The organism is Buchananella sp. 103232, assembly GCF_058725725.1.
Genome location: NZ_JBZXJM010000033.1, coordinates 57,672 through 115,150 on the forward strand (window position 1 = coordinate 57,672; position 57,479 = coordinate 115,150).

The following is a 57,479-nucleotide window of genomic DNA, read 5'->3' on the forward strand; positions in this document are numbered from 1 at the left end:
GGCTGAACAAATGGGACCCCAACAGGTGCCCGCCAGTTGAAGAAGCCCGATTGCTCGCTGAGGTCAAGCGTGTCCTCGGCCCGCACGTGCAGCGGCTCCGCATCCCCCCGTTCCTCCAGGAAGACCGACCGGACCCGTTCTCTGCCGAGGGCCGTGTTGGCGTCCCGGTGATCCCGTTCCCGCGATGGTTGCGCTGCATCAAGTGTGGGCTTCTCGCCGAGTACGATTCGGGCCTGTTCGACATCAAGAGTTTTCCGTACCGGCCAGAGCGAACCCACTTCCTGCACACGAACTGTGACAAGGGCAAGCATGCGGACGCCGTGCCTGCTCGCTTCCTACTTGCCTGCCGTAACGGGCACCTTGATGACTTTCCATGGAACTGGTTCATCCACGGTGGATCGGACTGCAAGGGAACATTCCGATTCTTCGAGCGGGGCGCGTCCCTGCAGACCGAGAACCTTTGGGTCAAGTGCGATACCTGTGACAACGCTCGCTCGCTTGTCCACGCATTCGGAAAGGACGCCGCAGACAATCTTCCTGGGTGCCGGGGGCGGCATCCTCACCTCGACTCATACGAGGATTGCACCCAAGAACCCCGCACGATCCTGCTTGGCGCGACCAACAGTTGGTTCCCCGTCACCCTCTCCGTGCTTGCCATCCCGCTAGAGAAGAACCAGCTCAGCCAGCTGGTCCTTGATGGCTGGGAGCACTTCGCAGACGTGGAAGACGAAGCTGAGCTCAGAGGCATCGTCAAGACCCTGGTCCGAACCAGCGCCTTGCCCGGCATAGACAAGTGGGATGTCCCCAGCATCTGGCAGGCGATCGAACACCGCAAAGCCGGGAAGGGCATTGAGGTCGTCTCTGAAGGAGACATCAAGGGCCCCGAGTGGGAGGTTCTGACCTCAAGCAGTCCGCCGAGCGACTGGCCCCACTTCATGAGCACGGCCGTTGCAGCGCCAGCTGGGTATGAAGCTCAGGTCGAGCGCGTGCTCCTGCTAGAACGGCTCAGAGAAGTCAACGCACTTATCGGATATACCCGCGTCGAAGCACCCGAGGAAACGAGCGACCCTGACGAGCGTCCACCAATGGCCGCGCTTACGAGAGGCACAACGGAGTGGGTGCCGGCCAGTGAAGTGCACGGCGAAGGAGTCTTCATCGAGTTCAACGAGTCCGTCATCAAGTCGTGGGAGCAGAATGCTCCGGTAGCCGACCGCGACAAGACTCTGTTCGTCGGTCACCAGGGCTGGCGGAACGCTCGCCATCTGAAGCCTGACGTTGGCTTCCCCCCGAGCCGGTACACCATGCTCCACACCATCGCGCATCTCCTCATTCGCGAGCTCGCGCTTGAGTGCGGATACAACGCCGCAAGCATCCGAGAGCGCGTATACGCGAGTTCGGACCCCGAGGCGCCGATGGCTGGCATCCTGCTCTACACAGCCGCCGCCGATTCGGACGGTACGCTCGGAGGCCTCGTCGACCTCGGCAAGCCTGATTTCCTGGGTCGGCTACTCGACCAAGCGCTCGAACGAGCCTCCATCTGCTCGTCAGACCCTCTATGTTCCGAGCACGATCCGAGCAAGGACCGCTCGCTCCACGCAGCCGCTTGCCATTCGTGCACGTTCGTTTCAGAGACCTCGTGTGAACGCGGCAACCGCTACCTAGACCGGGCCCTCGTGATCCCCACGCTGAGGGACGACCAGGCCTGCCTGTTCCATGGGAGCAGTGCCTGACATGGACGAGCTTCTTGCCGTTATCGCGGAGCTGGGGCTGGAGCTCCATCCTGATCGCGTTCGCGTAGTTGCCTCTAAGATCGAAGGACTCGGATCAGTGGAGCAGTTCGCGCTGGCTCGGCCGGCCTTCGGCCCCAACGCCGACAAGGTGCTCATCACCAGGCTTGGTCAGGCATGGCACCGCGCATACTCAATGTCGCCACGGGACGTGGCGACCGCACTTAGGGGAGCATCGGCAACGGCTGTCGAGCAGCAGCGCCGCGGCTCGGTCGAACTCGCTTGTACAGGGCCGTCTTCTGGCCAGGTGCCAGTCCGGCATACCGAGCAGGTGCTCATGGAAGTCATCAACGCAGCACAGCGGCGTCTCTTCATTGTCAGTTTCGTGGCTTACCAGGTGAAGTCGATCGGCAAGGCGTTGACCGAGGCAGTCGAACGCGGGGTCCAGGTCGACGTTCTGCTTGAGTCCTCGATCGCGCATGGCGGGAAAGTCGATCACGACTCGGTGGAGGCGATGCGAAAGCTGGTGCCGTCAGCTCGGCTGTTCGCATGGTCGGCCCACGAGAAGGGCGCTGGAGACCAGTATCCCGGTGTGGTCCATGCGAAGTGCGCCGTCGCCGACGGTCGGGTCGCTTTCATCACGAGCGCGAATCTCACCTCTGCGGCAATGGAGCGGAACATGGAGCTCGGAGTTCTCGTCACGGGCGGGAACCTCCCTGAAGAGCTTCACAATCACCTTGAGGCGCTGATCGCGACGAAAGTGCTGGAGCCGGTCCAGCCCGCTACCTAGTCGCTTCTGATCTGCCGTCGGTTCTGAAGCCACGAGGTGACGGTGGTCTGCCAGCGGTCGGGGTCGGTGTTCCAGGCGAGCGTGTGATCGGCGTCGAAGGTCTCAAGGGCCACGAGGTCGGGGTGCTGGTCTCGGAGTGCTTGTGAGAGCCGGATTGGTGCGGAGTCATCTTGCGTCCCGTGGAGGATGAGCGTGGGCGTGCTGAGGTCTGCTGCTCTGGCGGTCCAGTCGAAGGATCGGAGCGGAAGGCGGCCTGGTAGGCCGACGAGGCGAGCGAGCGGTCCGATGGTGAGCCACGGGACGGCGAGGTATCCGGCTGCTGCGGGGAGTCCGCTGCGGGTGCAGTTCGTCTTGATGTCTTCGGTCCAGTCGAGGACTGGCGAGTCGAGCACCAGCGCAACAATCAAGCCCTCATGTCGGGGCTGGTCGGCGAGCTGCAGGGCGATCGCGGCGCCCATTGACCATCCGAAGAGCAGGATCTGTCGGGCACCTCGTCGGACGGCATAGCCGATGGCCTCGTCAACATCCGCCATCTCGGTGTGGCCGAGGGTGGATCGGCCGGTGCCGACGCGAGGGCCTTCTTCGGTGTTGCGGTAGGTGACGACGAGGGAGGTGTAGCCGAGTTCGGTGGCGGCCAGGACGCCTCGGAGGGTGTCGGCGCGGGTGCTGCCGAGGCCGTGGATGTGGATTGCCCAAGTCGAAGGGTCGCCGTCGATACGCCAGGCCGGGCACCTCCCTCCGGGGGTCGTGATGACGATGTCGCGCGCATCGAGTCCGGCCTCCTGCGGGGTCGCGTAGTAGATGCCGCTCCACGAGGCGCGATCACCGGCCTTCGGCGCGAGTCCGGGCGCTCTGCCCGTCATCCTTCTCGCGACACGGGTTGGCCCGCGATCAAGCACGTCCTGTGAGAGCTGCGCCCAGCCGCCGTGCTCGAACCAGAGGTTGTAGATGCCGTCTGCTGTGGTCTGGTCGGTTCGGTCGAGCACGATCAAGTCGCCGTCCTGACTTTTGACACCGTTAGTGACCCATTTTGTTGGTGAGGCTGGCCAGGATGTTGGCGGCTTGGCCTTGGGGTTGGCTGGTGGCTGTGAGTTCGTGTCCGTTGATGTTGATGGTGACGTCAATGACGGGCCTGAGGGCCTGGATGATCTTCTTGATGGACAGGCCGGTTCGGGTCTGTAGGTGGCGGGCTATGGCCAGGGCAGCGGTTACCACGGTCAGGTGAGCCTGGATGGATTGGTGGGTGTGGTGGAAGACCGGGCGGGCGCGTAGATCGTGTTTGGACATGCGAAAGGACTGTTCCACCTTCCACAGATCGTGGTAGTCAGCCACAATTTCGGCCGCGCTCATGGACTGGGCTGGGATGTTGGTGACATAGCCCTTAAGCCCGACTAGACGCCGCGCCCTGGCCAGGGCCTTTTCATCCAGGCCCCTTCCTTGGGAGCTAGTGGTGACGAACCTGGCTGAGCGCATAGCTTTTTCCCCAGCAACGATGGCTCTAGCCCGGTTCTCCTGGAGAGTAAGGGTCTTGTTGTCCCTGGCGGCACGCTTTGATGAGTAGACCCAGATCGCCCGCCACGAGCCCGGGTGTGTTTGTGGGTGCCAGACCGGTTCGGCCTTGAGGCGCTGATCGCGTTCTTGTTTGCCGGCGTGGCGTGGGGTGATGGTCTCAATGATCTGCCCATCAGTGAAGTAGTCCCCGTGCCAGAAGAAATGCGCTTGGAGGTCCAGGGGTGCTTTGGTCTGCCTGGCCCCGACAATGAAGCCGTAGCCAGCCTCGTTGAGGGCTTGCAAGTTAGCCCGAGAGAGCATGCCAGCATCAGCTACCACCACCAGGTTTTCCACCCCAGCGCGTTGCTTGAAGGCCTCGATGGTGGGGATGAGGGTATGGGTTTCGCACTTGTTGCCCTCCCAACAGGAGGCCTCTAGGGGAAAACCGTTGCGGTCTACCAGCAGGCCGACCAGGATCTGGGGATCGACGCGGCGTTCCTTGGAGTAACCGACCTTGCGTAGCGCGTCTTCTTCCTCGACTTCGAAGTACAAGGTAGTCACGTCGTACAACACCAAGGACACATCCCCATACGCCAGGCAATGCGCCAAAGCCGCGCGAGCCAAAGCGCAGCGGTAATCACGCTCCACACAACGGGCCAGGGCACGAAAGTGGGTGCGTGAGTCAAAGGATTCCAGCCCCAGGCTGGTCAACATTGCTGCTATAGCGCTCTTGCTGGTGGGTTCGATCAGCCGGGCCAGGACAATCTGTTTGAAGGCCTCATCGCCTACCGCTTGGTCAAAGCCAAGATCCCGCCAAGCATCGCAAAGGATCTGCCACAACAAGCCGCTACGGTGGCCAACCACGCGCGCTGCGCTACTGGCCGCCTGCCGGTAGTCCTCCAGGCCACCCGGCGCGGAGTCTGCCCACCCCGATGAAAGGTCCAGGTCTAGCTCGAGCTGGCCAGGATGGAGCTTTTCCCGTGCGATCTGGACCAAGGCAGCAAGCTCGCCAGGCGTACGAGCCGAACCAATGTGCTCAACAATCCTGTTACGCCGGCCTTCCTTGATCACGATCTGCACAGCCGTGGCCCCCGAGGCAGTACGCACTTGACGGATGAACGGGCTCACAAACCCTCATCATAGCCACCCCCTTAGTGACCCAAACCAACCCCCACACCCGCAGAAAATCAACGAAAACCCGACCCAAACCACCCAGCTCCATACCAAGTGTCAAAAGTCAGGTCAAGCCCTCATGTCGGGGCTGGTCGGCGAGCTGCAGGGCGATCGCGGCGCCCATTGACCATCCGAAGAGCAGGATCTGTCGGGCACCTCGTCGGACGGCATAGCCGATGGCCTCGTCAACATCCGCCATCTCGGTGTGGCCGAGGGTGGATCGGCCGGTGCCGACGCGAGGGCCTTCTTCGGTGTTGCGGTAGGTGACGACGAGGGAGGTGTAGCCGAGTTCGGTGGCGGCCAGGACGCCTCGGAGGGTGTCGGCGCGGGTGCTGCCGAGGCCGTGGATGTGGATTGCCCAAGTCGAAGGGTCGCCGTCGATACGCCAGGCCGGGCACCTCCCTCCGGGGGTCGTGATGACGATGTCGCGCGCATCGAGTCCGGCCTCCTGCGGGGTCGCGTAGTAGATGCCGCTCCACGAGGCGCGATCACCGGCCTTCGGCGCGAGTCCGGGCGCTCTGCCCGTCATCCTTCTCGCGACACGGGTTGGCCCGCGATCAAGCACGTCCTGTGAGAGCTGCGCCCAGCCGCCGTGCTCGAACCAGAGGTTGTAGATGCCGTCTGCTGTGGTCTGGTCGGTTCGGTCGAGCACGATCAAGTCGCCGTCGTTGTCGTGCTTGATGTCGCGGACAGTGAGGTCGAACCTTCGTGGACTGACAGGGGCGGTGAGCCGTCGCGCAATGGTCCAGCCGACCCCTGCGGCGGCTCCGGCGGCGACGCCGATCTCAAGGGCGAGTCGGCGGATCACGGCGCACCGTCCTCGTCGTTCCCGGCGAGCGAAGCGGCTGCGGTTCAGTCGCGTCCGAGGAGGTGGCTCTCGGCGCGTTCAAGAAGTGCGATCTCGGCTCGGCTGGTGTCGAAGGTGATGCGGGGGTCGATCATCGCGTCGCGGATTTCGACGATCTCTCGGTGCAGGCGTCCTTCCGCATCGTCGGCGCTTGTGGCGAGGGGGTCTGCTTGGCTGAGTCCGGGCCGCACGCTCGTTGCCCGGTTCCAGAGCGGCTCCAGCGCGGCGGCGAGGGCGGCGGTGCGCTTGGCCCGGAGGTGGTGCTGAGCACGGCGGACGGCGGGTTGAACGGCGAAGCCGGCGCAGAGGAACAGGAACGTGAGCAGCGACAGCGGCCCGTAGCTGGGCTGGACGGCATACATGAGGTCGAGCTGGCCGGTGACGTGGACGATGTCCATGACGATGACCGCGAGACACAAGGCAACGCCGAACGCCGAGCCCAGGGTCAGCAGTGCCGCAGGGAGTCGTTGGACGCCGGTGCTGTTCCGGTACTGCCGTGCGGCGAGGGTCAGCACGGTGGCGATGACGATGCCGCCGTAGACGAAGTTGATAATCAAGCAGGCCGCGGTTGCGGGTTCGTCTCCGAGGTCGCTCATGAACTGGGTGGTGGTCATGCCACGGTCGATGAACAGGAACGTGACGGTGAGCGCGAGCAACGAGACCGCGAGCATCAGGATCCTGACGACTGCGCGGACGAGGCGGGGCCGGTACTCTCCGGTCCTCATGACGCCACGTCCGAGGAAGAACAGCCCAGTCATCAGCAGCGCGTCCGCGATGAGGGTGGCGATGTTGGTTCCACCGAGCAGCGGATCGACAGCGGTGTAGATGGCGTCCACGTTCAGTGTCATCGCAATGGCGATGGTGATCGCAGCGTAGGTGATGCTGCGGTCGGCGCGCTTACGGCGGAAAATGAGCAGGCTCGCCACGAGCGCCCACATGAGCGTCGCGACGAGCGTCTGGATCATCCGAAGACCTCCGAGTAGCGGGTCTCGGCGAACACCGATCCTCGGATGCCTGCGGCGAGGCGGTCGGCGAGGGACTCGGCGGCGATCTCGGTTTCGCAGTCGATGTCCTGCCGCTTGAGGAGGCGTCCGCGGGTATAGGGCAGGATGTTGGGCAGGAGCATGTCCTCGGCGGCGCAGTCTTGGCCGTCGCAGTGGCCGAGGATCATGTGGGCGAACTCGTGCAGGACGAACTGCTGGCGGTGCAGAGCGGAGTCGCTGCGGGCGTGGAGCACAATGTCGTCGGTGTCGGTGACGAGCCAAACCGCGCAGATGCCGTCGCTGGTGTCGAGGTCGGCGAGCTCGACGATGCGCAGGCGGCGGTTTCGGCGCGCGCGTACTGCGGTGAGGAGGTCGTCTAGGGTGAAGGTGCTGCCGAGCTGTAGGCCCGCGACGGCCGCCGATACTGTCTTTTCGATATTCACGGTTCGCCCCTCTCTGTAGGGAGCAGGGACCGGTATCGGCACCGTGTCGCGCGACACCTGTCAACGCTCGGGCATATGGCTCATTTCCTCATCCAGGAACTTGGTGATGGCTTGGAGGGCTTTCGGCGAGACGTCGCCGAGGGTGCGGGCGGCGTAGGATTTCACCCTTGCTGCCCGCATGGATCGAACGAGGTCGAGTTGTGCGGAGACCTTCTCGGGGGTGGCGGCACCGTCCAGGCCCATCAGGAAGGTGGTATCGACGTCGAAGAACGCGGCGAGCCCCTCGAAGACGGCGGGGTCTTGGACGTAGCGGTGGCCGTTGATCATGTACGTCCAGCGTGACCGGGACAGGTTGGTGCCTCGTTGTTTGAGGTAGTCCGCGATCTGTGAGTAGGTGGGTTCGGAGCCGGACTCGGCAGCGACGACGTCGATCAGGAGCCGTAGACGTTTGGCGAGGTCCTCGGCAGCAGCCTGGCTCTCATCTTCGGTCATCGTGGCTGACCCCCTTCCCTTCGCGACGGGCAAGGCATCGGTGTAGTCCACCTCAGAGGGTGGTTGTGGACTGACCCCTGTTTGTTAGACAGTGAGTTTGTAGTGTTGTTGCCGGTAGTTTACCGGACTTGTGTGTAGTTTGCTTACGATTCGTTCTTCGTTCCACCATGTGATGTATTGGCTGATTAGTTCCTCCAGGCTTTCATAGTCGTCGTGGGGGTTTGAGTTGAGGTTTAGTTCGGTTTTCAGGCGGGCGAAGAATGCTTCGGCGGGGGAATTGTCCAAGCAGTTGCCTTTACGAGACATTGACTGGCAAGCGCCTAGGGATTCAATCAGCTCGCGGTAGTCGTATGAGAAGTATTGCCCGCCTTGGTCGGTGTGGATCACTGTCCCGGTCAAGTCTGCTTTGTAGGCATACTGTTTGATCATGTTGGTAACTAGTTGTGTGGTGGCGCTTTTGCCTAGCTGCCAGGCCACGATCTCGTTGTTGTACAGGTCTAGCAAGGGCGAGAAGTAGTACCAGGAGCCCGCCCAGGAAATCTGGGTGATATCAGTAACCAGGCATTTACCGGGCTTGTCGGCATGGAACCGACGTTGGAGACGATTAGGGATTTTGGCTTGAGTGCCAGCAAACGAACGGTAGTGCTTACGACGCGGACAGGCCCCCTTCAGTCCGGCCATCCTCATCAGTCTGGCGACCTTCTTGTGGTTGAACACCTGGGGTGGGTAGTTGCCAAAGCCCTGAGCGATCAACGCGGTGATGCGCCGACACCCATAGCGGCCTTGGGCGTAGTCAAAGGCTGCCTTGACTACCTCTAGGTCCGGGTTGGGCTGGTTCGAGCGTTTCCGGGCCCAGTAGTAGGTCGAGCGAGCAAGCCCCACGATCGCGCACAGTCTTGATACCGGGTGTATGGCTTTGAGGGTAGTGACCAAGAGGATCAAGAGCTCTTGCCACGTATCAACCTCATCCCTCAAAGCACAAGATTTTTCCAGCAGCTCCACGTGTAGCGCGTCCAAAGCCTGGCGTTTTTCTTCGTTGGGGGCTTGAGCCTTGGCTGTTTCGATGTGGTGGCGCATTTCTTGCAGCCATTTACCCCAATGCTCGAATCGATATCCTGCTTTCTGGGCGCGGTTAATGCGCTCGTATGCGGCTTTAGCGCTTGTTTCAGGGTCGACCATTTTTCTGTCCTCTAGCCAGCGTCCGAAAATGATCGGGTAAGAACCGGCCGGTAGTCCGTACTCGCGAGTGAGTTTGCCCGCGTTTTCACCAGCAAGCCATCTCATCCCGATCTCGGTCTTTAATTCTACCGGCCAGAAACGCGGCACGCGTTCTTGACGGGCTAGGTCAAAACCATCACGATCAGCTTCCCGACAAATCCGGCGTGCTGTCTCATACGACACGCCCGCACGCGCAGCACACTGACTAACCCGCAAGCCCTGCTCATACAAATCCAGCACCATCAACCGACGCTGAAAACGCTCCTCTATCGACACAATCCCTCCCAAGACCAGGACTGTCCAACAACAAGGGTTCGGTCCAGTTGTGCATGCTCAAACCTATTCGTTGAGCATGCACAAAGCAAGGGTTGCGCATGCTCAACGACGCGTGTTACAACAGGACTCCGGGACACTTTGAGCATGCTCAACGGTGGGTGTTCGTGGTGGCCCGGGCTGCCGCAAGGAGGTGAACGATGCTCGGTCCACGGCAGGGCTACGGGTGTTCGCGCCCACCTGGAAGGTGTACCGCCGCGCGCACTCGCGTCGCGGCCCACCGAACAGGAGACCGGAGCATGGCATCGAACCAGGAGGCCCGGGCGGCGCGGGAGGCGAAGCTCGACGAGTTGCACGAGAGGCTGACCGGCGCGGTCGCGTCGCTGGTGTCGGGCGAGGATTGGCGGCGTGCGATGGCGTTCGCTGCTCGGTTCCGTACCCGGTCGTTCAACAACACTCTGTTGATCTGGGTGCAGCACGAGGCTGCGTTCGGGGCGGGCAGGGTACCGGAGCCGTTCCCGACCCTGGTGGCGGGGTATCGGCAGTGGCAGAGCCTGGGGCGGCAGGTGAAGCGGGGCCAGGCCGGGTACATGATCTTCGCGCCGGTCACGGGCCGGTTCGCGACGGCGACGCCTGCGGATGCTGGTTCGTGGCGTTGGTTGGGGCCGCGGGAGCGGCCGAAGGCCGGCGAGGTGGTGCGTTCGCGAATGGTCGGCTCGCGTCCGGCATACGTGTGGGATGTGTCCCAGACCGAGGGTGGGCCGCTGCCGTCGCCGCCCGCGCCGAGGCTGTTGGAGGGGGAAGCGCCGGCTGGCTTGTGGGAGGGCTTGGCCGGGCAGGTTCGTGCGGCGGGGTTCAGGGTGGAGTCGGTGGCGGCCGCGGCCGCGTTGGGTGGGGCGAACGGGATGACCGACTACAGCACCCACACGGTGTTGGTGCGTGCCGACATGGACCCTGCTGCCCGGGTGAAGACGTTGGCGCACGAGTTGGGGCATGTGTTGATGCACGATCCCAGCGACGGGGAGGCTCGGCAGCACCGCGGTATCGGCGAGGTCGAGGCCGAGAGCGTGGCGTTGATGATTGGCGCCGCCCATGGCATGGACACCGCGGGATACACGATCCCGTACGTGTCGACGTGGGCGGCGAGCGTGGACGGGCAGCAGCCGGTCGAGGTCGTCCGCGCCACGGGTGAGCGGGTTCGCAAGACCGCGCTGGCGATTCTGGATCAGCTCGACACCGTGCAGGTGGGGGACGGCTCCCCGACACCGCTTGATCGCGGCGCCCCAGCTCCGCCGGAGGCTACGCCGGCCGCGACGGCGCGGCCTGTGTCGGTGGAGCCGGATCGCCACCCGGCAGCGTCGGTGTTGGTGGGGCGGGGTCTGTGATGAGCGGGTCGCCGGGATTCGCGAGCGCGCTACGAAGGGCCGCCGCTGCGCCGAGTCTGGCAGCTGCGGCCCGGGGGCTCGCGCTCGACGGTATCCCGGTGTTCCCCTGAGAGGCGGGTGGAAAGCGTCCGATCACTGGTCACGGCTTCCACGACGCGACCACCGATGCCAGGCAAGTCGCTGCTTGGTGGGAGCGCACGCCGCGGGCGAACGTGGGGGCCCCGACCGGTGCCGTCTCCGGGATGGTCGTGGCCGATATCGATGTGCGAGGTGCCGTAGACGGGCGGATCGAGTTCGGTCGTGCCGAGCGTGTGGGGCTGGTCGGCGGGTGGACGCTGCTGGTGCGCACACCGACGGGTGGAATGCACGCCTACTATCCAGCCACTTCTGGTGTGGAACAACGGTCGTGGCAGGCCGCCGCCGCGGGGGTCGATTTCCGCGGGGACGGCGGGTACATCATCGTCCCTCCCTCAAGACGGACCATCGATGGGGTCACCAAGCGGTACGAGGTGGTCGCCGCCCGCACCAGGCACGACGGTTTGGACGCTGCTCGGCTGCGGGAGTTCCTCGATCCACGCCCCGAACCCGCCCCGGTTCGCGCCGGCAGCAGGCTACGCGACGCCGATGTGGCCCGGCTGGCGGCGTGGGTCGCTGGGCGGGGAGAAGGCGAACGGAACCGGAGCTTGTTCTGGGCGGCCTGCCGGTTCGCGGAGAACGGCCGGCCCACGTCGGAAGCGCTCGACGTCCTGACCGCCGCCGCCAGCCAGGCGGGACTCAGCGAACGAGAGATCACCAGCACGGTGCGCTCCGCTTACCGACTCGTGCCACCCGGACCGCACGCGCCGACGACATGGGGCGAGCGGCCGGTCGGCTCACTCGCCGCTTGCCCACGGGGGCGGGGATTGTGATGCGTGGCCGGGACGGGTGTAGCTGGGCGGTGGTCACGGCTGCGGCCGGGACGGTGTTCATCGCGGCGGGCGCGTTCTGGTTGTCGTTCACGTCGCTGGCTGATCTGGCCGCGAGGTCCGGGATCGGGTCCGGTCAGGCGTGGGCGTGGCCGCTGATCGTGGATGGGATCATCGTCGTCGCCACCGTCGCGGTCGTGGCGCTGGCGGGGCAGCGTTCGGCGTGGTACCCGTGGGCACTACTGGTCGGTGGGGCGCTGGTTTCGGTCACCGCGAACGCCATCCATGCCGTGGTCGCGGCGGACGCCGATGTGCCAAGGCTGCTCGCGGCTTCGGTCGCGGCGGTGCCGCCGGTCGTCCTGCTTGCCATCACCCACCTGACCGTGATCCTCACCCGCACCATCGACACCAGCCCCAACCACTGGCAGGTGGGCTCGCTGTTGCCCAACAATGCGCCGACCAGCCCGGTGCTACCGCCGGGCGGTCCGCAACACAGCACTCGCCGAGACGAAGTGGCGTCTGTTGCAGGTCGGCGTGCTCGGGGATGGGCGTTGCGGGAGGCGGGCTGGTCGAACAAGCGGATCGCCCGCGAACTGGGCGTGCATCCCTCGACGGTGGGCCGCTGGTTCACCACGGCGCACCTTCCCGATACCAACCCATCCGCCGATGCCCGGGAGGAGCCGAACCAATGACCACCACCCCCGCCCCACAGCACCCCGACCCGGGCCCGCCCGATCCGGGCCGGCCCGATCCGGAGCGAGTGGCGCCCAACGAGCCGGATAGGCACCGCGAGCCCGTCGAAGCGGCGAGCACTCCGGATGCCGTGCGCGCCATCCGGGCCACCCGCAGCGACAAGCAGAACGGGATCGTGCCCGGTCGGGGCGTGGAATGGGTGCGCCCGACCGATCTGATCGCCCGGCAGTCGGCGCATGTCGCGGGACGCGGTCTCGACTTCCAGATCGAGCTGGCCCGCCGGACCCGGGCCCCGGTCGATGCCGGTGTGCGTCGCCTGGGGGATCGTGCCCGACGGTTGCCGCCGCTGTCGGCATTCGGTCGCAGCGCGTCGAGGTCGCAGTTGTCGCGGTCCGGGCTCTCGATGAGTTGAGCGTGGGGAACCGGTCATGACCGCGACGGCATCGGCGAGCAGGACGCGTCCGTGGGAGCGGACGCGCACCTGTCTGTCAGGAGGTGCCGACATCATGACCGCGACCACCGGCAACAAGCCCGAGGACTTCACCACGAGCGAGGGCCTGCGCGCTCTGCTGGACCGGCTCCATGACGGTGGCGAGGACGCCTGGGTTCACGACCCGGTGGCCCGCGATCTGATGGAGTTCGCCGCTGACAAGTACCGGGCCCTGGCCCGCAAACACAAGCTCGATACCTGGGAGGCGGTCACGGCAGCGTTCGACGCGATGCAGTACCGCTCCACCCGGGAAGCCAACGACCCGTGGGCGATCATCACCCACGCGGTGCGGATCACCTGCGTCTACGAGGAACGAGCCCAGGGCCTGCTGTGCTCGGTGCACCAGGCCCGCCGCGCGCACGTGTCGGCGTTCCACGACCCTGAACGATTCTCCGACCGCGATACCGCCCTGGCCGATTACCACCCCGCGTTCCACACCACCGACACCCTGCCCAGCTTCGTCGACCCAGAGCCGCCCGAGCGTCCCGGATCTTCGCAGGCGTGCACTTCGGCCGGGTCGGCGGCCGAGGACGCCATCGACATGCTGTGTCTGCTCGGCTGGCCCACCGACACCGCCCGCGCGGCGGTCGAACACGTGTGCGGGGCGTTGATGAAGGCGGGCACCCGCCAGTCCGCCTACGAGTCCCTGCGTCGGGACCGGCATGCCCGAGCCCTGCTCGACCTGCCGCGCAAGTCCTGGAACGCGCTGCTGAAGGCGCTGCTGGGGAACCCGCATCCGGCGTACGCGGTCACCAGCACGGGGCGCGGTGTCCTGCTGCGGCTGCTGCTCGGCGAGACCCTGGACCTGCTGCTACGAGACGACGACCTGATCCTCGCACTCGCTCTCGCCGCCCCGCACAGCCGAGGTGGTGAATGAACCGTGACCCAGCCGCAGATCGGGAGCATTCAGCTCGACCGCGCCGTCGATTCCCTGATCGTCGGCAAACGACACCGCGCCGACCTGGGCGATATCGACGCGCTGGCCGCGTCCATCGACCGTGACGGTTTCCTCCAACCGCTGACCATCACCATCGACGGGGTCCTCGTTTGCGGGGCGCGACGTCTCGCTGCGATCAAACAGCTCGGCTGGCGCACCGTGAACGTGTGGGTACGAAGCGGCCTGTCCGACAGGCTCGGGCAGCTCCTCGCCGAGCAGGACGACAACATGCTCCACAAGCCCTACACCCAACTCGAAGCCGCGACGCTCTATCGGGAACTGAAGCAGCTCATGACCGAGGACGCCGCCCGCCGCCGAGCAGCCACCCAGTTCAGCGCCGACAACCAGCCCGGGCGTGACGGTCCCGCAAAATTTGCGGGACCGTCACCGGCGCTCGGGGACACCCGCGAGCAAGCCGCCGCCATGATCCCCGGCGGTGCCTCACACACCACGCCGGAAAAGATCAACTATCTACAACAGCTCGCAGACGACCCGGCCCAACCCGAGCCCCTACGTGCCCAAGCCACGGCCGGACTGGACAGGATCCAGGCCGGTGAGCCGGTGCATCCGATCTACCAGGCGATCCGCGACGCCGACACCGGGGCGCGTGAGCGCCGAGAAGCCGAGTTGCATGCCCGCGCCGAAGCGGCCCTAGCCCGAGCGAAAACGGTGAAGAAAGGAAAACGCCCCGTCACAGTGCCGCGCACCATCACGGGCGACGATCGGCATCCGGTGCGCTACCCGCTCCGGGCGTTCACCCAAACCTGGAGCGAGCTGACCAACTGGTGGACCCACTACGACACCGAGACTCTCGCACACGAACTGACCGACGAACAGTTCGACAGCTTCCTCGCCACGGCCCAGGGCACCATCCGTTTCGCCGACGAACTCCAGGCCGCCCGCCACAACCCAACCGAACGGCCGCACCTCCGCGCCCTCTGACCCGGGGTGTGTACCTGCTCGTCATGAGCCAAGCATCCACTGACTCCCGGAACCGTCGCCGACTCGGCGCCCTGATCGCCGCCGGTGTCGTCCTGCTCCTGCTTGCCGGTGCCGGCATCTACGGACTCCTCACCGGCCCCCACGCGACAACGAGCACCGACCGCCCAAAGCCCACACCGGTCACCACGCCACCACCGACCGCGCCATCGAAGACACCAGCGCCGCCTCAGGTGCCGAGCGTGCCGCGTTCAAGCGATCCGGTGACGTTCGCCCAGAAGGTCGCCGCGACCCTGTTCGCTTGGGACACCGCGTCGGGGCTGTGGCTGCTGGACTACACCTCGGCGATTCTCGCGGTCGGCGACCCCACAGGCACGGAGCAAGCCGGACTCGCCTCCGACGTGGCCGCATACCTCCCGAACCGAGACGCCTGGATCGAGCTACGCCAGTATGTGACCCGCCAGCACCTCACCATCGACACCGCGTACATCCCCCAATCCTGGGAGACCGCGTTGCAGCAGGCGCAACCGGGACAGCTCACTCCAGGCACAGTCGCGATCACGATTGAGGGCACCCGCCACCGCACCGGCCTGTGGCACGGGCAGTCGGTCACCTCCCAACACCACGTGACGTTCACCGTGTTCGTGGTCTGCGGCCCCACCTATCCGACCTGCCACCTGCTCCGGTTGTCGCAACTCGACAACCCGCTGCGATGAGAAGAGTCCGGCCGTGTTCCGCAAACTCGCCATCGCAACCCTCGTCCTGCTGTTCTTCGCCCCCGCAACGGCCCTACTCGGCATCGGCGCGTTGATGAACCCCGCCGCCGCCCGCTGCGCCACCCACGACACCCCCGTGCACCTCGGCCCCGTTCCGGACTCGCTCACCGTGACCACCGCCAACGGCGAGAGGTTCACCCTCAACCATCGCCAGCTCACCCACGCCGCCACGATCATCGCCACCGGCAACGGCCTCGACGACGTGGGACGACCCGGCATCAAGATCGCGCTCATGGCGGCGCTCACCGAGTCCACCCTGCGGATGCTCGCCAACACCGACGCCTACCCCGAATCCGGGAACTATCCCAACGACGGCAACGGCTCCGACCACGACAGCCTCGGCCTGTTCCAGATGCGCCCCCAAACCGGGTGGGGCACGGTCGCCGACCTGATGGACCCCACCTACCAAGCCCGCGCGTTCTTCGGCGGTCCTACCGGACCCAACCATCCCTCACCCCGTGTACTGCTTGACATCCCCGGCTGGCAGGAGATGGACCCCGGAGAGGCAGCCCAGGCCGTTGAGGTGTCCGCCCACCCCGACCGCTACCGCAACTACGCACCCGCTGCCGACACCATCCTCACCGCACTCACCCGCCCCGGAGCCATGCCCGCAGCAGGTGGCCCGGCATCCACGGCCCCGGAGGTAGTGTTCCCCCTCCCCGAGAACACGTGGGTGTTGACCTCGCCGTTCGGGACACGCGTCCACCCGATCACCGGCCGACCCACCCAGCACACCGGAACCGACTACGCCGCCCCCGACGGCACCCCGATCCTCGCAGCCGCTGATGGCGTCGTCACCATCGCCGGCTCTTCCGGGGGCTACGGCAACCTCATCGTCATCGAACACACCATCGACGGCCAAACAGTCGCCACCGCCTACGCCCACATGTGGCAAAGCGGAATCCACGTCCAAACCGGGGACCGCGTGACCGCAGGCCAACACATCGGCGATGTCGGTTCCTCCGGCATGAGCACCGGACCACACCTCCACTTCGAAGTCCGCCCCGGAGGCACCAGCGGCGAACCCATCGACTCAGCCGCCTGGCTCACCCAACACGCGGCCACACAACTACCCGCCGCCACCAGCAGACCACCCGATGCCTGCAACCCCACCGGCACCCCGACCCCACCTAGCCGCTTCGACGGGGACCCCGACCGGCTCGTCGACGACCCCACCAGCAGCGGCCAGATCACCGCCCGACTACTCCACCTCTACCAGCAAACCCTCACCGCGTTCCCCGACACCAAGTGGGCCTGCTACTCACCCCGCCCCGGCACGAAATCCGAGCACCCCCTCGGCCGCGCCTGCGACCTCACCTTCGGCAACCAGATCGGCCACTACCCCAACCCGGAACAACTCGAAACCGGCTGGCAAGTCACCAACTGGATGAAAGACAACGCCGGCCTGCTCGGCGTCCAATACCTCATCTGGCAAGGCAAAATCTGGTCCGTCGCCCGTGACGCCGAAGGCTGGCGACCCTACAACGGCGGCGGAATGCACGACCCCAACGATGTGACCGGCGGCCACTACGACCACCTCCACGTCACCGTCAAAGCAGGCGCATGATGAACATCTACCCCGACTTCGACAGCCTCAGCGGCATCGGAGACCTCCGCGCCGTCGCCGGGGCACTCCTCACCCTCGTCCTTATCGTCGCCGTCCTCATGCTGATCATCTCCGCCATCGCATGGGTCACAGCCACAGCCCACGGCAACTACACCACCGCCAGCAAGAGCCGAACCGGAATCCTCGTCGCCCTCGGCGCGGCGATCCTCGCCGGCGCAGGAGTCGCCTGGCTCAACTGGCTCATCAACCTCGGCCAACAACTATGACCCCTGGGTGCCGTGATCGCCTCTCCCGCTGGTCATGGACGGGTCAGTCGACGACGGCCGCCACCGCTTCGATCTCGACTAGTTGGTCGTCATAGCCCAGGACGGTGACGCCCATGAGGGTGCTCGGCACGTCGTGGTCACCGAAGGCGTCACGCACGACCTCCCACGCGGTGACCAGGTCGGCCTGACGCGCTGATGCGACGAGCACGCGGGTGCTGATGACGTCGTGGAGGGTGGCGCCCGCCGCGGCCAACGCACGGGTCATGGTCTTGATGCAGGCCGCTGCCTGCCCGGCGTAGTCACCAACAGCAACCGTCGTGCCGTCGTCGGCCAACGGGCAGGACCCTGCGAGGAAGACCAACCGGGCGTCCTTCGGGGCTGTGGCCGCATACGCGTACTCGGCCACATCGGACAGGTCGGAAGCCCGGATCAACTGCACAGAACTCGCCATGTCGCCATTCTCCAGGAGTCCCGCGAACGGGGTGGTGGGCGCACCTGTGGCGTGTACCCCGTCCACGAGTCCGTGGCCGGGTCGCCTCTCGTCAAGGAGTCCTACCGTGTTCGATCTGCTCGTCAACACCTTGCCCGTGGCACCGCTGCTGGTGCCGATGGACATCAACATCGACCCGAACACCAGCGGGCTGCCGGGGATCAACCAGCTGCGCACCATCGTCGGCGCGGTGATGACCATCGGTCTGATCCTGAGCGTGCTCACGCTGATCGTGTCCGCGATCGTGTGGGGATTCGGAGCGAACTCTTCCAACCCGCATCTGGCCAGCCGGGGAAAGATCGGCGTGCTCGTCTCGTGCGGGGCAGCGGTGATCTGCGGCGCGAGCGTGACGCTGACCAACTTCTTCTGGAACGTCGGCCAGCAGGTCTGACCTGCCCTGGGAAGAGGGGAGTCCGAGATGGGCGTGTGCGATGTTCCGGTGATCTCGTCGGTGTGCGATGCCGTCGGTGAAGGGGCCGCGTCATTGGTCGCGGCCCCATTCGACTGGCTCGCACAGGCGATGGGCGGAGCCGCCGGGTGGCTGTTCGAGGCGGTCTGGTCGGTGTTCGACACCACCACGATGGTCGACGTCACCAAACCCGGCTACCTGGCCGTGTACAACCTGCTGTTCGGCATCGCGGTGTTCGTGATGCTGATCTTCTTCTGTCTTCAGCTCATCACCGGGCTGGTCCGGCGCGACCCGACCGCGCTGACCCGCGCTGCTGTCGGGCTGGCGAAGTCGGTGCTGGGATCGTTCGTGGTCATCACGCTGACGGCGTTGATGTTGGAGGTCGTCGATCAACTGTGCTTGGGGGTCGTGCAGGCCACCGGGGAGACCACCGAATCGATGGGCGACAAGATCGCACTCCTCGCTGCGGGTCTGGCCGGCATCAACATCGCCGCGCCCGGCGTCGGGGCGATCATCACCATCTTCCTGGCCGGGCTCGCGATCACCGCGGCCGCGATCGTGTGGCTGTCTCTCCTGGTCAGGAAGGCGCTGCTGCTGGTGGCGGTCGTGTTCGCGCCGCTGGCGTTCAGCGGGGCCTCGTGGGACGCCACCCGGGGATGGATCGGGAAGTGGGCCATGTTCGTCATCGCTCTGATCTGCTCGAAACTCGTTCTCGTCGTCATGTTCCTGGTGGCGGTCACCCAGGTCTCGGCACCCATCGACGTCGACCTGGCCTCGATCAGTGAGCCCATCGCAGGCGTCGTGCTGATGGCGATGGCTGCGTTCGCGCCCTACCTCACCTACAAGTTCATAGCGTTCGTCGGGTTCGACATATACCACGCCATCGGTTCCGAGCAAGACGCCAAGAACGCTCTGAACCGCCCGATCCCGGTCCCCAGCAAGACCGCCGGCGGGGAACCGAAGAAGGTACTCGACGGAACCAGCGACAGAGGAACCACCGGCGGCCGCCCAGCCAAGGGCAGCAAGACGCCTCCACCGCCGAAGACCACACCGGCCGCGACCGGGACCACCCCGAGCAGCGGCGGCACAACCGGAGGAAGCTCAGCCGGGACCGGCGGAGGCGGGGTCGCAGCCGGCGGAGGCAGCGCTGCGGCAGCCGGTCCCGTGGCTGCGGGCGTGACCATCGGCGCTGCCGTCGTCAAAGGGGCGGCGACCGCCGGCCCGAAAGCCGGAACGGCGCTGGCTGGCCAGGCCGAGCAAACGGCGGATGCGGCCGGGCAGACACCATCCGCTCCCGCAGCACCACCCGCGCAGGCATCGCCGTCGACCTCGCCGCCACGAACGCCAAGCAACGACCCGTCACCACCACCGCCATCGCAGCCGTCGAAGCAGGCCCCACCGCCCGCGCCCCAGCCACCGAAAGAGCAGTAGCCGATGAGCAACACCAACCACGACCGGCCCACCGCCGCGGGCGAACTGGTACCGGTGAAATTCTCCCGGCTCACCCGCCGTGGCGTCCTGCTCGGCCTGTCGCTCATCCAACTCGTCACCCTGGCCGTCGGCGGTGCCACTCTGATCGGGGCGTTCTACGCCGGCGGCGGGATACTCCTGGCCTACACCGCACCAGTCTGGGTACTCGCCGCGCTGACCTGGATACCCGTGGCGGGCCGACCGATCGTGGAATGGCTACCCATCGCCTTCTGGTGGGCCTGGCGCACCACGGGCGGGCAACTGCTGTACCGACGCAGGATCGTCGTCCCACGCCCCGCCGGCACGCTCGCACTCCCCGGAGACATGGCCAGGCTACGCGAGTACACCGACCCCGACACCGGAGCCGGGATGATCCACGACCCCCACCAAGCAACCCTGACCGTGGTGTGCGAAGTCACACATCCCGCATTCGTGCTCCTCGACCCCGGCGAACAAGAACGTCGCGTCACCTCGTGGGGCAGAGTCCTCGCCACCGTATGCCGCTCCGGACGAATCGCAACCCTCCAAGTCCTCGAACGCACCCTCCCAGACTCCGGCACCGGCCTGGCCGAATGGTGGGCAGCCCACGGCACCCCCGACCAGACGTGGGCCGCAAACACCTACGCCGAACTCATCGACCGCGCCGGACCCGCTGGCGAACGACACGCCACCACACTGTCACTCAGCCTCGACATGAAAACGGCAGCCCGGCAGATCAGAACCGCCGGAGGAGGAATACGAGGCGCCGCCGCAGTCCTCCGCCAAGAAATGAACACCCTCCTCGCGGCCCTCCACTCAGCCGACCTGTCACCGTCGGGCTGGCTCACACCAGGCCAGATCGCGGTCATGCTGCGCTCCGCCTACGACCCAGCCATCGCCGCCACCCTGGAACGCCACGGCCAACTCGGCCAACAACTCGCCACCGCCGGACCAGTCGCCGTCACCGAAACCTGGAACCGACTACGCACCGACAGCGCACACCACGCCGTGCTCTGGATCTCAGAATGGCCACGCTCCCTCGTCTACCCAGGCTTCCTCTCACCCGTCCTCCTATCCACCGGCATCCAACGATCCTTCTCCCTCATCTGCACCCCAATGCGCTCCGACCAAGCCGCCCGCGACATCCGCAAGAAGAAGGTCGAACACATCTCCGACCAAGCCCAACGCGCCAAGATTGGACAGATCGAAGACGCCTCCCAAACCGCCGAATACCACGACGTCCTCCAACAAGAAGCCGACCTCACCGCCGGCCACGGCATCCTCCGCTACACCGGCCTCATCGCCATCTCCGCGCCAACCATCGACGAACTCGACGCCCACGTCGCCGCCATCGAACAAGCAGCCATCCAAGCCTCCTGCGAAACCCGCCTCCTCGTCGGCCAGCAAGCCGCAGCGTTCACTGCGGCCGCACTCCCGCTGTGTCGGCGGGTCTAAAGGAAAGGGCGTGGGAGCTACTCAGTCGCGTTCTTGGGGTAGCTGGCGGAACTCTTCCTGGGCAGGGCGATTGACTCTCGCAAGCACGCTTGCCAACTCGGCCAGCGTCTCTTCGCTGAGCATTGAAGGATCAGTGACCATCCTGGACATCAACTCCCGCACCTCACTGGGCGGCAGTTCTGCGATCTTCGATTCGACCTCGGCGACGTTCTCCACATCAAGGATGTCCGCGCTCCGAACCATCCTCATCTGCTCCTCACTGAACGCGCGCGCGGCCATGGCTGCGAGATATCGCACTTGGGCTTCAGCGCTGGACATCTTCGGGCGAGGTACGGCTACTGCGATCTCAGCTGAGGATTGATGGGAGTCAACGGGGAGGCGGTCAGATTCGAGGGAAGCGCGCTCTGCCTTCAGTGAGCGTTTCGGACGCAACTTGGGCAACCGGTCACGTTGTTTGCCCACGAATGGACGAACTGACTCCGTCCACCACTTCTTGACGTGGGGCTTGGCCCGCTCGATTCCCTTGGCCATGAACGCGATGAGCACCTCGCTGATGAGATCAGCCAGCTCTTGTTGTTCTGGGGTCAGGCGCCTTTCCTCAGCCGGGACGTAAACGTGCTCTGTGACGTACTCCGTGACATAAGCGGGATCGGAGTCAACCTCATCGGCAGGGACGAACCGTGCGCTTCCCTTCAAGCATCCGTCGGCATCGAACAGGTTCTGATGGAGCCCGCCCTCTTTCTTGCGTCCGGGGGTCAAGTCGTCATCGTCCCACTCGTAGTAGCCCGGAATGCGTCTCACGGGCCTCATCGTAGCGGGCAGTCGGACGGGCCGACCGATGCAGATCGCTCAGGCGTACCTCTCGGAGAGACCGTGTTCAAGGAGGTTCATGATGGCTACGTTCTTCGATTCGACTGCCGATGCGGCTGAGGCCTCGGAGGCGTTGCGGGGGTTGGCGCACGCGAGTCGGGGGTTCGATGAGCCGGCGCAGATGTATGGGGTGATCGGGGAGTTGTCGGCGGCGATGCGGTCGTTGCGGCAGGTGCTTGATCAACTGGCCGATGTTCATGAGCGTGAGACCGGGCGTGCGTTCGACGATGCCGGGGACCGCGAGGCAAGGGTGCGGGACGCGCTCGCTGCGGCGGCGGGGCTTCATCAGGCGGCGAACCTGGTCGACCGGGCCTACGACCGGCTCGCGGAGGGTTTCGTTGCGGCTGGCCGGATCGCGTGGCACGGCGATCCGGCGGTGGAGGAGAGCGTGTCGCGGTGGGTCAGTGTGGTGTTCCTCCAGGGGGATGAGGCCGATCAGGCGTTGCGCATCCTTGACGAGGCGGGTCCTGCCGATGCGGTGGACTACCTGACCCAGTGGGATTACGGCGACGAGACCACACTGGCTTCGTTGACGTACGGATACGTCTACGATCAGCCTGGCGAGGGCACCAACGATCAGGTGATGACGTGCGGCGATTACGCGCTGGTCGTCAACACCGGCATCGGTTACGTTTCGCTGCTGCGCCGCTACCTCGAACCCGACATTGAGGCTGGGCAGAGCGGCCCGGTCGTACCGTCGGCGACACGGTCTGGCGTGTCCGTGCCGGAGGGGTCGTGGTTCCAGCCGACCCGGAGCACGGGGGTCGGGCCGAGTCGGGGGTTGGAGCTGTGACCCAGGATCGGGAGCAGTTCCATACCGCTGTTTTGGTGGCGCCGTCGCAGGAACGCAGGCGGCTGCGGAGGCAGCGTCGTCGTGCGGAGGCCCGGTTGCACGCCGAGCAGCGGAAGGCCGCGCTCGCGGCCGCGAAGGCCAAGGCGGAGCAGGAGCGGGCGGAGCGGCGCGCCACGGTCTATCTACCGCGGGCGGGGGAGTCGGGTGCTGCCCGGCTGCGGACGCCGGGCCGGTTCCGGTTGCCCAGGCATCAGGACACGTCTGCCACGTTGGCGGGCGCGTACCCGTTCGTCGCCGAGGGTGGGCTGGGTGCGGATGGGGTATTCGTGGGCCAGGACCTGTATTCGGGAGGGTCGTTCGTGTACGACACCGTGGGTGTTGTACGCGCGTGGGGTCATCACCGCGCCGAATGTGGTGCTGGCTGGGATCGTTGGGTCCGGGAAGTCGGCCCTGGCGAAGTCCTTGTACACGCGGTCGTTGCCGTTCGGGCGGCGCGTGTACGTGCCCGGTGATCCGAAAGGCGAACACACCGCGGTCGCCAACACTGTCGGCGGCCGGGCCATCGTCCTCGGCCACGGCCTCAACACCCGCCTGAACCCGCTTGATGAGGGCCACCGCCCAGCTGGCCTGTCGGACGCGCAGTGGGCTTCGACGGTTGCCGCGCGACGGCGGGACCTGATCGGCGCTCTGGCGGAGACGGTGCTGGCGCGCGGATTGTCGCCGTTGGAGCACACCGCGATCGACCTGGCTCTGACCGCCACGGTCTCGGAGAACGCGGTGCCGATCCTGCCGATGGTCGTCGATCACATCCTCAACCCCGGCCATGACGATGGCAGGCTCGCAGACGACGGGCGGCTCGTCGGCCACGCGCTACGCCGTCTGGTGGCTGGTGACCTGGCTGGATTGTTCGACGGCCCGTCCACCGTCAGGTTCGACCCGAGCCTGCCGATGATCTCCCTGGACCTGTCCCGAGTCACGGAGAACTCGACGCTGATCAGTGTGTTGATGACCTGCTCGTCGGCGTGGATGGAATCCGCACTGCTGGACCCGGATGGTGGACAGCGGTGGGTGATCTACGACGAAGCGTGGCGACTCATGTCGCACCCGGCGTTGCTGCGCCGGATGGACGCGCACTGGCGGCTGGCCAGGCACTACGGGATCGCGAACATGCTGATCTTCCACAAACTCACCGACCTCGACAATGTGGGCGACCAGGGTTCGGCGATGCGGTCCTTGGCGAACAGCTTGTTGACGAACGCGGAGACCCGGATCGTGTACCGGCAGGAGTCCGACCAACTCGGGCCCACCGCCACCGCGCTCGGCCTGACCGGCACCGAACAACAACTGCTGCCGAACCTGGGCGTGGGGCAAGGCCTGTGGCGGATCAAGGCCAGGAGCTTCGTCACCCAACACCAACTGCACCCCGCCGAACTCGCCCTGTTCGACACCAGCAGCCGAGCAGCCGGAGACTACCGATGAACCCCCTCCGACCACGCCGACCCCACCCGACCGGAGAACCCGACGCCCCGGTCGAACTCCCGCACGTGCTGGTCAGGGCCGCTCCCGACGGGACACTCACCGCCACCGTCGACGGAACCCCATTCCCAGCCGCAGCGGAGAGCGGAACGTGGACGCGAGCCACGTTCGGGCAGCTCATGGATGCCATCACCCAAGACCGCACGCTCACGGTCCGTGTAGAGGTACGCGAGAGCGACGGGATCGTCTTCACCGACATCATCCACGCCCGCAAACCCCCTCGTACCGCAGTGCCACCCGACAAACCAACTCATCGGGCACGCCGACAGCGCCACACCCGCCGACCGCGTTCAGTGGACGCGACCGCCAACGGTTTCATCCCCGGAGAGGAAGTCGCCGTCGCCCTGATCATCGCCCACACCAACGCCACCGAAACCGGTCAAGCCCATGCCGGCATCGACGCCGACCCCATCCCTGCCACTGGGCAGGAAGCGATCCTGTTGGGCCGGGTGTCAGGAACCCTTGCGGTACGGAGACTGGCATGAACCAGCGGCAAACCGGCAGCGTGGGCGACGAACTCACCAATGCCGCCCTGATCGGACTGATCGGCCTGGTCGGGATCGCGCTCGTCCTACGAGCCGCCGCCAGTGTCACCGCCTACCTCACCGGGCTACCCCAGCCGGACGCCGGACCGGCGGCAGGTCTGGCCGTGCTGTTCAACCCCACCGACCCCGCCACGGCACTCGGTGTAGCCGGCCTCAACCCGGCCGCCTACTGGCTCGTCAGCGCCGGCATCCTCGCAGCCCTCACCACCGTCGCGGTCCGGCTGTGGATCGCGTGGCGGCGCCACATCCACAAAGCCGAGACCGACCCGCACCACCTCGCCGGTATCGCGACCCGCCACGACGTGCAGACAACCGCGTCGACGAAAGCCCTACTCCGCCGGGCCGGAACACTACGCCCCTCCCTGGACTCCCCGACGGCTGAGGACGTCGGCTACCTCCTCGGCACCAGCCACGGCACGAAGGTCTGGGCATCGGTCGAAGACTCGATCCTGCTCATCGGCCCGCCCCGCTCCGGCAAAGGCCTTCACATCGTCATCAACGCGATCCTCGACGCGCCCGGCGCCGTCGTCACCACCAGCACCAGACCCGACAACCTCACCGCCACACTCCACGCCCGACAGCGCCGCGGCGGACCGGTCGCCGTGTTCGACCCGCAGCACCTCGCCGAAGGCATCCCCGCCGGGCTGCGATGGTCACCGGTACGCGGCTGCCACGACCCGCTCACCGCGATGATCCGCGCCAACGGCCTCGCTGCCGCCACCGGACTCTCCGCCGGTGGCGTCGAATCCGGCGGTTTCTGGGAAGGCAAGACCCGCACCGCCCTCCAAAGCCTGCTCCACGCCGCCGCCTTGGACAGCCGACCACCAGCAGAACTATTCCGCTGGACCCTCGATCCGGCCGCCGCGTCCGAAACAGTCGCGATCCTCAACTCCCACGCCAACGCCGCCATCGGCTGGGACGACTCACTCGCAGCGATGATCGACGCCGACCCCAAAACCCGGGACAGCATCTGGCAAGGAGTCGCACCCGCCCTCGCCGCCCTGGCCGACCCCCGAGTCCTCCACGCCGTCACCCCCGAACCCCACGAGCAGTTCGACCCCGAGACCTTCCTCACCGACCACGGAACCCTCTACCTCCTCGCCACCGGCGCAGGCGCCGGAGCATCCGCTGCCCTGGTCGCCGCATTCGTCGAAGACCTCATCGAAACCGCCCGCAGGCTTGCCGCCCGCTCACCCGGAGCACGGCTCGACCCACCCCTGCTGCTCGCCCTCGACGAGATCGGGAACCTCGCACCCCTCCCATCGTTACCCGTGCTGATGGCAGAAGGCGGCGGCACCGGGGTCACGACCATGCCCGTCCTGCAATCCCTCGCCCAAGCCCGAGACCGGTGGAGCGAGCACCAAGCCAGCGCGATCTGGGACGCCAGCATCGTCAAGATCATCCTCGGCGGCATCTCCAACAGCCGAGACCTTCAAGACCTCGCCACCCTCATCGGCGAACGCGACGAATACACCGACAGCATCACCCTCGGTAACCACGGCACCCGCTCCAACCAGCGCTCCATCCGCCGCGTCCCCATCCTCCCGCCAGACCGCATCCGCACCCTGCCCTTCGGCACCGGCATCACCCTGCTCCGCTCCACACCCCCCATCGTCACCGACCTCCGCGCCTGGCCCACCCGCCCCGACGCCCAACAACTCCGCACCGACCGCGACACCCTCGAAGCACTCCTACGCCAACGTCCGCCTCTCAACCATCTCTCCTGACGACGACGCCCGGGAGGCTCGGGCGCACCTGCCAGGTACAGCGGCCACACAGCTGACCGCCCAAGACCAGGAGGACGCCACCATGGCCATTCACACCCACCAGTCCATATCGGGTTTCGTTGCCTCAGAGCCCCAACTCAGTTACACCGAGCGCGGCGACGCACGCCTGTACCTGAAGATCGGGATCGAGCACTACCGCAAGGAACCCGACAACACCTTCACTCAGTTGGAGACGACCTTCCACGACCTCGTCGCCTATCGGGGTGCTGCCGAGCAGGGAGCGGAGCGGTTGGCCAAAGGCGACAACATCATCGCGGACGGCCGGGTGCGTGACTATTCCTACGAACGTAACGGCCAGCGCTTCGAGGGTGAGGAGTTCATCGCGAGCAGGATCGGCCATGACCTTGCCCGTACTCGCTACGAGGTAGATCGCAGTGGGCGCTCAGCATCCGGGCGCGACTCCGCAGCGTTCGCCGCGCCTCAGCAGCCCACGCCGTCCAACGCGACCGCTATCGGCATGTGAGCGATCATGACCGATCAGTTTCTCCCGACCGATGACGACATCCCGCCCGAGGTGGGGCCGGCGTCAGCCCGACTCGACATTCCCGAGCCGCCGCACCCGATCAACTGGAATCTGCTCACCGCGAACGATCTCGAAGCCGAACTGCTCGAACTCAACCGCTGGGTCGATTGGCTGCGCCACACCTACGGACTTCCGGCGAGCGTGATCCCGCCGTGCTGGCACCGCCACCCCGAACTGCTCTGGGAACTGTCCGCGCTGCACCTTCACTGGCTGTGCGCCTACGACCCCGACCAGAACGGCTCGGCACCGCTGGGCTGGCATCGCGACTTCGCCGACGCCCGAGCCCGCCTCCGGGACTGGGTGGCGACATCCGGAACCCGTCTGGACCGGGACCGACCCACACGCCAGACGAACTGGCCGGGTGAAGACCCGGCGCCGCCCATTGAGGAGACGCCGATCACCGACCGTGACGAGGACTTCGTCCAGTTCGTCCTGGACGAGGTTGCGGCCCGGCAAGAAGCAGAGGACGCCTTCTTCGCTGCCATCGATCCCGACAGCGGTGAGGTGTGAGTCGTGGTGCGCCGCTACGTTCGCAAGACGGGGCAGCGCCAGCAGAGCGAACGCGTACTGACGATCCGAGCCGAGTTCCACCAGCCGCCCGACCTGGACAAGCTGAGTGAACTGCTGATCCGCCTGGCACTCCAACAATCCGGCGCGGGTCGCTCGCCAGACACGGCTCAGCCCGAACGGCCCTGTGCTTCGACGCACCCGCCGTCGTAGAATGAGCACACCCGTCGCGGACGGCGGATGTTGTGGTCCTAGCGCTTCGCCACGACGAGGCAAAGCAAACGTGGCCGACTCGGCCTAGTCCTACAGCCCCCGGGCTCTTCTCACGATCAACATCCGCCAGGCTCGTCAGTCCGCGTCGGGAGACCAGTGACGTGAGAAGGGCCATGACGATGATCGACGCACACCGAACCGCGATAGACAGTCTCGTCGCGCCGACCCCGTTCCCAGGTTCGGTCGCGGTGTCCTATCTGCGGGTCTCCACGAAGGAGCAGGCGGAGAAGGACGGGAACGCCGAGGGTTTCTCGATCCCGGCGCAGCGGGAGGCGAATCAACGCAAGGCCGATCAGCTTGGCGCGACGATTGTGGAGGAGTTCGTTGACGCGGGTGAGTCGGCGCGTAAGGCGGATCGGCCCGAGTTGATGCGGATGATCCAGTACGTCACCCAGCACAAGACGAACTACTGCATTGTGCACAAGGTGGACCGGCTGGCCCGGAACCGGGCTGATGATGTGACGATCCATCTGGCGCTGAAGGACGCCGGGGTGACGTTGGTGTCGGCCACCGAGAACATCGACGAGACTCCGTCGGGGATGTTGTTGCACAGGATCATGTCCTCAATCGCGGAGTTCTACTCGCGGAACCTGGCCACCGAGGTGGTGAAGGGGCTGTCGCAGAAGGCGGCGCAGGGTGGCACGGTGACGAGGGCGCCGATCGGGTATCGCAATGTGGGGGTGCGTGACGAGTTCGGTCGTGAGGTGCGCACGGTCGAGATCGACCAGGATCGGGCGCCGCTGGTGCGGTGGGCATTCCAGGTGTTCGCGTCGGGGGACTGGACGACCAGCCAGTTGCATCGGGAACTGGTGGCGCGGGGGTTGACCACGCCGGCCACGCCACGGCGGCCGTCGCGGCCGATCAGTAAGTCGTCGGTGCATCGGATGCTGACGAACCCGTACTACAAGGGAAGCGTCCGCTACCAGGGGGTCACCTATCCGGGGGTCCATGAGGCGCTCGTGGCGAACGAGGTGTGGGATCAGGTCCAGACCGTGCTGGGTACGCACCGGTCGGCCGCGGACGCGACCCAGGTGCACGAGCACTATTTGAAGGGGACGGTGTTTTGTGGGCAGTGCGGGTCGCGGCTGTTGGTGTGTCATGCCAGGAGCGGCCGGGGCCGGATCTACCCGTACTTCGTGTGTTCGGCACGGCACGCGGGCCGGGGGAACTGTACCCGGCAGGCGATGCTGATCGAGCAGGTGGAGCGGCTGGTTGAACGGTTCTACGAGACGGTTCAGATCGACCCGGAGACCCGGCAGGCGCTGTCGGGGATGTTGCATGCGAGGTTCGATCAGATGATGGCCGAGGGTGCGGGGGAGTTGGCTGATCTGGCTGCCCGCCGGACCCGTCTGGAGGACGAGCAGCGCAAACTGTTGCAGGCCCACTACGCGGGTGCGGTCCCGTTGGGGTTGTTGAAGCGGGAGCAGGACCGGATCACCGGGTCGTTGGAGACCATCGAGTACCGGCCGGCCGCGCATCACGGGCATTATGCGGATGCGCGGGCGAACCTGGACGACTCGTGGGTCTGGTGCAAGTTTTGGTGTCAGTTTGTGTAGATTGTTTCGTATTCGATTGGTGTGAGTTTGCCTAGGCGGGCTTGGCGGCGTCGGCGGTGGTAGGTGGATTCGATCCAGTGGCGGATGGCGGTGGCTAGTTCCTGACGGGTTTCCCACTTGCGGGTATTGAGCACGTTCTTCTGTAAGAGCGCGAAGAAGGACTCCATGGCAGCGTTGTCCGCACACGTACCGGCCTGTCCCATGGACTGGACCAGCCCGTAGGCGAGGGCAGCTTGCCGGTAGGCCGTGGAAGTGAACTGCGCACCACGATCTGAATGGATTACACACCCGGCTGGTGGGTGGCGGTCTGCTACCGCCTGGGCCAAAGCGTTAACCGCGAGAGAAGCGCTCATGGACGTAGCACTGCTAAGAGCCACGATCCGGTTAGACCACACGTCCTTGATCGCACACACATACAACTTGCCCTGAGTGGTGGGATGTTCGGTGATGTCAGTAAGCCAGAGACGGTTAGGCCCATCGGCATGAAAGACCCGCCCAACCAGATCAACCCCAACGCTTCTAGCGCTCTTGGTGGTCTTGGTCTTGCCTTTGGGTGTAGTAATAGACCTAATGCCCAACTCGTGACAGATCGACCACACCGTGCGGCTAGCCACCTTGACTCCCTGGCGGGCTAGTTCATCGGTGATCAGCCGGTAGCCAAAAGCAGGATCAGCACTATGGATGGCCCTCACCCGTTCCTTTAAGTAGCTACGGCGTTGTTCTAGCCGGCTTTGCCTACACCCGCGCCACCGGTAGAAAGGCTGGCGGGCGATACCAAGCACCCGGCAGATCCGACTAACCGCTATGCCCAAACCAGCTAGTTCTTCTACCAGGGGGTAGATCATTTTGGGTTCACATCACGGGCCAGGTAAGCCGCCGCCCTTCTAAGGATGAAGCACTCTTCTTCCTTCAACCGCAACTGGCGCTCTAACTGCGCGATGCGGGCCTTGTCCTCACCCGCACTAGCCTTGAGCACACCCTTAGAAACCTGCTCGCGTCTGATCCAAGCATCCAGAGTCGAACCCCCAATCCCAAAATCAGCTGCTACCTGCGCCAACGTCATCCCAGCAGGACGATTCAACGCAAAACGCACCACATCCCGACGGAATTCCGGCGCATACTTCCTGGGCATCACAGCCCCCTCCCGCGAGACCAACAGCCCCGCAACCAGTGACACCAACCATTACACCATTCCCCGTTGCTGCTGCTGGCTCATGTGGGTGACATCTATGCCCGTGCCGATGATGCGAACCGTCGGTTGTGTAATCAGGCGTTATTCAAGGCGATCTACATCGACGAGGACAACGACATCCGGGTCGGGTATCGGAGTCCCTACGACGGGCTCGCCAACACCGATCTACAGGCCGACGCCCTGACCTGGGCCGCCCGGGCACGAAAACAGGGCCAGGACGGAACCCCGACCAAGGGTGGTCCCTTGGTCGAGAGTTCACACCTGACCCATCTGGGGTGAGTGACGGGTCTCGAACCCGCGACCTTCTGGACCACAACCAGACGCTCTACCGACTGAGCTACACCCACCAGGGTTGCATGGCGCAACGAATGAAGATGTTATCGCCCCGGGGTCGGAAAAGGGAAATCCTGGCGGTGTATTCCCTGCCACACGGGTGGGCGGGGCTCGGGCCAGGGCGCTGGCCCGGGAGCGGGCCGCCGGCGTACGGGCAGTGACTGGACAGGGGTGAGCGCGTCCGCTCCCGGGGGCGCGGGCCGCCGCTGCACGGGCAGTGCCGAACGCGGCGGTCCCACGACCTACTGATTCACTGGTGGGCCGGCGCACGGGCAGCTCCCCGCGCCGGTGCCCGGGCCGCGCCGGTTCCCCGGCCCTGCCGAGCACAGCGGCCCCGAGCAGAGCTGCCCCGCCCCGGCCGCTTACCGCAGGCCGTGCTTAACGCAGCGGCCGGGCGGAACGTCGTCCACCCGGCCACCTCGCGAAATCGGCGCCTACGCCTCAGGCTTGCTCGGCGGCACCCGTCGATTCCCCGGCCTCGCCCCCGCCGGTCGGCCCCTCGGTCGCGCCGTCCGTCTCGACCGCCGCACTGGGCTTGGACAGAACCACGCCGGCAGCAGCAGCACGCTCGGTGCGCTCGGCCAGCAGGCGCCGGGCCGCGCGCTTGCAGGTGGTCATGGACGGCCCGGGCGGGGCGGGCAGCAGCACGTCGCGGTAGTAGGCAAGCTCCTGGATCGACTCCAGGATGTCCGCCATCGCGCGGTGGCCGCCCTCCTTCTTGGGGGCGTTGTAGTAGGCGCGCGGGTACCAGCGGCGGGCCAGTTCCTTCAGAGAAGAGACGTCCACGATCCGGTAGTGCAGGTGGCTCATCAGCTCCGGCATGTCGCGGTCCAGGAAGGACTTATCCGTGTGCACGGAGTTGCCGGCCAGGATTGCCTTGCGCTCGGTGGGACAGAACTGCTTGACGTACGCCAGCACGCGGGCCTCCGCCTCCGCCAGGGGAATGCCGCCGTCCAGCTCCTCCAGTAGACCAGAGGTGGTGTGCATGCTGCGGACGAAGTCGTTCATGCCCTCCAGCGCCGCAGCCGGCGGCTTGATGATGAGGTCGATCCCCTCACCCAGCGGGTTCAGGTCAGAATCGGTGACGATCACCGCGATCTCAACCAGGGCGTCCTGCTGCAGGTCCAGGCCCGTCATCTCGCAGTCGATCCACACCAACGGGTCGTTTTCGCTACTACTCACGGCCCCTAGCTTATGCCCGCCGCCCGGGAAGCCGGGAAAACCAGGCGCGCCGAGACGCCGGGAGCGCCCCGAGAGCGCGCCGGGACGCCTGCAGACACCGGCCGCCCGCGAGACACTGCAGGGCGTGGCGGGGCGGGCGCACTATTCTGTAGAGCGGGATAGACACGAAAGGGCTGGTATGACGGCGCTTGATTTTGCGGGCGCGCGCGAGCGCCTGGACGGGGTACTCAAAGAGACGCCGCTGGAGCGCAGCGACCGCCTGAGCGAGGCGGCAGGCTTCCCGGTGCTGCTAAAGCGCGAGGACGTGCAGCGCTGCCGCTCGTTCAAGGTGCGCGGCGCCTACAACGCGATCGCGGCGATGAGCGAAAAGCAGCGGGCGCGCGGCGTCGTGGCGGCCTCGGCCGGCAACCACGCCCAGGGGGTGGCCTTCGCCTGCAACGACCTCGGGGTGGAGGGGCAGATCTTCCTGCCGTCCAACACGCCGCGGCAGAAGCGCAACCGGATCGCGGAGATAGGCGGCCCGTGGGTGGAGCAGGTGATCGTGGACGGCAACTTTGACCTCGCCTCCGCGCGTGCCCAGCTGCACGCGATGGAGACGCGCGCGAACTTTGTGCACCCCTTCGACGACCCGCACGTGATCGCGGGCCAGGGCACCACGGCGCAGGAGATCTTCGAGGCCGCCGGGCCGGAGGGGATCGACACCGTGCTGGTGCCGGTGGGCGGAGGTGGCCTGCTGGCCGGCATCGCCGCCTGGTTTGTGCAAAACGCCCCGCAGACGCGCGTGGTGGGCGTGGAGCCGGCCGGGGCTGCCTCGATGCAGGCGGCGCTCGCGGCGGGCCGCCCGGTGGAGCTGGACCGCGTGGACAACTTCGTGGACGGCACCGCAGTGGCCCGCGTGGGTAACCGCTCCTACGAGATCGTGGCGGGGCTGGACATCCCGTTCGTGACGGTGCCGGAGGGCGCGGTCTGCTCCGAGCTGTTGGACCTGTACCACGCCGACGGCGTGATCGCGGAGCCGGCCGGCGCGTTGGCGTCCGCCGCGCTGCGCATCGGCCTGCCGTTCGAGCCCAAGGGCCCGGTGGTGTGCGTGGTCTCGGGCGGCAACAACGACCTTTCCCGCTACGACGAGATCGCCGAGCGCTCGGCCCGCTACCAGGGCCTGCGCCACTACTTCATGGTGCGTTTCCAGCAGCAGCCGGGCGCGCTGCGCTACTTCCTGGACGAGGTGCTTGGCCCCGACGACGACATCGTCCTCTTCGAGTACACCAAGAAGAACAACCGCGAGACCGGCCCGGCCCTGGTGGGCATCGAACTGGCCGACCCGCGCGACATCACCGCCCTGCGCAAGCGCATCGACGCCTCGCCGGTGCACGTGGAGGAGATCCCCGGCGAGTCCGACCTCTTCCGCCTCCTCATCTAGCCTGCCGCCCGGCCTGTGGCCAGTGAGGCCGGTTTGTGGTGTAGGTGGGTGGCCGACGTCGTCCCCGCCCGGCCTGTGGCCAGTGAGGCCGGTTCGTGGTGTAGGTGGGTGGCCGACGTCGCCCACCTACCGCCCCTAGCACTCGGCCCGGACGCGGGGCGGCACCCTAGGGGAGGGCGCTGCGGCCCTGGTTCGACTCGAAGTAGGCCGCGAGATCGGCGGGCAGGGCGGCGACGTCGTACGGCTGGCCGTCCTGGCGCAGCGAGAGCGTGGCCGCGATGCCCGTAGCGACCGCGTGGTAGGCGGCCACCGGAGAGGTGTCCGTGGGCGTGCCAAAGCGCAGGAAGCGAAGGAACTCGGCCACGGTGAGGGCGTCGGCCTCCCCGTGCCCCTCGGCTTCCTCCGCAATGGGGAAAACCTGGTCGCCGGCCTCGTTGTAGTTGGTGCGGTGGTTGTAGAGGACCACGCGCCCACCGGCGCCGTCCCCAAAGTTCTCCAGGCGCCCGTGCGTGCCGATAACCGTGTAATTGCGCCAATAGTCCGGGGTGTAGTGGCACTGCTGGTAGGAAGCGAACACGCCGCCGGGCAGGCGCATCAGGACCTGAGAGAGGTCCTCCACGTCGATCACCGGGTTCAGTCCGGTCTGCTGCGTGGCGGGGTAGGCGGTGCGGTCGAACCAGTCGGTCATGAGCCGGTCGGAGTTGTCCGCGCGGGAAGGCACGTCCCCGTACACCGTCAGGCCGCCCAAGGCCGTGACCCGCTGCGTGTAGGCGCCGGCCAGCCAGTGCATCACGTCGATGTCGTGCGCCGCCTTCTGCAGCAGCAGCGAGGTGGTGTAGCGGCGCTCTGCGTGCCAGTCCTTGAAGTAGAAGTCGCCGCCGTGGCCAACAAAGTGGCGGCACCAGATCGCCTTGACCTGGCCCACCAGGCCCTCCTGGATCAGGCGGCGCAGCGTGCGCACCACCGCCATGTGGCGCATGTTGTGGCCCACGTACAGGGCGGTGCCGGACTCGCGGGCCGCCTGCAGGATCGCCAGGGCGCCGGGCAGCGTGATCGCCAGCGGCTTTTCCAGATAGACCGCCACGCCCGCGCGTAGCAGGGCCGGGGCGATCTCCTCGTGAGTGTGGTCCGGGGAGGTGACGAAGGCCAGATCCAGATCGAAGGACAGGAAGTCCTGCAACGTAGAGGCCACCGGGACCGGTTGGCGCAGGCGGTCCTGCGCGCGGCGGGCGGCCTGCGGGTGCGGGTCCAGTGCCGCCACCAGGTCCACCCCGTGCGGGCAGTCCAGCGCGTGCAGTGCCAGGGGAGCGCGCGCCCCGACGCCCACCACGCCCATGCGCAGGCGGCGCGTGCCCAGCGGGAGGGCGGGGGTGGTGGTGGGTGGGGCCGTGGGCGTGGGGTGTGGCGCGGCGGGAGCCTGTGTCGGAGCGGCGGGAGAGGCGTCGGCGGTAGAGGTGTTGGAAGGGTGCGGCGCGGCGGGCTGGAGAGGCGAGGTCATGAGCAGAATTCTGATCCCTCGGGCCGGCGGGGGTGCGTGCCACGCGGGAAAGGGGCCATAATGGGCCGCGACGCGCGCTCGCTCTAAACGGGCGCCAGCCTCCATAGCTCAGTGGATAGAGCAAGGGCCTTCTAATCCCTTGGTCGCAGGTTCGAATCCTGCTGGGGGCGCGCTTTGGAAAGGGCCGGGTGACCGGCAGAGCGACCGCCGCAGACAGCGTTGGCTCGCCCTTTTCTTTTCCTCCGATGCCTGGGCGGGAGTGGTGAGGGGCTAAGGGCGGGGTGGCGAGGGGCGCAGGGCGGGGTGGCGTCCTGGCCGACAAGTGCCGGGGCTCAGTTCAAAAGAAAACAGTCCTTACCGTGCGCGCATTCCTGCCGCTCGCCCCCGAGACTCGTCCAAACGGTGCGTGCCAGGTTCGTGTGAGCTGGTTGGGAATTCCAGACTGAGCGCCGGAATGTCGGGCTGAGGGGCGCATACGTCGAGTTGAGAAGGCGAACGTCGAGTTGAACAGGCAAACGTCGAGTTGAGGGGTGGAATGTCGGGCTGGGAGTGCGAGAGAGTGAGGCCGCGCTGCGAGGGCCCGGTATCCGGTCTCGACGTTTGGTGGTGAATCTAGACGTTTGGTGGTGAATCTAGACGTTAGCTTGGGTGGAAACGTCGAGTTGAACAGGCGAACGTCGAGTTGAGAAGGCGAACGTCGAGTTGAACAGGCAAACGTCGAGTCGGGGCCCGCTTCTTCGAGATGAGCCACCGAGCCCCGGCGCCGCACCGCCCACTTATCCACCGGTGCGGGCGGGGCTGCGGCGGCGCCCGACCTGGGGATAACCGGCTCCAGCGCGCTTTACGCACGCGCCGTTGGTTTGGCTCCGCCGACCTAACAGGCTGGAGGTGCGGCGCTCGCCGCCAGTTCGAAAGGAGCCACCATGTCAAACCCGATAGAGATCACCGTCCACGGCTATGCCGCGACGAACGCGTCCCTGCTGCGCAGCGAGGGCAGGCCGGACCTGGCCGAGTTCCGCATCGCCGCCACCCCGCGCTACCGCACCGCCGAGGGGTGGAAGGACCTGGACACGGAGTTCATCACCGTCAAGGCGTGGCGGGAGGCCGCGCAGGACGTCGCCTCCTCGGTGCGCAAGGGCATGCCGCTGGTTGTCATCGGCCGGCTTGCCACCGAGCGGTGGGAGCGGGCGGGAAGCACGCAGACCTCGGTGGTGATCCACGCCTCCAGCATCTCGGTGGAGGTCAAGCGTGGCGTGGTTACATACGCGCGCGTGGTGGACCGCAATTCCGGCCGCCCGCAGGAGGAGAACGCGCAGTCCTCTCAGATGGACGACGCTGCCGCGCCCACCCCTCCCTCCCAGTCTGCCGACGGCGCGCCCACCTGGGCTACGGGCGCGGGACCTGGGGAGGGCAGCGCGGGGCCCGGGGAGGGGAACGCAGGCCCTCAGGATGGGAGCAGCGTGCCGCAGGACGGGGCGACTGCCGCCCCTCGGGTCGACGGGGAGCCTGCCACTGCGGGGGGAGCCTTGCGCGAGTCCGGCGTGGGCGGGGACAGCGGCCCGCAGGCGGGGACGGACTTCATTCCGCTGGCCGGCGTGGGCGGGTTCCCGCAGGGCGGGGCGGAAGCGGCCCCGGCCGCAGCGGACCGCGCACAGGCCCCCTCCCAGGCGCTGGAGGACGCCGGGGGAGGCGGGGCTGAGTTCACCTCCGCCGAGCTGGAGTACGAGCTGCAGTCCGTTTGAGGGACGTGGGCCGAGCGTGACTAAAGGCTCGGCCCACGTACCGCTTGGCGCCGGTGCTTCCCGGCTAGGATTTAGCCGGATATGAACACACCTGGGAGGGTAAGTGGCTGAGTACATCTACTCGATGATTAAGGCGCGCAAGGCGCACGGGGACAAGGTGATCCTCGATGACGTGACGATGATGTTCCTGCCTGGTGCCAAGATCGGCATGGTGGGCCCCAACGGCGCCGGTAAGTCCACGATCCTGAAGATCATGGCCGGCCTGGAGACCCCGTCTAACGGTGAGGCCCGCCTCACCCCGGGCTACACCGTCGGCATCCTGCTGCAGGAGCCGCCGCTGAACGAGGAAAAGACCGTGCTGGGTAACGTCCAGGAGGGCGTGGCCGAGCTCAAGGGCGCTCTGGACCGTTACAACGAGATCTCCGAGCAGATGGCGGACCCGGACGCGGACTTCGACGCCCTCATGGAAGAGATGGGAAAGCTGCAGGAGTTCATCGACGCCAACGACGGTTGGGAGCTGGACTCGCGCCTCGAGCAGGCGATGGACGCGCTGCGCTGCCCGCCGCCGGACGCGGACGTGAAGGTGCTCTCCGGTGGTGAGCGCCGTCGCGTCGCCCTGTGCAAGCTGCTGTTGGAAGCCCCGGACCTGCTGCTGCTGGACGAGCCCACCAACCACCTGGACGCTGAGAGCGTGCTGTGGCTGGAGCAGCACCTGGCCTCCTACCCGGGTGCCGTCATCGCCGTGACCCACGACCGCTACTTCCTGGACCACGTCGCCGGCTGGATCGCCGAGGTCGACCGCGGCCGCCTCTACCCCTACGAGGGCAACTACACCACCTACCTGGAGAAGAAAGCAGCCCGCCTGGAGGTCCAGGGCAAGAAGGACGCCAAGCTCGCCAAGCGCCTGGCCGAGGAGCTGGAGTGGGTGCGCCAGTCCGCCAAGGGCCGCCAGGCCAAGTCCAAGGCGCGTCTGGCCCGCTACGAGGAGATGGCTGCGGAGGCCGAGCGCACCCGCAAGCTCGACTTCGAGGAGATCCAGATCCCGCCGGGCCCGCGCCTGGGCAACGTGGTCCTCGAGGCCACCGACCTGACCAAGGGCTTTGGCGACCGGGTCCTGATCGACAAGCTCTCCTTTACGCTGCCGCGCAACGGCATCGTCGGTGTGATCGGCCCCAACGGCGTCGGTAAGACCACCCTGTTCAAGACCATGGTGGGCCTGGAGCCGCTGGACTCCGGTGACCTGAAGATCGGCGAGACCGTCAAGATCTCCTACGTGGACCAGACCCGTGGCGGCATCGACCCGGACAAGACCCTGTGGGAGGTCGTCTCCGACGGCCTGGACTTTATCCAGGTCGGCAACGTGGAGATGCCCTCGCGCGCCTACGTCTCCGCCTTCGGTTTCAAGGGTGCGGACCAGCAGAAGCCGGCCGGGGTGCTCTCCGGCGGTGAGCGCAACCGCCTCAACCTGGCCCTGACCCTAAAGCAGGGTGGCAACCTGCTGCTGCTGGACGAGCCCACCAACGACCTGGACGTGGAGACCCTGGGCTCCCTGGAGAACGCCCTGCTGGAGTTCCCGGGTTGCGCCGTGGTGGTCACCCACGACCGCTGGTTCCTGGACCGCGTGGCCACCCACATCCTGGCCTGGGAGGGCACCGAGGAGAACCCGGCCTCCTGGTACTGGTTCGAGGGCAACTTCGAGGCCTACGAGGCCAACAAGATCGAGCGACTGGGCCCGGAGGCGGCCCGCCCGCACCGGGTCACCCACCGCCGCCTGACCCGCGACTAAGCCGGGGTTTCCCAGCGAAGAGGGCGGGTGGCTGCCGCGCAACGCGGCAGCCACCCGCCCTCGCCTTTGCCCCGCGCGAACCTATTTGCTGGGGCCCGCAGGTGGGGTGTCCAGGAAGGATTCCCGTCCGGCCTGGGCCGGGTCATCGCCCGGTACCCGCACCATTCCCTCCTGGCTCGCGGAGGCCACCAGGCGGCCGTCCGGGGCGTAAATGCTGGCGCGCGCCAGGCCCCGCCCGCCGCTAGCCGCCGGTGTGTCCTGCTGATAGAGGTGCCAACTGGCCGCGTCGACGTCCCCGTGGAACCACATCGAATGATCCAGCGTGGCCAGGGACAACCCCGGCTCCAGCCAGTGAATCCCGTGCCCTCGCAGCACCGGCTCCAGCATCACCTGGTCGCACGTGTAAAGCAGCAACGCCCGGGCCACTGTCTGACAAACCCCGGCCGGCACGTCCCCGCGGGTACGCATCCACAACAGCTGGCTGCTCCCGCGCTCCTGCGGGCGCGAGACGTAGAGCGGACTATCCACGTGCCGCACGTCCATCGCCAGCGTCTTGCCCAGGAACTTCGCCACCGGGTGCTCCACCGTGCGAAACAACTCGATGGCGCTCTTCAACTCGCCCGGGCCCGGCACCCCGGCGGGCATGGAATCGGCGAACTCCAGCCCGATCTGCTCCACCTGAAACGACGAAACCAGCGTCATGATCGCCTCGCCGCCCTGGTAGACGGCCGTGCGGCGCCGGGAGAACGAACGCCCGTCGTGCAGCCGCTCCACCCGAAACTCCAACGGCACGTCCAGGGCGCCTGGCCGCAAAAAGACCGCGTGTACTGAGTGCGGTAAGCGGGCAGCGTCGTCCACCCCACTGGTAGCGCCGCAAACTGCCGCACCGGGCACTGTGGCCGCCGCAGCAAGCAACGCCTGCGCCATCACCTGGCCGCCGTAAACACGGCCTCCCAGCTGCGGCAAAGAAGTCCCCACAAAACAATCCGGCCCCTCGCCTCCGTCCAGTTGCAAAATGCGCAGGACGGAGGCGAGCGGCTCGGATGAAGCGGAGGGAACCCTTAACGGAGCGTTCCCTGCGCGGCTCACAGACCCAGTTCCTCCAGGATCGGCAAGCGGCTGCGCACGGCCTCGCGCGCGGAGTTGGCGTCCACGGCCGTGAGCGCCAAAGCGGCTAGCTCCTGGCACTCCTCCAACGTCACCGAGGCGAGCACCTCGGCAACGTCGGCCAGAGCGCGGGAGGTCATAGAGAGGCTCTTGACTCCCAGGCCAGTCAGGACCACCGCCAGCGCGGGGTCGGCGGCCGCCTCGCCACAAACGCCCACGGGAGCGTCGTTCGCGGCGCCACCCTTGCAGGTGACGTCGATCAGAGCGAGCACGCCAGGCTGCCAGACCGTGGAGAGCTGAGCCAGCGAACCGAGCATGCGGTCGGCGGCCATCGCGTACTGGGTCAGGTCGTTGGTGCCGATGGAGGCGAACTTGGCGCGCGAGAGCAGGCGGTCCGCAGTCAGGGCCGCAGAAGGCACCTCGACCATGATGCCCGCAGTCTTCAGCCCCAGCTCCTCGCACTGGCTCACGAAGGAATCCGCCTCCGGCATGGTCGCGATCATCGGCGCCATCACCCAGACGTCGGCCGTCTCCATCTCAGCGGCGGCGGCCAGGGCCTTGAGCTGGTTGGTCAGCACCTGCGGGAACTTCCACGAGGTGCGGAAACCGCGCACGCCCAGCGCCGGGTTCTCCTCGCTCATGTCCGTTACGAACGGGAGCGGCTTGTCCGCGCCCGCGTCGAGGGTACGCACAACCACCTTCTTGCCCGGGAACGCGGCCAAAACCGCGCGGTAGGCCTCCACCTGCTTCTCGTGGCTCGGCTCCACGGCCTCGTCCAGGAACGCGAACTCGGTACGGAACAGGCCAACACCCTCCGCGCCGGCCGCAGCCGCAGCCATCGCGCTGGTGGCGTCACCCACGTTGCCGAGCAGCTGCACGCGGTGACCACACTTGGTCTGACCGGTGCCGTTGAACACCGCCTTGCGGCGCGACAGGGCGGCCACGCGCTCCATGTCCTCCACCGACGGGTTGACGCTCACGCGCCCCTTGGCGCCGTCCAGCAGCACGAAGGAGTTTGCCTTCAGGTTCCGCAGCACGCCGTTGCCGGCGCCGACGATCGCCGGGATGCCCAGGTCGCGGGCCAGGATCGCGGTGTGGGAGGTGGGGCCACCCTCTGCGGTGATGATGCCGATAACCTTGGCCGGGTCCAGCAGCGCCGTGTCAGCCGGGGCCAGGTCGCGGGCGACCAGGATGAAAGGCTCCGGGCGCTCGGGAATGCCCGGCAGGTCCTGGCCCGTCAGGCGGGCCACGATGCGGTCGCGCACGTCAGCAACATCGCGCGTGCGCTCGGCCATATAGCCGCCCAGGGACTCCAGCTGGGCGGCGATGGTCCCGGCGGCCACCCAGACCGCGCGGGCGGCGGAGACGCCCTCGTTCACAACCAGCTTGGCTGCCTGCTTCACCAGGGTCTTGTCTGCGGCCATCTGGGCCGTCATGGTCAGAACCTCGCGGCCCTCACCCTGAGCGGAGGCGGCCTTGAACTCCAGGTCAGCCTTGGTAGCAGCCGCAGCAGCCTGGATCAGCTCCTTGGCGCTGGCGGGGTCCCCAGCGAAGCGTTCATCCGGGCTCGGCTCCTCAATGCCAGCACCCATGTGGGCAATAGGGCCAGCCACCAGTCCAGGGCTGACGGGGATACCTTCGAAGCTGAGATCGTTCTCGGTCACGGGACCCTCCTTATGTCTGCTTGGCGCAATTGTCCCCGATTAAGTGCCCTCTTGGAGGCGGAACGCCCTGCGCGAACAAGGCGATTTTTCGATTCGCTCCCGGCGGGTGTCTCCCGGGGTGGTTCTGGGGTGGGGGAGCGGGGGAAATCGGGGCGGAGCGCGGGCGCGGTGGAGCGGTGGCGCGGCTGCCTGGCCCCGTCGGCTGGCCGGCACTCCGCGAAGGCCCGAGCGCCCCTACCGTAGGGGTGCAAATGTGACGCCGGACACCTATTGGTGTTATGGTTGTGCTGATTCTGGCCCTGTGTGCAGGAGAGAGGTGACGCCGTGTTGGAGCGCGCGAAGGCGATTCTTATTGCCCTGGGCGGAGCAGAAAACGTCATCAACGTGGAGTCCTGCATCACCCGAATGCGGGTGGAGGTCCGCGATGTTCGGCGCGTCTCCGTCCCCGACCTGCGGGGTGCCGGGGCGCTCGCCGCGATCATCTCTGGCACGGGCAATGTTGTTCAGGTGGTGCTGGGGCAAGAGACTGACGACGTGGTAGATAGCGTCGAGCGACTTGGGGTTGCCCGCCGCGTCGTGTGAGTTCAGCTGGGGCCTACTTAGCCACCAATGCCTGAGATTTCCTGCAACGCATTGCAAAAATTGCGGCTCTGTGCTGGTAGATTTGGCTTGAATCCGACTGAAACACTCTGCAAGTCGGTCCACCCAATGGAGGATGGCGACCCATGTCTGGCACGGTTCCCGGCAACGTCGGCGCTTTGCGCGAATTGGCAAACAAGTGTGGGGTTGCAACGGAGTACTGGGATTTCTCCGGCAACCATCGGCAGGTGCAAGAGCGAGTCTTGGTTGCCGTTCTTGAGGCCTTGGGCAGGCAAGCCGCCACAGATGAGGAGGTAGCGCGCTCCCTTGCAGAGGTTGAACTGGAGCCGTGGCGGGACGCCCTTCCCCCCAGCGTGGTCATGCGTTCCGGCTTCAGCTACGAGCTGCCGGTGCACGTGCACCACGGGGAGCGCGTCACCGTCCGTGTGGAGCTGGAGTTGGGCGGGCAGTGGCAGCTTTCCCAGATGGACGTTTACGTTGCGCCGCGCGAGGTGGACGGCAACCTGATCGGCCGGGCCACCTTCTACCTGCCGGAGAACCTGCCCCTGGGCTGGCACGAGCTGGTCGCCGAGATCGGCGAGGGCGAGTTCTGGCGAGAGGTGCGCTGCCCCCTGGCCGTCACTCCCTTCCGCCTGGATGCCCTGCCGGGCCGGGACTGGCGCGGCTGGGGCGTGATGGCCCAGGTCTACTCCACGCTCTCTAACGAGTCGTGGGGCATGGGCGACTACGGGGACCTGGCTGACCTGGCGCAGATCTCCGGCGAGCAGGGAGCTGACTTCCTGCTGATCAACCCGACCCACGCCGGGGAGCCGATCCCGCCGATCACTGCCTCGCCGTACCTGCCGGTGACGCGCCAGTTCGTCAGCCCCCTCTACGTGCGGCCGCAGTTGATCGAGGAGTACGGCAAGCTCACGGCCCCGGCGCGGGCACGCCTGGAGGACGCCCAGCGTCGCTGGCAGGCCGCGGCTCGTTCGATCGAGCGGGTGGAGCGTGACGCGGCGTGGGCCAGCAAGCTGGAGGCGCTGGAGGAGGTCTTCCACGTGCAGCGCCGCTTTGGCCGGCAGGCTGCCTTCGACCGCTTCCGCCGCCGGGGCGGGCAGAGCTTGGAGAACTGGGGCCTGTGGTGCGCGCTGGTGGAGGAGCTCTCCCCGGAGCGCGGCTGCGCCAAGGACGGCATCGACTGGCCCGTGGGCCTGGAGAACGTCCACGGAAAGGACGTGGAGGCCGCGCGCGAGCGCCTGGCCGCCCGGATCGACTTCTACGTGTGGTTGCAGTGGGTGGCCGACGAGCAGCTTGCCGCCGCCCAGAACACCGCCCGCGACGCCGGTATGCGCTTGGGTGTGATGGCTGACCTGGCCGTGGGCGTCTCCAAGCACGGCGCGGACATGTGGACTATGCCGGAGAACTTCGCCAAGGGTATTGGCGTGGGTGCGCCGCCGGACATGTACAACCAGCAGGGCCAGAACTGGGACCAGCCGCCGTGGCGCCCGGACGCGTTGGCCCGCGCGGCCTACCGCCCGCTGCGTGACATGGCACGCACGGTGCTGGCCCACTCCGGTGCGCTGCGAATTGACCACATCCTGGGCATGTTCCGCCTGTGGTGGGTGCCTGCGGGGGAGTCCGCGGCAGATGGCACCTACGTGCGCTACAACCACGAGGCGATGCTGGGCGTGCTGCTGCTGGAGGCCCACCGCGCCGGCGCCGTGGTGATCGGCGAGGATCTGGGCACGGTGGAGCCGTGGGTGCGGGACTACCTGGCAGACCGTGGCGTGCTGGGCACCTCCATCATGTGGTTCGAGAAGAACGAGGAGGGCGGCTTCCTGGCCCCGCAGGACTACCGCACCCTGGCGTTGTCTACCGTGAACACGCACGACCTGCCGCCCACCGCCGGTTACCTGGACGGCGAGCACGTGGAGTTGCGCCACCGCCTGGGGCTGCTGGAGGACGACGTTGAGCAGGTCCGCGCCGAGGCCCGCGCCGAGCGCGCACAGATGGTTGGCGAGTTGATCGAGCGGGGATACTTGGTGGACGACGCTGCCTCCGAGCCGCAGATTATTGCCGGCATGCACCGCTTTGTGGCGGACACGCCCTCCCAGCTCGTAGGGGTGGCCCTGGTGGACGCCGTGGGGGAGAAGCGCGCGCAGAACCAGCCCGGTACGGATGAGGAGTACGCCAACTGGCGTATCCCGCTGGGCGACGGGACCGGCACGCCCGTGCTGGTGGAGGACGTGGCGGGGAGCGAGCGCGCGCACTCGCTGTTCGCGGTGATGCGCCAGGCGATGGGGACGCGCCCGCGTTCCTGAACGGTGCGCCCTGCTGAAGCGGGTGGGTGAGGCGGCCGCAGCCGCCTCACCCACCCGCTTCGCGTTGCCCGTGCGCGCTCTTGTCGTGTGCGAAGCGAGCCTTCCCCGCCCGGGGCGTCTGGGGTCCCGCCCGGGGCGTTTGCGTGCCCGGCGGGTGGTTGCCGCGCGAACGCGTGGGGGCCGCGAGTAGCTAACCGGAGTCCGGTCGGCTCGAGCCGCGCAAATGCTGCGACGGGGTACATCCGACCGCTTGGTGCCATGGCACCGGTCGGTCGGATGTACCCCGCACTCACTCTTGTGCGCTCGGGGGCGCACGTTAACACCGCCGCGCCCGCGTATGGGACGGCTCGAAAAACCTTGGGCGGATCTGGCCGGAAAGCCAAAGGGTGGGGGCCGAGCGTTTGCTCGGCCCCCACCCCGGGAGCAAGTTTGCTTAGAAACTCGCTAGCGCGTCAGCGCTTGCGGGCCTCCTCGGCAACCTTACCGGTGCGAACGGCAGCCTCGGCCTGAGCGGCCTCGAAGCCGTCGCCCTCGTCCTCGCGACCCGGCGTCGGGAAGTTGAACGCGGGGATCATGAAGCGGAAGACGAAGAAGTAGATCACCGCGTAGGCCAGGCCGACCAGGACGATCATGATCGGGCCCTGGAACACGCCACCGGACAGCTCAGCAGACTTGCCGAAGTTGATCAGGTAGTCGATAGCACCAGCGGAGAAGGTGAAGCCGTCCTTGGCGCCCAGCAGGTTGGTCACGGCCAGAGCGGAACCGGTCAGGACCGCGTGCACGGCGTACAGCGGGAAGGCAACGTAGGCGAAGGCGTACTCGAGCGGCTCGGTGATACCGGTCAGGAACGCGGTCAGGGCCACGGAGAACATGAGGGCACCGGTGGCCTTCTTGCGCTCGGGCTTGGCGGTCTGCCAGATGGCGAAGGCGGCGGCCGGGAGGGCGAACATCATGATCGGGAAGAAGCCGGTCATGTAGGAGCCGGACCAGGCGTTGGTGCCGTCAACACCGTTGAAGAAGCAGGTCAGGTCGCCGTGCAGGGTGGCGCCTTCCTTGTCGGTGCAAGCACCCAGGGTGAACCACGGGATGGAGTTGATCAGGTGGTGCAGACCGAAGGGGATGAGCAGACGGTTAACGGTACCGAAGACGAAGCCACCGAGGACGGCGTTGCTCTCGTTCATCAGCCAGCCACCGAGCTTCTGGTTCACCAGCCAGTCGAAGGCGGGGTAGATGTAGGACATCACGACGGCGAGCACCACGGCCACACCGGAGGTGATGATCGGAACGAAGCGGCGACCACCGAAGAAGGCCAGCCAGTCCGGCAGCTTCACGCGGTAGTACTTCTGCCACAGCAGAGCGGCGATGATACCCATGAGGATACCGCCGAGCACGCCGTAGTTGACGGTCTTGAGCGCGGCACCGGCCTCGTCGACGCCCATGACGAACTTGGACATCGGCTTGAGGGTCTCGGAGAACACCAGGTAGCCGATCAGACCGGCCACACCGGTGGAGCCGTCAGACTTCTTGGCGAAACCGACGGCCACACCGACGGCGAAGATCAGGGGGAGGTTGCCGAAGACGGCACCACCAGCGGCGCCGAGAACGTCGGCAACCTTGTTCATGAATTCGACGTGCTTGCCGAGGCCGTCAGCGCCCAGCATGTCCGCCTGGCCGAAGCGCAGGAGCAGACCAGCTGCAGGCAGGGTGGCGATCGGAAGCATCAGAGAACGACCAAGGCGCTGCGCAACGGCCATGAAGCCGCCGGAGCGAGTCGGGGTTGAAGTACTCAATTGAGCTCCTGTTTGACGTGCGGCGCCATCGCCGCAATGCCGTCCACCCTCGGGCTGAGGGTGGGCCCGTCCATTGGTGCACGCTATGCGCAGGTCTGGACCAGCTGCGTACAACTCAACCTCGCCTTCAATCTCGTGTCAAGTTTCTTCCCAGGGTTTTCGCAGATTCAGGTTAGCTTTTGCTGCAATTGAGCTTTGGTTGATCGCAATTCGGGCGCGAGCGGGGTGGTGCGGGCCAGCTTCGCCCCGCTATGCCGTGTTGGAGCGCGCCCGGGGTGGAAGGAATTTGGGCAGCACATTTGGGCCACGTGGGCGCAGAAGGCGGTAGCCTGTTGGGCAAGTGGCGAGCTATCTGGGGGATGCGGTGGTAGTTGTCAAGCACAAGGCGGTGCGTGACTACCTGAGCTCTTTGATATCCACGGAGTTGTCCCCGGGGGACGCCATTCCCTCCGAGCGGGTGCTGTGTTCACTGTTCGGCGTGTCCCGGATGACGGTCCGGCAGGCCGTGGACTCCCTGGTGAACGAGGGCCGGCTGGAGCGGGTGCAGGGTTCCGGCACCTTCGTGGCGCAGCCGAACCGGCGCGCCCAGGTGCGCTTGACCTCCTTCACCGCAGAGATGCAGCGTCGGGGACTGAAGCCCTCCAAGCGCGTGCTGGCGTTCGAGACCGTCAAGGCCCCGCCGCTGCTGGCACAGGACCTGGAGGTGCCTACGGGAACCGAGACGTTCTATGTGCGCAGGCTGCTGCTGGCCGACGGGAAGAGCATCGCGCTGGAGGACATCTGGCTGCCGTGCTCCCTGGTCGCCCTGGAGGAGGCGCACGTGGAGGACGGCTCTCTCTACGACTCCCTCACGCGGGCCGGCTTCGAACCCACCTGGGGCGAGGACACGGTGGAGGGCGCGATCTTCACGCACTCGGAGTGCCGGGTGTTGCAGGTGGACTGGCCCCACCCGGCGCTGCGCATCACCCGCCGCGTGTTTGCCGGCTCGCTCAGCGTGGCCAAGACGATCACGACGTTCCGCGCCGACCGCTACGCCGTCACGGTCCCCGTGGTCGCCTTCGCGCGCAAGGCCGCGTCCCCCGGCGGTGGGATCTAGCCGCCCGCGCCTCCCAGGGAATCCAAATGACGGCCGCTAATCATTTGACTACGGGCCGCAATGGGAGAAAAATATTGGTCTGGACCACCGAATTGGTCCAGAGAGATCACGAAGGAGTGTGTCTACATGTCTCAGGCCGAGCAGATTCTCGCCGCCCTCGGTGGCAGCGACAACATCATTGAGCTGGAGCCCTGCATCACCCGCCTGCGCGTTGAGGTTGAGGACGCGTCCGTGGTGGACGAGGCCGCGCTGAAGGGCGCGGGTGCTCACGGCGTCATGCGCATGGGCAACGTTGTGCAGGTCATCGTCGGCCCGAACGCCGACACCATCGCGGAGGACATCGAGGACATCCGGTGACCTTGCAGATTTCAGCCCCGCTGGCGGGCAAGGTTGTGTCCCTGGACGAGGTTCCGGACGCAGTCTTCTCCCAGCGCATCGTCGGACCTGGAATCGCAATCCAGCCGGCAATTGACGGTTCTGAAAGCCGCGTAGTTGCTCCCGTGGCCGGCAAGATCGTCAAGTTCCACCCCCACGCTTTTGTCATCATGACCGCCGAAGGCAAGGGAGTCCTGGTGCACCTGGGCCTGGACACCGTCCAGCTCAAGGGCGAGGGATTCACCCTGCACGCGGCCGAGAAGTCCGAGGTCGAGGAGGGCCAGCTGCTGGTCACCTGGAACCCGAAGGACATTGAGGAGGGTGGTCGGCGCACCGTTTGCCCGATCATCGCCCTGGACGGCAAGGACGCGATCAGCGTCGTTGCCGACGAGGGGGCCGACGTCAACGTTGGCGATCCGCTGGTGAGCTGGGAGTGATCCATTTAGGGTTGAGGGGCGCGGGCGCAAGCCCGCGCCCCTCGCTCGTTTTGTGAAGGAGTCAGCATGCCGGCTAGCGACGAGTGGATCAGCCCCGCGCCTGCCCAGGATGCCTCCGGCCCGGCCGAACCCGTCACGCCAGCCGCCGCGAGCCCTGCGGTGATCGACTTCGCGACCCGCTCCGCCCGCGCCGGCGGCCTGCTGATCGACATGGACGGCACCCTGGTGAACTCCGAACCGGCCAACCAGGCCGCATATCGCGCACTCTATGCCGCGCACGGCTGGCACCTGGACGAGGCCGTGCTGCCCCTGTTCACCGGGCGCACCAGCCGGGACTCATTCCGGGACATCCCCGGGCCGTGGCACGCCGAGGGCCTTGACATCGACGCCCTCATCGTCGAGGTCAACAGCCTGGTGGACATGCGCGCCTACCCGCCGGTGCCGATCCGTGGGGCCGCCCAGTTTGTGCGCCTGTTCGAGCGGGCCTGCGTGGTCACCTCCGCTATGCGCGAGTGGGCCCGCGAGGGCGTGGAACTGGCCGGGCTGAGCTGGGACGGCCTGCACCTGGTCAGCGCGGAGGACGTCTCCCGAGGCAAGCCCCACCCGGAGCCATACGTGCGCGGCGCGCAGGTGGCCGGCGTGGATCCCGCCTCGTGCCTGGTGGTCGAAGACACCCCCGCCGGGGTGCGCTCCGCCCTGGCCGCCGGGGTGGGGATGGTGCTGGGCGTGACCACCGGCTACCGGGACGCCGCCCTGCTGGAGGCCGGCGCTCACGCCACCATGCCGGACTTCACCGCCCTGCACGACGCCCTGCGCCCGGTCATCGCCTAGCCTGCCCGCCCCCAGCGCTTCTGCGCAGACAGGCGAGGCCGCCTGGGTGGGCGCCCACAGCTGCTAGAGGGACGACGCTGCCGCCCCTACCTACAAAAGCGCGGTGGCGGGAGTTTTCCTCCCGCCACCGCGCTGCCGTCGGCCCCCGAACCGGCCGGGGCACGGCCCTATCGGGTCAGGTCAGCCTGCTGGGCCTTGCGGGCGCGCTTGGCCACGTCCAGCCCCTCGGAGACCAGGCGGCGCAGCGCAGCCGGCGCCTGCGGGTTGGCCTCCAGCCACGCCTCGCCCTGGGCCACCGCGTCGAAGCCCAGCTCCTCCTCCAGGCCCACCAGGGCAGAGGGGTAGAGGGCCGGGATCAGCGTCTGAGCCACCTGGCCGCCACGCTCCTCCCACCAGGACAGCAGGCGCCCGAAGTACTGCTGCGCGCCCGGCAGCAGCAGGGCGCGGTCGCGGCTGCGCTGGTAGCCGTAGATCAGGCGGAAGATCATGCCGTTGGGCAGCGAGACGTCGTCGGCCAGCGCCGCGAAGGTGGCGTCCTTGGCGGCCGCAGTCGGGAAGGCCGCGCGCGCTTCCGCAGCGCTCTCGCGTCCCGTCACCGTTTGGTCCTCCGCCTCGAAGGCCGCGATCTCCTGCTCGGTGGCCGCGCCGGCCGCCGCCAAACCAATCAGCAGCCCCCACTTGCGGTCCACGTCCAGCACCAGGCCGTTCAGGGTCTCGGTGCCATCCAGCAGGGCGCGGATCGCCGCAGCCTGCTCCGGGGAGGCCACGTGGCGGGCCGCCGCTGAGACGAACTGCAGCTGGGCGTCCGAACCGGCCGGGGCCGTGCGGGCCAGGCGCAGCAGGCGCTCGCCCACCTCGACCTCCACCTCCGCGCGGTGGGAGGGGTGCACGTAGCTCTCCAGCGCCGTGCGCACGCAACGCAACAGCATCGCCAACACCGAGGAGTGCGTCTCCGTGCCCAGCGCCGCCAGGCTCAGGTCCAGGAAGTCCCGGGCGCTCCACTCGCCGTCGCGCGTCATGTCCCACGCACCCGCCAGGATCAGCGCGCGCGCCATCGAGTCACTCAGGCTCGCCACGTGCTTGCGGGCCACCTCCAGGCTGGCCGGGTCCAGGCGCACCTTGGCGTAGGCCAGGTCCTCGTCGTTGACCAAGACCAGCGCCGGGCGGGCCTTGCCCACCAGCTCGCCCACCTCGGTCACCTCGCCCGTCACGTCCAACTCGATGCGGCTAGTGCGCTTCAACTCGCCGTCGGCAACGTCGTACCCGCCCACAACCAGGCGGTGCGGACGGAGCGTTGAACCGGGGGAGAAGCTCTCCTGCCGGATGATCGCGGAGGTAACCAGGCCAGCGTCGTCCACCTCGATCTCCGGGCGCAGCAGCGTGATACCGGACTCCTCCAGCCACACCTTGCTCCACTCGGTCAGGTCGCGGCCGCTGGTCGCCTCCAACTCCGTCAGCAGGTCCGTCAGCACCGTGTTGCCCCACTGGTGCTTCTTGAAGTAGGCGCGCACGCCCGCCATGAACTCCTCGCGGCCCACGTAGGCAACCAGCTGGCGCAGCACCGAGGCGCCCTTGGCGTAGGTGATGCCGTCGAAGTTGACCTCCACGTCCTCCAAGTCGTTCATCTGCGCCACGATCGGGTGCGTGGAGGACAGCTGGTCCTGGCTGTAGGCCCACGCCTTCTCAGCCATCGCGAACGTGGTCCATGCCTCATCCCAGCGCGTCGCCTCAGCGGTGGCCAGCGTGGAGGCGAACTCCGCGAAGGACTCGTTCAACCACAGGTCGTTCCACCACTTCATCGTCACCAGGTCGCCAAACCACATGTGGGCCAGCTCGTGCAGGATCGTCACCGCGCGGCGCTCCACCTGCGCCCCGGTGGGCACCGACCGGAACACGTACTCGTCGCGGAACGTCACGCAGCCGGCGTTCTCCATCGCGCCCGCGTTGAACTCCGGCACAAAGATCTGGTCGTACTTGTCGAACGGGTAGGGGAAGTCGAACTCCCGCTCGAAGAAGGCGAAACCGGCGCGGGTGATGTCCATGATCTCCTCGGCGTCCAGGTGCTCGCGCAGCGAGGCGCGCGCCCACACGCCCAACGGGATCTCCCGGCCGTCAGCGCTGGTCAGGCTGCCCGTGGCGCCCGCGAACGGGCCGCCCACGATCACCGTGATGTAGCTGGACATCTTGGCCGTGGGGGCAAACTCCCAGCGCAGCGCGTCCCCGCCCCGGCCACGCGACTCCACGGCGGTGGGGGTGTGGGCGTTGGAGAACACGGTCCACCCCAGCGGGGAAATCACCGTGAACTGGTAGGTGGCCTTCAGGTCCGGCTGCTCAAAGACCGCAAACACGCGGCGGGAGTCCGCCACCTCGAACTGGGAGTAGACGTACGCCTGGCCGTCGGCCGGGTCCACAAAACGGTGCAGGCCCTCGCCGGTGTGGGAGTAGGCGCACTCGGCCTCCACCACCAGCTCGTTGAACTCCGCCAAGCCCTCCAGCTCGATGCGCGAGTCCCGGTGCGCGGAGTTGTCCACCACCGCGCCGTTCAGGGAGATGAAATAGACGTGCGGGGAAATCAAGTCAACGAAGGTGCTGGCCCCCTCCTGCGCCGCAAAAGAAACAATGGTGCGGGAAAAGAAGGTCTCCCCGGGCCTGGACAGGTCCAGCTCCACGCGGTAGGAACAGTCACTCACCAGTGCCGCGCGCGCGGCAGCCTCGACCTGGGTCAGGTTCTCTCCGGGCATTTCCAAACTCCTCTATCGGCTTCGCGGCCGTCATAACGTCCCGATTCTGCCAGGAACCGCGCGATACCGCCCAAATTAGCGCAAGTGTGTCCCAGGTAATACAAGAATTAGTGTTTCGAAAATGAAGGTGGTGGGGGCCCGGCCCGCTACCGCAGACCGAGCCCCCACCACCGGCTCGACTCCAAGCCCCTAGGCGCTCACCAGATGCTCACGCGCTCCTGCGGATCGCGCCACAGGCCGTCGCCCGGCTGCACCCCGAAGGCCTCAGCGAACTCGCCGATGTTCGCCACGATCCCGTTGGCGCGGAACTCCTCCGGGGAGTGCGGGTCGGTAGCGACCTGCTGGATGATCGCCTCGTCGCGAGACTTAGAGCCCCACACGCGGGCGTAGGACAGGAAGAAACGCTGCGTGCCGGTGAAACCATCCACCACCGGGGCGTTCTCCAGGCCGTCGATGCCCGCCTTGCGCAGCGCCAGCCGGTAGGCCTTCAGCGCGATCGTGGCACCACCCAGATCGCCGATGTTCTCACCGATCGTCAGGGCGCCGTTGACGTGGTGGGTGTCCCCGTACTCCTCCACCAGCTGCGCCGGCACGAAAGCGTCGTACTGGGCGATCAGCGCGCGCGTGCGCTCCTCGAAGGCCTCGCGGTCTGCGGCGGTCCACCAGTCGCTCAGCGAACCGTCGCCAGCGAACTTGGAACCCTGGTCGTCAAAACCGTGCCCGATCTCGTGACCGATCACCGCGCCAATGGCACCGTAGTTAACCGCGTCGTCAGCGTCCGGGGCAAAGAACGGCGGGCGCAGGATCGCGGCCGGGAACACGATCTCGTTGCGCAGCGGGTGGTAGTAGGCGTTGACCGTCTGCGGGGTCATCAGCCACTCCGTCTTGTCGATCGGGGTGCCGGGCTTGGCCAGCATGTAGTCCGTCTCGAAAGCTGCAGCCGCGCGCACGTTCGGCAGCAGGGCGGAGCCGAACTCCAGGCCCGAATAGTCCCGCCACTTGTCCGGGTAACCGATCTTCGGCACGAACGCGTCCAGCTTCTGCAGCGCCTTGGCGCGCGTCTCCTCACCCATCCACTCCAGGGAGGTGATGGACTCCCGGTAGGCCTCGATCAGGTTGGCCACCAGCTCCTGCATGGCGGCCTTGTAGTGCGGCGGGAAGTGCTTGGCCACGTAAACCTGACCAACGTCCTCACCGATCGAGTCCTCCACCAGGGCCACGCCGCGCTTCCAGCGCTCCCGCAGCTCCTCCGTGCCCGTCAGCTTCCTGCCGTAGAAGTCGAAGTTCTCATCCACGAACTTAGCGCTCAGGAACGGGGAACGCGCCCGCACCACGTGCCAGGTGGCGTAGTCCAGCAGCAGGCTCAGCTTCGCCTCCTGCCACACCTTGCCCAGGTGAGAGAAGAACTCCGGCTCAGCCACGATCAGATCCGGCGCGTCCTTGCCGTCCGCGAAGGCCCGGTAGTAGGCGGCCCAGTCGAAGCCCGCCCCCAGCTCCGCCAGCTGCTCGAAGGTCATCGGGTTGTTCATCAGCTCGGCCTCGCGGGACTTCACCGCGTCACGGTGCCCCTTGGCCAGCTCCACCTCGAAGTCCACCACCCGGTTGGCGCGGCGCTGCGCGTCCTCGTCGCTCTCAGCCAGGCCGCAGTTGCGCAGCTGGCGGGCCACGTGCTCGCGGTAGGCGGCCAGCGTCTCGGCGTGCTTCTCCTCGCGGTAGTACGCCTCATCCGGCAGGCCGATACCGCCCTGGCCCACGAACAGCGTGTAGTGAGTGGGGCGGTCAAAAGCGGCCTCGGCGGCCAGGTAGGCCACGCTAGCGGCGCCAGTGCGGTGCAGCGCACCAAGAGCGCGCGCCAGGTCAGAGTGGCTGCGCGCGGCGCACAGCAGGTCCAGGTCAGCGGCCAGCGCCTTACCGCCAACCTGCTCCACCTTCTCCTCGTCCATGAACGAGGCGTACAGGCGGCCCACGCGAGCCTGAGTAGGATCGGCCTGCCCGGACTCGACCAGGGCGGCGCACCCCTCTACGATCTCACGCACCTCCTCCTCAGACTGGTCCCGCAGCGCCAAGAACACGCCGTCCCTGCCGCGGTCGGCGGGAATCTGGTGCTCGCGCAGCCACGTGCCGTGGACGTAACGGAAAAGGTCATCTTGCGGCCGGACCGCCTCATCCATACGGGCCGGGTCCAGCACTCCGGCAATCAGTTCGCTCATGCCAGGCAGTCTAGGGCCGCCCACGGGCAGGCGCCGAACAACCCGGGAACGCAAATCACTCCCGGGAGATGGCACCATAGTGGCCATGCGTATTCACATTGCGGCGGACCACGCCGGATTCGAGGCCAAGGAATTCGTGAGCGAGCACCTGCGCGCGCAGGGCCACGAGGTGGTTGACCACGGCGCCCACGAGTACGACGCCCTGGACGACTACCCGCCGTTCTGCGCCGACGCCGGCCGGGCAGTCGTGGCGGACCCCGGCAGCCTGGGCATCGTGCTGGGTGGCTCCGGAAACGGAGAGCAGATCGCCGCCAACAAGGTGGCCGGCGTGCGCGCCGCACTGGCCTGGAACGTGGCCACCGCCCTGCTGGCCCGCCAGCACAACGACGCCAACGTGGTCGGCATCGGTGCCCGCCAGCACAACCGCGAAGAGGTGCTGGCCATCGTGGACGCCTTTGTGTCCGAGCCCTTCAGTGGCGACGAGCGCCACTCCCGCCGCATCGCCCTGCTCACCGAGCTGGAGAAGTAGGGCGCGGGGTGGGTGCGGGAATCTCGATTCCCGCACCCACCCCTGCTTCACCCCGGGGCACAGCTACCTCTCCGCGCCCGCCTGACCCGGGGCCGCCCCTGAGCGTTCTCTAGTCGCCCTCCTCCGGGGCCACCACCTGGAAACCGAGCCACTCGTAGAGCCGCACCGCCGGGGCCGCGCTCTTCATGGACACCCGCAGGCTGATGTCCTTCAGCCCCTGGTTGTGGCAGTGCGCCGCAGCCGCGCCCAGCAGGGCGGTGGCCACGCCGCGTCCCCTAAACTCCGGGTGCACGAACAGCTCGATGATGAACGGGCCCGGCGGGATGTCGTCCCACGGCGGGTCAGAGACGGTCTGGATAGCGCCCACCAGGGTGCCGTCCACCTCCGCGCCCAGCGTGGCCCCCGTGATGACCTGCCCGAACGCCCCCTGGAACGCCATCTCCATCTCCTCGCGGGCCTCGGTGAGCGAATCCACCGCCACGCCCGGGTCGTAGGAATCCAGGTAGAGCTGGGCAAGCTCCTCCACGTCCGACTTACCCAGCCGGCGCAGCTTGAACTCCTTGCCGTTGGCGGGATCCTTCAGCTCGGCCAGATGTTCGGCGCCGATGCTCATCGTTAACGTGCCCATGCCCAATTGTTGCATGGGTCACGTTGCTGGCGGTGCCTGCCGGGCCGAAAACGGGGGAGCGGAGGGTGCGGCGGCCCCGGTGCGGGGCGGTGCGGTGCGGCGCGGTGCGGCGGCAGCGTCGTCCACCCGGCCGGCCCTCCGGTGGCCGTGGTGTGAAAACTAGCGCGGCGGCAACGTCGTCCACCCGCCACCGCCCGGCCGGGCGGCTAGATGTAAAGCGCCGGGTCCAGGTGCTGGGGCGAATCCGCCCGCTGCCGGTTGTCCAGCGGAATGTTGCGGGCCGGCACGCCCACCGCCGAATGCGCCGACGGCACCGGCTTGACCACGATCGCGTTGGCGCCCACGCGGGCGTCGTCGCCCACGGTGATCGGACCCAGGATCTTCGCCCCCGCCCCGATCACCACCCGGTTGCCGATGGTGGGGTGGCGCTTGCCCTTATTCATGGACACCCCGCCCAGGGTCACGCCGTGGAAGATCACCACATCCTCGCCCACCTCGGCGGTCTCCCCGATCACCACGCCCATGCCGTGGTCGATGAACATGCGCCGCCCCAGCGACGCCCCCGGGTGAATCTCCACGCCCGTGAACCGGCGGGCGATCTGCGACAACGCCAACGCCCAGAACTTGCCCCACCTGCCGTGCCACCAGCGGTGCGCCAGCCGGTGCGCCCAGATCGCGTGCACGCCCGGGTAAAGCAGCGCCACCTCGAAGCGCGAGCGGGCCGCCGGGTCGGCGCCCACGGCTGCGTCCAGGTCCTCGCGCATGAGCGTGCGCAGGGAGACCTTGGAGTTGTGCATGGCGAATCCTCTCGGCCCGGGGTGGGGTGCTTGGTCGGTGGGCGCTCGGTGCGCCCAGGTAGTTAACGACGAAAGCAGGTGGTCTATTCCCGCCCGCCTGAAAACGATCGCCGCGCCGGCGGGGCGGGGGCGGTTGGACGACGTTGCCGCCCACCGCCCCCAGCCAGCTCGGCCCAGCCGCGTGGCGGCCTTAGTCCACCAGCTCCGACCACAACGGGGTGGACACGTAGCGCTCGCCGGTGTCGGGCAGCACGGTCACGATGGTCTTGCCCTGGCTCTCCGGGCGAGCGGCCACCTGCAGCGCGGCCCACACGTTCGCGCCGGCGGAGATGCCCACCAAGATGCCCTCCTGGGCGGCAAGCGCGCGCGAGGTGGCAAACGCGTCCTCGTTGGTCACCTGCAAAACCTCGGTGTAGACCTCGCGGTCCAGCACCTCCGGCACGAAGTTCGCCCCGATGCCCTGGATCTTGTGCGGGCCGGCCTTGCCGGTGGACAGCAGCGGCGAATCGGTGGGCTCCACCGCCACCACCTGCGCCTGCGGCTTGCGCTCGCGCAGCACCTGGCCCACGCCCGAGAGCGTGCCGCCCGTGCCCACGCCCGCCACGAACACGTCCACCTCACCGTTCGTGTCAGCCCAGATCTCCTCAGCGGTCGTGGCGCGGTGGGTGGCCAGGTTCGCCGGGTTGGCGAACTGGCGGGCCTTGACCACGCCCGGGTGCTTCTCCGCGTAGGCGTCAATGGCCGCCACGGCGCCGGACATGCCCTGGGCCGGGTCGGTCAGCAGCAGCTCCGCGCCGTAGGCGCGGGCCAGGGCGCGGCGCTCGATCGACATCGACTTCGGCATGGCCAGGACCACCTTGTAGCCGCGCGCCGCACCGATCATCGCCAGGGCGACGCCCGTGTTGCCGGAGGTGGCCTCCACGATCGTGCCGCCCGGCTGCAGCTCGCCGCTGGCCTCCGCCGCCTCCACGATGCCCTTGGCGATGCGATCCTTGACGGAGAAGGCCGGGTTGCGCGACTCCAGCTTCACCAGCACGGTCACCCCCTGCGGGGCCAGGCGGTTCAGGCGAACCAGGGGGGTGGAGCCAACCAGGTCGGTGATGTTCTCGACGATAGCCACGACTGTCCTAACTTCCATAACGGATGATTCAAGCGTGAACTACTGTAGGGCAAAGTAGTTCAGGGTTCAACTATCGGGTGTGTGAGCTGGGGCGCGCGGCGGTGGAAGGAGATGGGAGCGCGCGCGGTGATGGGCAGCGGTGCGGCGCTGGGGGTTGGGTGTCGGTGGGAGCGCGCGCGGTGATGGGCGGCGGTGCGGTGCTGGAGGGGAGGGGCTAGTCCAGGCGCACCCAGTCGGTCTCGCCCCAGGTGGGGGAGAGCTCGCCGGCGCTGAGGGAGGCGACTAGGTCGGTGAAGAAGCTCGCCCGCTCCGGGGCGACCGCCACGTGCAGCGTGGCCTGTGCGCCGTACTCGGTGCCCGTCACCTCGATGCCGCGCGCCCGCAGGTCGGCCTCGAGGCGGCCGGCCACCGCGTGCGGCACGGCCAGGCTCGCCCGGCGGAGCTGCCCCCAGGTCACCACCGGGGTCTGGGCAAGCGCGGCCTCTACCGCCTCCGCGTAGGCGCGCACCA

Annotated in this window: 52 protein-coding genes, 2 tRNA genes and 2 pseudogenes (2 of these 56 cut by a window edge); 34 read left to right on the plus strand and 22 right to left on the minus strand. The window is 67.0% G+C overall.

What is annotated here, in order from left to right:
* Both drmB and drmC read left to right on the plus strand, forming a co-directional pair.
* Positions 1-1,730 carry the 3' portion of a DrmB family protein gene (gene drmB / locus AC4PWQ_RS05360; RefSeq protein ID WP_492089998.1) on the plus strand. Its footprint begins 109 nt before the window's first position, so only the last 1,730 of its 1,839 coding nucleotides appear in the window; the start codon falls outside the window, past its left edge; its stop codon occupies positions 1,728-1,730.
* A gap of 1 nt (position 1,731) precedes the next feature.
* Entirely contained in the window at positions 1,732-2,517 is a 786-nt protein-coding gene (drmC, locus tag AC4PWQ_RS05365) for a DISARM system phospholipase D-like protein DrmC (RefSeq protein ID WP_492089999.1), read from the plus strand.
* Here the strand turns inward: drmC and AC4PWQ_RS05370 are convergent.
* From AC4PWQ_RS05370 to AC4PWQ_RS05400, 7 genes are all read right to left on the minus strand, one after another.
* A complete protein-coding gene (locus AC4PWQ_RS05370; protein ID WP_492090000.1) occupies positions 2,514-3,509 on the minus strand; it encodes an alpha/beta hydrolase family protein in 996 nt (331 codons plus the stop codon). The genes drmC and AC4PWQ_RS05370 overlap by 4 nt on opposite strands.
* 25 nt (positions 3,510-3,534) lie before the next feature.
* Positions 3,535-5,136, minus strand: coding sequence for an IS1634 family transposase (locus AC4PWQ_RS05375; protein ID WP_420492511.1), 1,602 nt, complete (start codon positions 5,134-5,136; stop codon positions 3,535-3,537).
* 109 nt (positions 5,137-5,245) lie between these two features.
* Positions 5,246-5,989: a DUF8805 domain-containing protein gene (locus AC4PWQ_RS05380; RefSeq protein WP_492090001.1), complete on the minus strand. Its 744-nt coding sequence runs from the start codon at positions 5,987-5,989 to the stop codon at positions 5,246-5,248.
* A gap of 44 nt (positions 5,990-6,033) precedes the next feature.
* Positions 6,034-6,993 (minus strand): MAB_1171c family putative transporter, encoded by a 960-nt coding sequence (locus AC4PWQ_RS05385; protein WP_492090002.1) that lies wholly within the window; start codon positions 6,991-6,993, stop codon positions 6,034-6,036.
* Positions 6,990-7,454, minus strand: a complete 465-nt coding sequence (locus tag AC4PWQ_RS05390; RefSeq protein WP_492090003.1) for a hypothetical protein — start codon at positions 7,452-7,454, stop codon at positions 6,990-6,992. Before AC4PWQ_RS05390 ends, AC4PWQ_RS05385 begins: the two co-directional genes overlap by 4 nt.
* 60 nt (positions 7,455-7,514) lie before the next feature.
* Complete coding sequence (locus AC4PWQ_RS05395; RefSeq protein ID WP_492090004.1) at positions 7,515-7,946, minus strand: hypothetical protein; 432 nt, start codon at positions 7,944-7,946, stop codon at positions 7,515-7,517.
* Positions 7,947-8,030: 84 nt separating this feature from the next.
* Complete coding sequence (locus tag AC4PWQ_RS05400) at positions 8,031-9,440, minus strand: IS3 family transposase (RefSeq protein ID WP_492089450.1); 1,410 nt, start codon at positions 9,438-9,440, stop codon at positions 8,031-8,033.
* 296 nt (positions 9,441-9,736) lie between these two features.
* Between AC4PWQ_RS05400 and AC4PWQ_RS05405 the strand changes: the two genes are divergently transcribed.
* From AC4PWQ_RS05405 to AC4PWQ_RS05450, 10 genes and pseudogenes are all read left to right on the plus strand, one after another.
* Positions 9,737-10,822, plus strand: a complete 1,086-nt coding sequence (locus tag AC4PWQ_RS05405) for an ArdC-like ssDNA-binding domain-containing protein (RefSeq protein ID WP_492090005.1) — start codon at positions 9,737-9,739, stop codon at positions 10,820-10,822.
* Positions 10,823-10,947: 125 nt separating this feature from the next.
* Positions 10,948-11,334, plus strand: a pseudogene (locus tag AC4PWQ_RS05410) (bifunctional DNA primase/polymerase); the annotation flags it as partial.
* 114 nt (positions 11,335-11,448) lie between these two features.
* Positions 11,449-11,730 carry a primase alpha helix C-terminal domain-containing protein gene (locus AC4PWQ_RS05415; protein WP_492090063.1) on the plus strand — a complete coding sequence of 94 codons (282 nt, stop codon included), beginning with the start codon at positions 11,449-11,451 and terminating at the stop codon, positions 11,728-11,730.
* Positions 11,731-11,759: 29 nt separating this feature from the next.
* Positions 11,760-12,419 (plus strand): DUF2637 domain-containing protein, encoded by a 660-nt coding sequence (locus AC4PWQ_RS05420; RefSeq protein ID WP_492090006.1) that lies wholly within the window; start codon positions 11,760-11,762, stop codon positions 12,417-12,419.
* A complete protein-coding gene (locus AC4PWQ_RS05425) occupies positions 12,416-12,832 on the plus strand; it encodes a hypothetical protein (RefSeq protein WP_492090007.1) in 417 nt (138 codons plus the stop codon). Before AC4PWQ_RS05420 ends, AC4PWQ_RS05425 begins: the two co-directional genes overlap by 4 nt.
* A 94-nt stretch (positions 12,833-12,926) precedes the next feature.
* Positions 12,927-13,787 (plus strand): hypothetical protein, encoded by an 861-nt coding sequence (locus AC4PWQ_RS05430; protein ID WP_492090008.1) that lies wholly within the window; start codon positions 12,927-12,929, stop codon positions 13,785-13,787.
* A gap of 3 nt (positions 13,788-13,790) precedes the next feature.
* On the plus strand, positions 13,791-14,789 hold the full coding sequence (locus AC4PWQ_RS05435; RefSeq protein WP_492090009.1) for a ParB N-terminal domain-containing protein: 999 nt from the start codon (positions 13,791-13,793) through the stop codon (positions 14,787-14,789).
* Between the two features lie 23 nt (positions 14,790-14,812).
* A complete protein-coding gene (locus tag AC4PWQ_RS05440; protein WP_492090010.1) occupies positions 14,813-15,502 on the plus strand; it encodes a hypothetical protein in 690 nt (229 codons plus the stop codon).
* Positions 15,503-15,515: 13 nt separating this feature from the next.
* Positions 15,516-17,129 carry a M23 family metallopeptidase gene (locus AC4PWQ_RS05445; protein WP_492090011.1) on the plus strand — a complete coding sequence of 538 codons (1,614 nt, stop codon included), beginning with the start codon at positions 15,516-15,518 and terminating at the stop codon, positions 17,127-17,129.
* Positions 17,126-17,395: a DUF6112 family protein gene (locus tag AC4PWQ_RS05450; protein WP_492090012.1), complete on the plus strand. Its 270-nt coding sequence runs from the start codon at positions 17,126-17,128 to the stop codon at positions 17,393-17,395. The genes AC4PWQ_RS05445 and AC4PWQ_RS05450 overlap by 4 nt, the downstream gene beginning before the upstream one ends.
* Positions 17,396-17,438: 43 nt before the next feature.
* On the opposite strand, the gene AC4PWQ_RS05455 is transcribed toward AC4PWQ_RS05450, so the two are convergent.
* A complete protein-coding gene (locus AC4PWQ_RS05455) occupies positions 17,439-17,846 on the minus strand; it encodes a RidA family protein (protein WP_492090013.1) in 408 nt (135 codons plus the stop codon).
* 106 nt (positions 17,847-17,952) lie between these two features.
* Here AC4PWQ_RS05455 and AC4PWQ_RS05460 point away from each other — a divergent pair, with 106 nt between their 5' ends.
* The 3 genes from AC4PWQ_RS05460 to AC4PWQ_RS05470 are packed head-to-tail and all read left to right on the plus strand — an operon-like array spanning position 17,953 to position 21,198.
* On the plus strand, positions 17,953-18,276 hold the full coding sequence (locus AC4PWQ_RS05460; protein ID WP_492090014.1) for a DUF6112 family protein: 324 nt from the start codon (positions 17,953-17,955) through the stop codon (positions 18,274-18,276).
* Positions 18,277-18,303: 27 nt separating this feature from the next.
* Positions 18,304-19,725: a hypothetical protein gene (locus tag AC4PWQ_RS05465; RefSeq protein ID WP_492090015.1), complete on the plus strand. Its 1,422-nt coding sequence runs from the start codon at positions 18,304-18,306 to the stop codon at positions 19,723-19,725.
* A gap of 3 nt (positions 19,726-19,728) precedes the next feature.
* Entirely contained in the window at positions 19,729-21,198 is a 1,470-nt protein-coding gene (locus tag AC4PWQ_RS05470) for a PrgI family protein (RefSeq protein WP_492090016.1), read from the plus strand.
* A gap of 21 nt (positions 21,199-21,219) precedes the next feature.
* Here AC4PWQ_RS05470 and AC4PWQ_RS05475 read toward each other — a convergent pair whose 3' ends face one another.
* On the minus strand, positions 21,220-21,999 hold the full coding sequence (locus AC4PWQ_RS05475) for a hypothetical protein (RefSeq protein WP_492090017.1): 780 nt from the start codon (positions 21,997-21,999) through the stop codon (positions 21,220-21,222).
* An 88-nt stretch (positions 22,000-22,087) separates the two neighbouring features.
* On the opposite strand from AC4PWQ_RS05475, the gene AC4PWQ_RS05480 reads away from it, so the two are divergent.
* From AC4PWQ_RS05480 to AC4PWQ_RS05510, 7 genes are all read left to right on the plus strand, one after another.
* Positions 22,088-22,861 (plus strand): hypothetical protein, encoded by a 774-nt coding sequence (locus AC4PWQ_RS05480; protein ID WP_492090018.1) that lies wholly within the window; start codon positions 22,088-22,090, stop codon positions 22,859-22,861.
* Between the two features lie 375 nt (positions 22,862-23,236).
* Positions 23,237-24,340, plus strand: coding sequence for a putative type IV secretion/conjugal transfer ATPase (locus AC4PWQ_RS05485; protein WP_492090019.1), 1,104 nt, complete (start codon positions 23,237-23,239; stop codon positions 24,338-24,340).
* The gene (locus AC4PWQ_RS05490; RefSeq protein WP_492090020.1) at positions 24,337-24,882 is read left to right on the plus strand and encodes a hypothetical protein; all 546 of its coding nucleotides are present in this window, start codon (positions 24,337-24,339) and stop codon (positions 24,880-24,882) included. The genes AC4PWQ_RS05485 and AC4PWQ_RS05490 overlap by 4 nt, the downstream gene beginning before the upstream one ends.
* Complete coding sequence (locus AC4PWQ_RS05495) at positions 24,879-26,669, plus strand: type IV secretory system conjugative DNA transfer family protein (protein WP_492090021.1); 1,791 nt, start codon at positions 24,879-24,881, stop codon at positions 26,667-26,669. Before AC4PWQ_RS05490 ends, AC4PWQ_RS05495 begins: the two co-directional genes overlap by 4 nt.
* Positions 26,670-26,751: 82 nt before the next feature.
* A complete protein-coding gene (locus tag AC4PWQ_RS05500; RefSeq protein ID WP_435942119.1) occupies positions 26,752-27,192 on the plus strand; it encodes a single-stranded DNA-binding protein in 441 nt (146 codons plus the stop codon).
* A 6-nt stretch (positions 27,193-27,198) separates the two neighbouring features.
* Positions 27,199-27,762, plus strand: a complete 564-nt coding sequence (locus tag AC4PWQ_RS05505) for a hypothetical protein (protein ID WP_492090022.1) — start codon at positions 27,199-27,201, stop codon at positions 27,760-27,762.
* A gap of 383 nt (positions 27,763-28,145) precedes the next feature.
* A complete protein-coding gene (locus AC4PWQ_RS05510) occupies positions 28,146-29,588 on the plus strand; it encodes a recombinase family protein (RefSeq protein WP_492090023.1) in 1,443 nt (480 codons plus the stop codon).
* Here AC4PWQ_RS05510 and AC4PWQ_RS05515 read toward each other — a convergent pair.
* A protein-coding gene (locus AC4PWQ_RS05515; protein ID WP_492090024.1) for an IS3 family transposase occupies positions 29,576-30,720 on the minus strand; the annotation gives its coding sequence in 2 pieces (ribosomal slippage) (positions 29,576-30,435 and positions 30,435-30,720; 1,146 coding nt in all). The genes AC4PWQ_RS05510 and AC4PWQ_RS05515 overlap by 13 nt on opposite strands.
* A gap of 66 nt (positions 30,721-30,786) precedes the next feature.
* On the opposite strand from AC4PWQ_RS05515, the gene AC4PWQ_RS05520 reads away from it, so the two are divergent.
* A complete protein-coding gene (locus AC4PWQ_RS05520) occupies positions 30,787-31,059 on the plus strand; it encodes a hypothetical protein (protein WP_492090025.1) in 273 nt (90 codons plus the stop codon).
* Here AC4PWQ_RS05520 and AC4PWQ_RS05525 read toward each other — a convergent pair.
* Together AC4PWQ_RS05525 and orn are read right to left on the minus strand one after the other, a co-directional pair.
* Positions 31,052-31,127: transfer RNA gene (locus AC4PWQ_RS05525), tRNA-His, on the minus strand. The genes AC4PWQ_RS05520 and AC4PWQ_RS05525 overlap by 8 nt on opposite strands.
* 556 nt (positions 31,128-31,683) lie before the next feature.
* Positions 31,684-32,295: pseudogene (orn, locus tag AC4PWQ_RS05530) on the minus strand (oligoribonuclease); the annotation flags it as partial.
* A 178-nt stretch (positions 32,296-32,473) separates the two neighbouring features.
* On the opposite strand from orn, the gene ilvA reads away from it, so the two are divergent.
* Positions 32,474-33,715 (plus strand): threonine ammonia-lyase IlvA, encoded by a 1,242-nt coding sequence (gene ilvA, locus AC4PWQ_RS05535; protein WP_371163718.1) that lies wholly within the window; start codon positions 32,474-32,476, stop codon positions 33,713-33,715.
* Positions 33,716-33,881: 166 nt separating this feature from the next.
* Here the strand turns inward: ilvA and AC4PWQ_RS05540 are convergent, their stop codons facing one another.
* Positions 33,882-35,213, minus strand: a complete 1,332-nt coding sequence (locus AC4PWQ_RS05540) for a Gfo/Idh/MocA family protein (RefSeq protein WP_492090026.1) — start codon at positions 35,211-35,213, stop codon at positions 33,882-33,884.
* A gap of 97 nt (positions 35,214-35,310) precedes the next feature.
* On the opposite strand from AC4PWQ_RS05540, the gene AC4PWQ_RS05545 reads away from it, so the two are divergent.
* The 3 genes from AC4PWQ_RS05545 to ettA all read left to right on the plus strand — a co-directional run bounded on the left by AC4PWQ_RS05545 (position 35,311) and on the right by ettA (position 38,741).
* Positions 35,311-35,383: transfer RNA gene (locus tag AC4PWQ_RS05545), tRNA-Arg, on the plus strand.
* A 753-nt stretch (positions 35,384-36,136) separates the two neighbouring features.
* Positions 36,137-36,955, plus strand: a complete 819-nt coding sequence (locus AC4PWQ_RS05550) for a single-stranded DNA-binding protein (protein ID WP_492090027.1) — start codon at positions 36,137-36,139, stop codon at positions 36,953-36,955.
* 103 nt (positions 36,956-37,058) lie between these two features.
* On the plus strand, positions 37,059-38,741 hold the full coding sequence (gene ettA, locus AC4PWQ_RS05555; protein ID WP_371152493.1) for an energy-dependent translational throttle protein EttA: 1,683 nt from the start codon (positions 37,059-37,061) through the stop codon (positions 38,739-38,741).
* An 81-nt stretch (positions 38,742-38,822) separates the two neighbouring features.
* On the opposite strand, the gene AC4PWQ_RS05560 is transcribed toward ettA, so the two are convergent.
* Both AC4PWQ_RS05560 and ptsP read right to left on the minus strand, forming a co-directional pair.
* The gene (locus tag AC4PWQ_RS05560; protein ID WP_371152492.1) at positions 38,823-39,830 is read right to left on the minus strand and encodes an acyl-CoA thioesterase; all 1,008 of its coding nucleotides are present in this window, start codon (positions 39,828-39,830) and stop codon (positions 38,823-38,825) included.
* Entirely contained in the window at positions 39,827-41,512 is a 1,686-nt protein-coding gene (ptsP, locus tag AC4PWQ_RS05565; protein WP_371152491.1) for a phosphoenolpyruvate--protein phosphotransferase, read from the minus strand. Before ptsP ends, AC4PWQ_RS05560 begins: the two co-directional genes overlap by 4 nt.
* Before the next feature lie 327 nt (positions 41,513-41,839).
* Between ptsP and AC4PWQ_RS05570 the strand changes: the two genes are divergently transcribed.
* A complete protein-coding gene (locus AC4PWQ_RS05570) occupies positions 41,840-42,094 on the plus strand; it encodes a PTS sugar transporter subunit IIB (RefSeq protein WP_492090028.1) in 255 nt (84 codons plus the stop codon).
* A 143-nt stretch (positions 42,095-42,237) separates the two neighbouring features.
* Positions 42,238-44,415, plus strand: a complete 2,178-nt coding sequence (gene malQ, locus AC4PWQ_RS05575; RefSeq protein ID WP_492090029.1) for a 4-alpha-glucanotransferase — start codon at positions 42,238-42,240, stop codon at positions 44,413-44,415.
* 452 nt (positions 44,416-44,867) lie between these two features.
* On the opposite strand, the gene AC4PWQ_RS05580 is transcribed toward malQ, so the two are convergent.
* Positions 44,868-46,169, minus strand: coding sequence for a PTS transporter subunit EIIC (locus AC4PWQ_RS05580; RefSeq protein WP_371152977.1), 1,302 nt, complete (start codon positions 46,167-46,169; stop codon positions 44,868-44,870).
* A gap of 376 nt (positions 46,170-46,545) precedes the next feature.
* Here AC4PWQ_RS05580 and AC4PWQ_RS05585 point away from each other — a divergent pair, with 376 nt between their 5' ends.
* The 4 genes from AC4PWQ_RS05585 to AC4PWQ_RS05600 all read left to right on the plus strand — a co-directional run bounded on the left by AC4PWQ_RS05585 (position 46,546) and on the right by AC4PWQ_RS05600 (position 48,944).
* On the plus strand, positions 46,546-47,301 hold the full coding sequence (locus tag AC4PWQ_RS05585) for a GntR family transcriptional regulator (protein WP_371152488.1): 756 nt from the start codon (positions 46,546-46,548) through the stop codon (positions 47,299-47,301).
* Positions 47,302-47,427: 126 nt separating this feature from the next.
* Entirely contained in the window at positions 47,428-47,658 is a 231-nt protein-coding gene (locus AC4PWQ_RS05590) for a PTS sugar transporter subunit IIB (RefSeq protein ID WP_371152487.1), read from the plus strand.
* Positions 47,655-48,113: a PTS sugar transporter subunit IIA gene (locus AC4PWQ_RS05595; RefSeq protein WP_371152486.1), complete on the plus strand. Its 459-nt coding sequence runs from the start codon at positions 47,655-47,657 to the stop codon at positions 48,111-48,113. Before AC4PWQ_RS05590 ends, AC4PWQ_RS05595 begins: the two co-directional genes overlap by 4 nt.
* 66 nt (positions 48,114-48,179) lie before the next feature.
* Positions 48,180-48,944, plus strand: a complete 765-nt coding sequence (locus tag AC4PWQ_RS05600; RefSeq protein ID WP_492090030.1) for an HAD family hydrolase — start codon at positions 48,180-48,182, stop codon at positions 48,942-48,944.
* A 167-nt stretch (positions 48,945-49,111) separates the two neighbouring features.
* Here the strand turns inward: AC4PWQ_RS05600 and pepN are convergent, their stop codons facing one another.
* Both pepN and AC4PWQ_RS05610 read right to left on the minus strand, forming a co-directional pair.
* A complete protein-coding gene (gene pepN, locus AC4PWQ_RS05605; RefSeq protein WP_492090031.1) occupies positions 49,112-51,685 on the minus strand; it encodes an aminopeptidase N in 2,574 nt (857 codons plus the stop codon).
* 197 nt (positions 51,686-51,882) lie between these two features.
* Positions 51,883-53,895, minus strand: a complete 2,013-nt coding sequence (locus AC4PWQ_RS05610) for a M13 family metallopeptidase (protein ID WP_371152483.1) — start codon at positions 53,893-53,895, stop codon at positions 51,883-51,885.
* A gap of 85 nt (positions 53,896-53,980) precedes the next feature.
* On the opposite strand from AC4PWQ_RS05610, the gene AC4PWQ_RS05615 reads away from it, so the two are divergent.
* Positions 53,981-54,424 carry a ribose-5-phosphate isomerase gene (locus tag AC4PWQ_RS05615; RefSeq protein WP_371152482.1) on the plus strand — a complete coding sequence of 148 codons (444 nt, stop codon included), beginning with the start codon at positions 53,981-53,983 and terminating at the stop codon, positions 54,422-54,424.
* Between the two features lie 109 nt (positions 54,425-54,533).
* Here AC4PWQ_RS05615 and AC4PWQ_RS05620 read toward each other — a convergent pair whose 3' ends face one another.
* The 4 genes from AC4PWQ_RS05620 to AC4PWQ_RS05635 all read right to left on the minus strand — a co-directional run.
* On the minus strand, positions 54,534-55,052 hold the full coding sequence (locus AC4PWQ_RS05620; RefSeq protein WP_371152481.1) for a GNAT family N-acetyltransferase: 519 nt from the start codon (positions 55,050-55,052) through the stop codon (positions 54,534-54,536).
* Positions 55,053-55,258: 206 nt separating this feature from the next.
* A complete protein-coding gene (cysE, locus tag AC4PWQ_RS05625; protein ID WP_371152480.1) occupies positions 55,259-55,849 on the minus strand; it encodes a serine O-acetyltransferase in 591 nt (196 codons plus the stop codon).
* A 190-nt stretch (positions 55,850-56,039) separates the two neighbouring features.
* Entirely contained in the window at positions 56,040-56,969 is a 930-nt protein-coding gene (gene cysK / locus AC4PWQ_RS05630; protein ID WP_492090032.1) for a cysteine synthase A, read from the minus strand.
* A 214-nt stretch (positions 56,970-57,183) separates the two neighbouring features.
* Positions 57,184-57,479 carry the 3' end of an IMPACT family protein gene (locus AC4PWQ_RS05635; RefSeq protein ID WP_492090033.1) on the minus strand. It continues 370 nt past the right edge of the window, so the window shows 296 of its 666 coding nt (coding positions 371-666); its start codon lies off the right edge, out of view; it ends in the stop codon at positions 57,184-57,186.

Bases quoted from the DNA above. Each gene is read 5' to 3' on its own strand.
- drmC (WP_492089999.1), top strand. From the start codon at position 1,732: ATGGACGAGCTTCTTGCCGTTATCGCGGAGCTGGGGCTGGAGCTCCAT.
- AC4PWQ_RS05385 (WP_492090002.1), bottom strand. From the start codon at position 6,993: ATGATCCAGACGCTCGTCGCGACGCTCATGTGGGCGCTCGTGGCGAGC.
- AC4PWQ_RS05395 (WP_492090004.1), bottom strand. From the start codon at position 7,946: ATGACCGAAGATGAGAGCCAGGCTGCTGCCGAGGACCTCGCCAAACGT.
- AC4PWQ_RS05405 (WP_492090005.1), top strand. From the start codon at position 9,737: ATGGCATCGAACCAGGAGGCCCGGGCGGCGCGGGAGGCGAAGCTCGAC.
- AC4PWQ_RS05425 (WP_492090007.1), top strand. From the start codon at position 12,416: ATGACCACCACCCCCGCCCCACAGCACCCCGACCCGGGCCCGCCCGAT.
- AC4PWQ_RS05430 (WP_492090008.1), top strand. From the start codon at position 12,927: ATGACCGCGACCACCGGCAACAAGCCCGAGGACTTCACCACGAGCGAG.
- AC4PWQ_RS05440 (WP_492090010.1), top strand. From the start codon at position 14,813: ATGAGCCAAGCATCCACTGACTCCCGGAACCGTCGCCGACTCGGCGCC.
- AC4PWQ_RS05450 (WP_492090012.1), top strand. From the start codon at position 17,126: ATGATGAACATCTACCCCGACTTCGACAGCCTCAGCGGCATCGGAGAC.
- AC4PWQ_RS05455 (WP_492090013.1), bottom strand. From the start codon at position 17,846: ATGGCGAGTTCTGTGCAGTTGATCCGGGCTTCCGACCTGTCCGATGTG.
- AC4PWQ_RS05465 (WP_492090015.1), top strand. From the start codon at position 18,304: ATGGGCGTGTGCGATGTTCCGGTGATCTCGTCGGTGTGCGATGCCGTC.
- AC4PWQ_RS05470 (WP_492090016.1), top strand. From the start codon at position 19,729: ATGAGCAACACCAACCACGACCGGCCCACCGCCGCGGGCGAACTGGTA.
- AC4PWQ_RS05480 (WP_492090018.1), top strand. From the start codon at position 22,088: ATGATGGCTACGTTCTTCGATTCGACTGCCGATGCGGCTGAGGCCTCG.
- AC4PWQ_RS05490 (WP_492090020.1), top strand. From the start codon at position 24,337: ATGAACCCCCTCCGACCACGCCGACCCCACCCGACCGGAGAACCCGAC.
- AC4PWQ_RS05495 (WP_492090021.1), top strand. From the start codon at position 24,879: ATGAACCAGCGGCAAACCGGCAGCGTGGGCGACGAACTCACCAATGCC.
- AC4PWQ_RS05500 (WP_435942119.1), top strand. From the start codon at position 26,752: ATGGCCATTCACACCCACCAGTCCATATCGGGTTTCGTTGCCTCAGAG.
- AC4PWQ_RS05505 (WP_492090022.1), top strand. From the start codon at position 27,199: ATGACCGATCAGTTTCTCCCGACCGATGACGACATCCCGCCCGAGGTG.
- AC4PWQ_RS05510 (WP_492090023.1), top strand. From the start codon at position 28,146: ATGACGATGATCGACGCACACCGAACCGCGATAGACAGTCTCGTCGCG.
- ilvA (WP_371163718.1), top strand. From the start codon at position 32,474: ATGACGGCGCTTGATTTTGCGGGCGCGCGCGAGCGCCTGGACGGGGTA.
- AC4PWQ_RS05540 (WP_492090026.1), bottom strand. From the start codon at position 35,213: ATGACCTCGCCTCTCCAGCCCGCCGCGCCGCACCCTTCCAACACCTCT.
- AC4PWQ_RS05550 (WP_492090027.1), top strand. From the start codon at position 36,137: ATGTCAAACCCGATAGAGATCACCGTCCACGGCTATGCCGCGACGAAC.
- malQ (WP_492090029.1), top strand. From the start codon at position 42,238: ATGTCTGGCACGGTTCCCGGCAACGTCGGCGCTTTGCGCGAATTGGCA.
- AC4PWQ_RS05580 (WP_371152977.1), bottom strand. From the start codon at position 46,169: ATGGCCGTTGCGCAGCGCCTTGGTCGTTCTCTGATGCTTCCGATCGCC.
- AC4PWQ_RS05590 (WP_371152487.1), top strand. From the start codon at position 47,428: ATGTCTCAGGCCGAGCAGATTCTCGCCGCCCTCGGTGGCAGCGACAAC.
- AC4PWQ_RS05600 (WP_492090030.1), top strand. From the start codon at position 48,180: ATGCCGGCTAGCGACGAGTGGATCAGCCCCGCGCCTGCCCAGGATGCC.
- pepN (WP_492090031.1), bottom strand. From the start codon at position 51,685: ATGCCCGGAGAGAACCTGACCCAGGTCGAGGCTGCCGCGCGCGCGGCA.
- AC4PWQ_RS05610 (WP_371152483.1), bottom strand. From the start codon at position 53,895: ATGAGCGAACTGATTGCCGGAGTGCTGGACCCGGCCCGTATGGATGAG.
- AC4PWQ_RS05615 (WP_371152482.1), top strand. From the start codon at position 53,981: ATGCGTATTCACATTGCGGCGGACCACGCCGGATTCGAGGCCAAGGAA.
- AC4PWQ_RS05620 (WP_371152481.1), bottom strand. From the start codon at position 55,052: ATGGGCACGTTAACGATGAGCATCGGCGCCGAACATCTGGCCGAGCTG.
- cysE (WP_371152480.1), bottom strand. From the start codon at position 55,849: ATGCACAACTCCAAGGTCTCCCTGCGCACGCTCATGCGCGAGGACCTG.